This is a genomic window from Sphingobacterium hungaricum (genome assembly GCF_015210005.1).
Taxonomy (GTDB): domain Bacteria; phylum Bacteroidota; class Bacteroidia; order Sphingobacteriales; family Sphingobacteriaceae; genus Sphingobacterium; species Sphingobacterium hungaricum.
In genome coordinates, this window is the sequence record NZ_MU158698.1 from 1,784,983 (window position 1) to 1,842,653 (window position 57,671).

Annotated in this window: 42 protein-coding genes (1 of these 42 running past the window's edge); 26 read left to right on the top strand and 16 right to left on the bottom strand. The window is 38.5% G+C overall.

The genetic code is table 11. From position 1 onward, the window contains the following. Positions 1-353: 353 nt before the first annotated feature. Positions 354-830, bottom strand: a complete 477-nt coding sequence (locus tag C4F49_RS11040; RefSeq protein WP_196935899.1) for a hypothetical protein — start codon at positions 828-830, stop codon at positions 354-356. Between the two features lie 214 nt (positions 831-1,044). Here C4F49_RS11040 and C4F49_RS11045 point away from each other — a divergent pair, with 214 nt between their 5' ends. The 6 genes from C4F49_RS11045 (at position 1,045) to C4F49_RS11070 (ending at position 6,087) form a co-directional block, all read left to right on the top strand. Continuing rightward, positions 1,045-1,269: a hypothetical protein gene (locus C4F49_RS11045; protein ID WP_196935900.1), complete on the top strand. Its 225-nt coding sequence runs from the start codon at positions 1,045-1,047 to the stop codon at positions 1,267-1,269. 2 nt (positions 1,270-1,271) lie between these two features. Beyond that, positions 1,272-2,480, top strand: a complete 1,209-nt coding sequence (locus C4F49_RS11050) for a GTP-binding protein (RefSeq protein WP_196935901.1) — start codon at positions 1,272-1,274, stop codon at positions 2,478-2,480. A gap of 97 nt (positions 2,481-2,577) precedes the next feature. Continuing rightward, a complete protein-coding gene (locus tag C4F49_RS11055; protein ID WP_196935902.1) occupies positions 2,578-2,787 on the top strand; it encodes a hypothetical protein in 210 nt (69 codons plus the stop codon). A gap of 2 nt (positions 2,788-2,789) precedes the next feature. After that, the gene (locus tag C4F49_RS11060) at positions 2,790-3,266 is read left to right on the top strand and encodes an RNA polymerase sigma factor (protein WP_196935903.1); all 477 of its coding nucleotides are present in this window, start codon (positions 2,790-2,792) and stop codon (positions 3,264-3,266) included. 1 nt (position 3,267) lies between these two features. Beyond that, positions 3,268-3,867, top strand: coding sequence for a hypothetical protein (locus C4F49_RS11065; protein WP_196935904.1), 600 nt, complete (start codon positions 3,268-3,270; stop codon positions 3,865-3,867). A gap of 198 nt (positions 3,868-4,065) precedes the next feature. Continuing rightward, positions 4,066-6,087 (top strand): BCCT family transporter, encoded by a 2,022-nt coding sequence (locus C4F49_RS11070; protein WP_196935905.1) that lies wholly within the window; start codon positions 4,066-4,068, stop codon positions 6,085-6,087. Positions 6,088-6,154: 67 nt separating this feature from the next. Here the strand turns inward: C4F49_RS11070 and C4F49_RS11075 are convergent, their stop codons facing one another. Both C4F49_RS11075 and C4F49_RS11080 read right to left on the bottom strand, forming a co-directional pair. After that, positions 6,155-8,389: a S9 family peptidase gene (locus tag C4F49_RS11075; protein WP_196935906.1), complete on the bottom strand. Its 2,235-nt coding sequence runs from the start codon at positions 8,387-8,389 to the stop codon at positions 6,155-6,157. A 207-nt stretch (positions 8,390-8,596) separates the two neighbouring features. Further along, entirely contained in the window at positions 8,597-11,026 is a 2,430-nt protein-coding gene (locus tag C4F49_RS11080) for a TonB-dependent receptor (RefSeq protein ID WP_196935907.1), read from the bottom strand. 781 nt (positions 11,027-11,807) lie between these two features. Here C4F49_RS11080 and C4F49_RS11085 point away from each other — a divergent pair. From C4F49_RS11085 to C4F49_RS11100, 4 genes are all read left to right on the top strand, one after another. Beyond that, complete coding sequence (locus tag C4F49_RS11085) at positions 11,808-11,957, top strand: hypothetical protein (protein WP_196935908.1); 150 nt, start codon at positions 11,808-11,810, stop codon at positions 11,955-11,957. Between the two features lie 35 nt (positions 11,958-11,992). Beyond that, on the top strand, positions 11,993-13,846 hold the full coding sequence (locus tag C4F49_RS11090) for a hypothetical protein (protein ID WP_196935909.1): 1,854 nt from the start codon (positions 11,993-11,995) through the stop codon (positions 13,844-13,846). Between the two features lie 106 nt (positions 13,847-13,952). Then, positions 13,953-14,138 (top strand): CsbD family protein, encoded by a 186-nt coding sequence (locus tag C4F49_RS11095; RefSeq protein WP_196935910.1) that lies wholly within the window; start codon positions 13,953-13,955, stop codon positions 14,136-14,138. A gap of 157 nt (positions 14,139-14,295) precedes the next feature. Further along, complete coding sequence (locus C4F49_RS11100) at positions 14,296-14,619, top strand: hypothetical protein (RefSeq protein ID WP_196935911.1); 324 nt, start codon at positions 14,296-14,298, stop codon at positions 14,617-14,619. A gap of 796 nt (positions 14,620-15,415) precedes the next feature. Here the strand turns inward: C4F49_RS11100 and C4F49_RS11105 are convergent. The 3 genes from C4F49_RS11105 to C4F49_RS11115 form a co-directional block, all read right to left on the bottom strand. Then, complete coding sequence (locus C4F49_RS11105) at positions 15,416-17,788, bottom strand: GH92 family glycosyl hydrolase (RefSeq protein WP_196935912.1); 2,373 nt, start codon at positions 17,786-17,788, stop codon at positions 15,416-15,418. Between the two features lie 190 nt (positions 17,789-17,978). Next, positions 17,979-19,151, bottom strand: a complete 1,173-nt coding sequence (locus tag C4F49_RS11110) for an MFS transporter (protein WP_196935913.1) — start codon at positions 19,149-19,151, stop codon at positions 17,979-17,981. A 26-nt stretch (positions 19,152-19,177) separates the two neighbouring features. Continuing rightward, positions 19,178-20,902, bottom strand: coding sequence for a class I mannose-6-phosphate isomerase (locus C4F49_RS11115; protein ID WP_196935914.1), 1,725 nt, complete (start codon positions 20,900-20,902; stop codon positions 19,178-19,180). Between the two features lie 124 nt (positions 20,903-21,026). On the opposite strand from C4F49_RS11115, the gene C4F49_RS11120 reads away from it, so the two are divergent. Then, complete coding sequence (locus C4F49_RS11120) at positions 21,027-21,761, top strand: GntR family transcriptional regulator (RefSeq protein WP_196935915.1); 735 nt, start codon at positions 21,027-21,029, stop codon at positions 21,759-21,761. Positions 21,762-21,905: 144 nt separating this feature from the next. Here C4F49_RS11120 and C4F49_RS11125 read toward each other — a convergent pair whose 3' ends face one another. Next, entirely contained in the window at positions 21,906-22,925 is a 1,020-nt protein-coding gene (locus tag C4F49_RS11125; protein WP_196935916.1) for a glycoside hydrolase family protein, read from the bottom strand. Positions 22,926-22,931: 6 nt separating this feature from the next. Next, a complete protein-coding gene (locus tag C4F49_RS11130) occupies positions 22,932-23,909 on the bottom strand; it encodes a glycoside hydrolase family 43 protein (protein WP_196935917.1) in 978 nt (325 codons plus the stop codon). 647 nt (positions 23,910-24,556) lie between these two features. Here C4F49_RS11130 and C4F49_RS11135 point away from each other — a divergent pair. Genes C4F49_RS11135 through C4F49_RS11190 form a run of 12 tightly spaced genes read left to right on the top strand, consistent with a single transcriptional unit; the run spans position 24,557 to position 44,570 of the window. Further along, the gene (locus tag C4F49_RS11135) at positions 24,557-27,508 is read left to right on the top strand and encodes a SusC/RagA family TonB-linked outer membrane protein (RefSeq protein WP_196935918.1); all 2,952 of its coding nucleotides are present in this window, start codon (positions 24,557-24,559) and stop codon (positions 27,506-27,508) included. Positions 27,509-27,532: 24 nt separating this feature from the next. Then, positions 27,533-29,080, top strand: a complete 1,548-nt coding sequence (locus C4F49_RS11140) for a RagB/SusD family nutrient uptake outer membrane protein (protein WP_196935919.1) — start codon at positions 27,533-27,535, stop codon at positions 29,078-29,080. 14 nt (positions 29,081-29,094) lie between these two features. Beyond that, on the top strand, positions 29,095-29,763 hold the full coding sequence (locus C4F49_RS11145; RefSeq protein WP_196935920.1) for a fasciclin domain-containing protein: 669 nt from the start codon (positions 29,095-29,097) through the stop codon (positions 29,761-29,763). Between the two features lie 10 nt (positions 29,764-29,773). Further along, positions 29,774-30,811, top strand: coding sequence for a DUF5007 domain-containing protein (locus tag C4F49_RS11150; RefSeq protein WP_196935921.1), 1,038 nt, complete (start codon positions 29,774-29,776; stop codon positions 30,809-30,811). Positions 30,812-30,870: 59 nt separating this feature from the next. After that, complete coding sequence (locus tag C4F49_RS11155; RefSeq protein ID WP_231388277.1) at positions 30,871-33,978, top strand: SusC/RagA family TonB-linked outer membrane protein; 3,108 nt, start codon at positions 30,871-30,873, stop codon at positions 33,976-33,978. A 14-nt stretch (positions 33,979-33,992) separates the two neighbouring features. Next, complete coding sequence (locus tag C4F49_RS11160; RefSeq protein WP_196935923.1) at positions 33,993-35,528, top strand: RagB/SusD family nutrient uptake outer membrane protein; 1,536 nt, start codon at positions 33,993-33,995, stop codon at positions 35,526-35,528. Between the two features lie 10 nt (positions 35,529-35,538). Continuing rightward, positions 35,539-36,282: a fasciclin domain-containing protein gene (locus C4F49_RS11165; RefSeq protein WP_196935924.1), complete on the top strand. Its 744-nt coding sequence runs from the start codon at positions 35,539-35,541 to the stop codon at positions 36,280-36,282. A gap of 10 nt (positions 36,283-36,292) precedes the next feature. Further along, positions 36,293-37,936, top strand: a complete 1,644-nt coding sequence (locus C4F49_RS11170) for a DUF5008 domain-containing protein (protein WP_196935925.1) — start codon at positions 36,293-36,295, stop codon at positions 37,934-37,936. Between the two features lie 10 nt (positions 37,937-37,946). Beyond that, positions 37,947-39,662 carry a LamG-like jellyroll fold domain-containing protein gene (locus C4F49_RS11175; RefSeq protein WP_196935926.1) on the top strand — a complete coding sequence of 572 codons (1,716 nt, stop codon included), beginning with the start codon at positions 37,947-37,949 and terminating at the stop codon, positions 39,660-39,662. 22 nt (positions 39,663-39,684) lie between these two features. Further along, a complete protein-coding gene (locus C4F49_RS11180; RefSeq protein WP_196935927.1) occupies positions 39,685-41,661 on the top strand; it encodes a M60 family metallopeptidase in 1,977 nt (658 codons plus the stop codon). 14 nt (positions 41,662-41,675) lie between these two features. Beyond that, positions 41,676-43,448 (top strand): LamG-like jellyroll fold domain-containing protein, encoded by a 1,773-nt coding sequence (locus tag C4F49_RS11185; protein ID WP_196935928.1) that lies wholly within the window; start codon positions 41,676-41,678, stop codon positions 43,446-43,448. Positions 43,449-43,451: 3 nt separating this feature from the next. Continuing rightward, positions 43,452-44,570 carry a discoidin domain-containing protein gene (locus tag C4F49_RS11190; RefSeq protein ID WP_196935929.1) on the top strand — a complete coding sequence of 373 codons (1,119 nt, stop codon included), beginning with the start codon at positions 43,452-43,454 and terminating at the stop codon, positions 44,568-44,570. A gap of 118 nt (positions 44,571-44,688) precedes the next feature. On the opposite strand, the gene C4F49_RS11195 is transcribed toward C4F49_RS11190, so the two are convergent. After that, entirely contained in the window at positions 44,689-45,828 is a 1,140-nt protein-coding gene (locus C4F49_RS11195) for a cytochrome-c peroxidase (RefSeq protein ID WP_196935930.1), read from the bottom strand. 134 nt (positions 45,829-45,962) lie between these two features. Between C4F49_RS11195 and C4F49_RS11200 the strand changes: the two genes are divergently transcribed. The 3 genes from C4F49_RS11200 to C4F49_RS11210 are packed head-to-tail and all read left to right on the top strand — an operon-like array spanning position 45,963 to position 51,623. Continuing rightward, a complete protein-coding gene (locus C4F49_RS11200) occupies positions 45,963-48,686 on the top strand; it encodes a TonB-dependent receptor (RefSeq protein ID WP_196935931.1) in 2,724 nt (907 codons plus the stop codon). An 11-nt stretch (positions 48,687-48,697) separates the two neighbouring features. Then, positions 48,698-50,062 (top strand): DUF4876 domain-containing protein, encoded by a 1,365-nt coding sequence (locus tag C4F49_RS11205; protein WP_196935932.1) that lies wholly within the window; start codon positions 48,698-48,700, stop codon positions 50,060-50,062. 4 nt (positions 50,063-50,066) lie between these two features. Next, on the top strand, positions 50,067-51,623 hold the full coding sequence (locus C4F49_RS11210) for a DUF6850 family outer membrane beta-barrel protein (RefSeq protein WP_196935933.1): 1,557 nt from the start codon (positions 50,067-50,069) through the stop codon (positions 51,621-51,623). Positions 51,624-51,701: 78 nt separating this feature from the next. Here the strand turns inward: C4F49_RS11210 and C4F49_RS11215 are convergent, their stop codons facing one another. The 7 genes from C4F49_RS11215 to C4F49_RS11245 form a co-directional block, all read right to left on the bottom strand. Beyond that, on the bottom strand, positions 51,702-52,256 hold the full coding sequence (locus tag C4F49_RS11215) for a biliverdin-producing heme oxygenase (protein WP_196935934.1): 555 nt from the start codon (positions 52,254-52,256) through the stop codon (positions 51,702-51,704). A gap of 139 nt (positions 52,257-52,395) precedes the next feature. Beyond that, positions 52,396-53,205, bottom strand: a complete 810-nt coding sequence (locus C4F49_RS11220) for a siderophore-interacting protein (protein WP_196935935.1) — start codon at positions 53,203-53,205, stop codon at positions 52,396-52,398. A 7-nt stretch (positions 53,206-53,212) separates the two neighbouring features. Continuing rightward, positions 53,213-54,148: a siderophore ABC transporter substrate-binding protein gene (locus C4F49_RS11225; protein ID WP_196935936.1), complete on the bottom strand. Its 936-nt coding sequence runs from the start codon at positions 54,146-54,148 to the stop codon at positions 53,213-53,215. Positions 54,149-54,181: 33 nt separating this feature from the next. Further along, the gene (locus C4F49_RS11230) at positions 54,182-54,943 is read right to left on the bottom strand and encodes an iron ABC transporter ATP-binding protein (RefSeq protein WP_196935937.1); all 762 of its coding nucleotides are present in this window, start codon (positions 54,941-54,943) and stop codon (positions 54,182-54,184) included. Beyond that, positions 54,940-55,890: an iron chelate uptake ABC transporter family permease subunit gene (locus tag C4F49_RS11235; protein ID WP_231388278.1), complete on the bottom strand. Its 951-nt coding sequence runs from the start codon at positions 55,888-55,890 to the stop codon at positions 54,940-54,942. Before C4F49_RS11235 ends, C4F49_RS11230 begins: the two co-directional genes overlap by 4 nt. Further along, on the bottom strand, positions 55,887-56,855 hold the full coding sequence (locus C4F49_RS11240; RefSeq protein ID WP_196935938.1) for an ABC transporter permease: 969 nt from the start codon (positions 56,853-56,855) through the stop codon (positions 55,887-55,889). Before C4F49_RS11240 ends, C4F49_RS11235 begins: the two co-directional genes overlap by 4 nt. Before the next feature lie 139 nt (positions 56,856-56,994). After that, positions 56,995-57,671, bottom strand: partial view of a YncE family protein gene (locus tag C4F49_RS11245; protein ID WP_336244719.1) — the 3' portion only. 385 nt of this gene lie beyond the right edge of the window; only the last 677 of its 1,062 coding nucleotides appear in the window; its start codon lies off the right edge, out of view; it ends in the stop codon at positions 56,995-56,997.

A 57,671-nucleotide genomic window follows, 5' to 3' on the forward strand; every position in this document is an offset into this window, starting at 1 on the left:
AATTTATTGTACAACATATAAATAAAATACAGAATAGATGTAATCGTTGCAACTTTAAACAATTAGATAACGAGTATGGCATTTGCCCAAAATGTAATTCTTTAAATATAAATTGGAAAAGATGAACTTTAAAACTTGTCGGAACCTGGAGAAGTCTATGGGTACGCTAGAATAAGGAAAGTGATTTAGTGTTATTAATAAGTACTATAAATCAATCAAAATTTCCAAGCCATAGAGTTAGAATAAGGTCATTAATTTTATTAAAAATCATTCGCGTCCACTAGTAGAAAAACAAAACTTGTGATGATGCAATAGTTTGTACTAGCACAAATACTTCTATCCGCATCTATCCCTTACTTTCCACCATACTTTTCTACTAGCTCTAATTTTTTTATTCGCGATTCGATCGCTCCTTCGTTTCGTTCTAAGATGGATGACAAATCTTTTATGCTCGTTCCGCTTGCATAAAGTTCTTCCAATTTTTCATCGGCCTCGGCAGTCCATGGCGTGTAAGCTTGTTTATACTTTTCTTTAAGCTTCGCCATCCGGTTCTCCTTAATTTCTTGATTTGGCTTGTTTTTTTTGCTGGGAGCTGGAGGTAAACCTTTTCTGATTTCTTTAAATTCAGCGAAGCATGCTAAAATAGATTTTTCAAAATTGTCCAGCATGTTATCGAAAATTACAAGATTGGACCTTTCAATTTCGCCAGCTCTTATCTGAGTTTCTGTAATCGATAAGTACGGACGGCCAAGCTCACTCAATTTAATCTTAAAGTAGTATTTAATATTTTTAATTGAGAATTTTTCAGTGTATAAAGCATTCTTTTTCATGACATTAGATGTGTATATAAATATAATAACAAAAAAAATTATTTTAAAAATATTTTTTAGGGTGAACTGAATTTTTCCGATTATTTTTTTTCTATTCGTAGTACTTCCACTATAACTCAATCAATGCAGTTTTATAAATAGATAAAATCTTTTATTGCAACTTTGTTGCTTTTGAATATTTTTGTCTTTACTTTTGAAAAAAACATAAAGTACAATGATTGTTATTCCAAAGAATTTTGAAGAATGGAAAATCTGCATTACCGATAAATGTAAAATTAAGTTGACAGCTGAATTTGCAGAGAACAGATTGGCTGTCTACAGCGATGAAAATATTCCTGAAACGCAGCGTTTTGTCAAGCTATACGGCATCGAACATTTGCAAAATATAAGGCGATGGCTGTCAACTATTCTTTCGGATAACATAACTATAGAAAATTGATAATGAATAAATTGGTAAAAAAGAAATTGCCGGTCACGGTATTGAGCGGATTTTTGGGAGCTGGTAAGACGACCTTACTAAATCATATTTTGCATAATAAAGAAAACCTAAAGGTGGCCGTTATTGTAAATGATATGAGCGAAGTAAACGTCGATGCGCAGACTGTTGAACGTGAGCAAGTCTTGTCGCGCACGGAGGAAAAGCTAGTGGAGATGAGCAATGGCTGTATTTGTTGCACGCTAAGGGGGGACTTAATGATCGAAGTAGAGCGGTTAGCAAGGGAAGATAGGTTTGACTACCTGTTGATTGAGAGTACAGGGATTTCCGAACCTGTTCCTGTTGCTCAGACCTTCAGTTATGTCGATCCGACTAACGATATTGATCTCTCCACATTTAGTTACATCGATACCATGGTGACCGTCGTCGATTGCTATAATTTTTTTACTGATTTTGGCAGTTCAGAAACATTGGCTGACCGAGCTCTTTCGGAGGATGAGTTGGACAACAGAGCCATCGTCAATTTGTTGACTGACCAGATTGAGTTTGCAAATGTCATTATCTTGAATAAAGTCGATTTGGTATCTGAAGAATCGCTAGGCATTCTGGAAGCTGCAATCAAAAAACTAAATCCAGGAGCAAAAACAATCCGATCTCAATTCGGTAAAGTGTTGCCGAGCGAAATTATCGGAACAGGGTTGTTTGATTTTGAGGAAGCGTCGTCATCTGCGGGCTGGATAAAAGAACTGGAAACTGAACATGTGGCTGAAACAGAAGAATATGGTATTTCGTCTTTCGTTTTCCGTTCTCAAAAACCTTTCCATCCGCAACGCTGGCATACATATTTGAATGAAAGTTATCCGCACAATATGATTCGTGCGAAAGGTCTTTTTTGGATGGCTTCCCGTCCAGATGCCGCAATCAGTTTCAGTCAAGCAGGCGGAAGTTTGCGACTAGAAAATGCGGGATCTTGGTGGTGCAGTATTCCCGAAAGCAATCGACACGAATATCCTGGTTATGGCGAAATGCAAAATGAACTTTTAAAACGCTGGCATACTGAATGGGAGGATCGAACAAACGAACTTGTGTTTATTGGACAGCACTTGGATAAGGAAACATGCAATGCGGAATTGGAGCAATGTTTATTGACGGATGAGGAAATTCATAAATGGCGCGAGACGATTTGGGAAGATAGATTTCCGAAAAATTTGTAATAATATCATATCGACGAATCTAAACGTAATTTTATTTCCCGTCCTTGTAATTTTTCGCAGTCTTTGCTTACTAACTGGAGAAATAAAGATTTTCAACATGAGCAAAACAGAAAAAAAGCAAATCAAAAACAGTATCTTGATGATCGCAGGGATGCTGTGTCTATTAATTGGGTTGAACACCGTTACTGAGCTTGTTAAATATCCTGCACTAATTGTATCGCTTGCATCATTTCTCTACATGATTTTTGGTTTTGTTATGGATGCAACACATCAGCTATCTTCTGCTAAAAAGGAAAACAGTAAGTAAGAATGACAGAGAAATCCTATCTCCGAAAAATTGAAGAGCATAAAGGCATTATCCTTAAAGTGGTCAACTTGTATGCAGATGATTTGGAAGACAGAAAAGATTTGTATCAAGAGATTGTCCTGCAGAGTTGGACGGCCTATCCGCGGTTTGAAGGGAGCTCGAAGTTTTCTACTTGGCTGTACAGGATTAGCTTGAACGTCTCGCTTACCTTTCTAAACAAACGGAAAAAGGTCGAAAAAATAAAAGAAAGCTCCAATACAGAAATTTCCGTTGAACCTCAAGAGTTATCGGAGAGAGCTGATTTTCTTTACCGAGCTATCAAGCAATTAGCAGAAATTGACCGAAGTATAATTATGCTTCATCTCGATGGATTTGACAATACAGAAATCAGTGAAATAATCGGTATTTCCAAAGGAAATGCAACTGTAAAACTGCATCGCATCAAACAACAATTAACAACTATTCTAAATGGAAAATAAAATGGATTTACTAAAGGAATGGCAAAATATGTCAGCAGAAATGCTAACCACAGCACAAAGTGAAGAAGTCTCAAAATTTACACTTGATGTCCAGTCGAAAGATATTTTACAAGATCTGCTTTATAAGCTAAAATGGAAGTTTAGATGGATACGGATTATCGATCTTCCTATTCTGGTTGCAGCCGTATTTTCTGAAACAGATTTGAAGATACTCCTGCTCGCTATTTTTGCAGGCTACGAACTATTTTATTGGCTAGGCAAAAAAGAGTTTAATAAAATTAAAACCAGCGTTGATTATACCTCGAATACAAAAAATGTTTTAGAAAACAACCTGCACGCAATTTCTAAGATACTTTACTTAGAGAATGTTTGGGGCTACATCACTGCTCCGCTAGCAGCGCCAATTGGTTTTCTGTGCTACAAACTATACGTACATAAAAGTTTTGAAACCGTATTCGAACTTCCGAATATCTATTTGCACCTCTGTCTTTTGGTTCCTTTTGGTCTGCTCGTCATCGTGCTTGGAAACTTGAGGAACAGAAGCATCTTTAAAAAGCAGATAGAAAACCTGAACGAAAAAATCAAAGAACTATCGCACTAAAATAAATTTCACAAGGTATTTCATTCTATTTTAAAAAGCCTAGTTTTTGTTCTGAAACATCAAATTAGGCTTTGCTTATTAAAGCTGACCTGGTTCATTTCGAATAATTTATTCGTTGTTTCAGTTAGTTGACATCGAGTAATCGTACCTTTATCGACTTGGCAATTTCAAGAAGGAAATCTAATCAACCGATAGCAGATGGAAAAGAGAGATAGAAAGAAAATAAACATGACTTTTGATAAAGGAGTCGTTGTACCCAGTTTAATCTTTATTATTGGTGTTTGTATTTTTGCCGTTATTTTCCCAACTGCAATTAATAATTTTTTAAATCAGGTAAAAGATGTAGTCTTCGTCAATCTGAATTGGGTATATGTTTGGTGCGTGACCATTTTCGTCATCTTCTTGGTTTTCTTGATGTTTAGCCGATACGGCAAAATTAGACTTGGAAATAATGACAGCAAACCCGAACATTCTTTTTTCTCCTGGATAGCGATGCTTTTTGCTGCGGGAATGGGGATCGGTTTAATGTATTTCAGCGTAGCTGAACCGATGCAACATTATACTTCGGAAGCGTTTGCAAATAATAACTCCATCAACCGAGCGAAGAACGCACAGCTGTACACCTTTTTTCATTGGGGCATTCATGCTTGGGCTATTTATGGTTTGGTTGGCTTGACGCTTGCTTATTTTTCCTACCGGTACCGATTGCCTCTATCACTAAGAAGCTGTCTTTATCCATTGCTTAAAAATAAGATCAATGGTAAATGGGGAAGTCTAATCGATGTGTTTGCGCTTTGCAGTACATTTTTCGGAATCACGACAACCTTAGGTTTTGGCGTTGTACAGATCAATTCAGGACTTGTTAAATTAAATATTCTTCCAGAATCATCTTTTATTTACCAGGTAATCATTGTGCTGATTTTGGTTAGCTGTTCGGTGATTTCGGCTACATCTGGGGTTAATAAGGGCATTAAACTATTGAGCAACATCAATATTTTAGCCGCTGTTGCGTTAATGTTGTTCGTCCTGTTTTTAGGGCCGACTGGCTATTTGATCGGAAGTTTCACCAATGGCCTTGGAAACTATGTCAATAGCTTTTTCGACCTCACCTTCAATACGCATGTGTATGAAGAAGAAACCCTTCCATGGTTTTACAATTGGACGATTTTGTATTGGGCATGGTGGATATCTTGGTCGCCTTTTGTTGGTATTTTTATGGCGCGTATTTCAAAAGGCAGAACAATCAAGGAATTTATAGCTGCCGTTTTAATACTTCCCACGGCCTTCAATTTTATTTGGATGTCTGTATTTGGAAATAGTGCGATATGGATTGATTTGAATGAAACTGGAGGTGCGTTGAGCGATATGGTTTCCGATCCGGATTCGCTGCTTTTCCAATTCTTCGAATACTTGCCACTGACGGGATTGTTGAGCTACTTATCGATTAGCATCATTATGATCTTTTTTGTCACTTCGGCGGATTCTGGAATCATGGTGATGAATAGCATTTCTTCACAAAACGCAGCCAATCCTCCGAAATGGCAAATGGTTTTTTGGGGAACGTTGCTTGCTGTTTTAGCGTTAATGTTACTGAATGCAGGCGGTTTGCAGGCCTTGCAGACAATGACTTTATTGACCGCCCTTCCATTTGCTGTGATTATGTTGCTGTTCGCAATTTCGCTTATGAAGGCGCTGGTGATCGACCAAGATTATTACGAACGAGGCATGTCTGTATCGACCATACCTTGGTCAGGAGAGTTTTGGAAACAGCGGTTAAAGCAGATTGTCTCCTTTAAAGATAGGGATGCGGTGGATAAATTTATTATGGAAGACGTGCAGCAAGCTTTTAATGAATTAAAAGAGGAATTCGAAAACAATGGGATTTCTGTAAAAGTCAATAGGTATCAAAATCCTGTTAAGCTTGTGTTTGAAATTAAGCATGATATCGTAAATGACTTTACCTACGGAGTGAAAAGCCAAAAGCATGTGGTGTCCGAATTTTTGGTTGATGATGATAACTTACCTGAGATGCCGACTAAGAATTCCTATTATCCAAAAAGCTTTTTTGGTGATTCTCGGGAAGGCTACGATGTGCAATACTTTACCAAGAATGAATTGATTAGCGATGTGCTGAAACATTACGAACGTTTTGTGAAAATTGTTGCAGAAGAATCCAACGAAATGTTTATCAGTGCTCACTCAAATGAGATTAAAGATTGATGGAAAACAGAACGACCTATAAGTTATATAGGTCGTTAGATTAAATTTATTTTCTCTTAGAGCATTATTAATATTGGTTCCATGCTGGAGGATCAACTCCCAAAAGATTTTTTACAAAGAAATCTCTGCGTTTCTTTTCGCCGTAATCACCACCTGAAGAATGCCCCATTCCCGGAACCATTATAAATTCATGATCCTTGCCTTGTTTGATCAACTGATTGACCAATTGATAGGTGGATGCAGGATCGACATTATCATCCATTTCCCCGACAATCAACATTAATTTGCCTTCCAGACGATGTGCATTATCAACGTTTGAACATGCCGAATACTGAGGCCCGATTGGCCATCCCATCCATTGCTCATTCCACCAAATTTTATCCATGCGGTTGTCATGGCATCCACAAGAGGAAACGGCAACTTTATAAAATTCAGGATGGAATAATACCGCCCCGGTAGAAGATTGGCCTCCGGCTGATGTTCCATAAATACCAACATGCTCAAGATCCATGTAGGGATATTTTTTTGCTGCGGCATTCATCCATGCGATGCGATCCGGGAATCCTGCATCTTTTAAATTCTTCCAAGCAACATCATGGAATGCCTTTGATCGATTCGAAGTTCCCATTCCATCAATCTGAACAACAATAAATCCAAGTTCAGCCAACTCATACATTCCCGAAGGATTTGCGTAAAAAGATTTCGGAACAAATGAACTGTGCGGTCCAGCATAGATGTATTCGATTACAGGATATTTTTTAGCAGGATCAAAGTTTTTGGGACGGATAATAATTCCCCAGATATCGGTTTGACCATCACGACCAACTGAACTGAAAATCTCCGGAGCTTTCCATCCGGTTGCTTCTAGCTCTGTAATATCAGCTTTTTCTAGTTGCATCAGCAATTTTCCTTCCGCATTGCGCAGAACAGCTTCTGGCGCTTGGTCTGTCCGAGAAAACACATCAACAAACATCGAATGATTTTTATTAAAACTTGCTTGATGATTAGCCCATTCTGGCGTTAATTCTTGCCTATTTTTTCCGTCGAATCCGATGCTGTAATACCGGATCAAGTAGGGGTCTTCGGATTTCGTAGTTCCGCTCGCTTCGAAAATTATTTTTCTATCTTCTTCATTTACATGAACTACTCGACGAACGACCCAATCTCCTTTGGTAATTTGATTTTTTAAATTTCCTGTTTTTGAATCAAAAAGATAGAGGTGGTTCCAACCATCACGTTCCGAAGTCCAGATGGTTTCCGATGTCTTCTCTACATCATGTCGATATTTTTTTAGGTAATAGTCGATGAACGTAGGGCTTGTCTCGACAATAATTGGCTTTGTTTTTCCGTCAATCGCCGACAATTCCATCACAGCATAATATTGATGGCCTCTCTGGTTATATTCAAATGTGATCCCGCTATTGTCTGGGCGCCATGTCGTATGGATTAATGCGTATTGGTTATAAACTTGTGTTGGGTCGACAGCAACTGTTTTTCCGCTCTCGATATCGATAATGGTTGGGTAATGCTGTGGCAATGCATCTCCCGGTTTTACATAATCTCTAGTATGTGTTTTGGGTTGAAGCTGATCGGTCGGTGAAGATTCTATTAAAGTCAATTGCCTGACTTCCGCTTTGCGAATTTTTGACACTGCAATTTTTTTAGAATCATTTGACCAATGAATCTGCGCTGCATAATATTCTCCCGCAGTGCCATCAAATGTTAATTGCTTTTCGCTTTTATCATCCCCTTTTTTACTGAAATATACGTTGCTGTTCTTAATGTATGCCGTATGTAGCTTATCCGGAGAATCGACTGGATTTCCTCTGCTATCATCCCATCGTGTTCCCCAATAATTAGTGTTTTCTGTGTTCTTGTTGATTGTGTCGGCTAATTTTGTGAGCGTATTTGCTTTTAGGTTCCAATTCCATTTTGCATCTTGTTCCTCGAATTCAATCTCATTGGCGTTCAATACTTTCATGGCTTTTCCCCATGAATTTTCTAGCACCAAGGGCTTGGATAACAAAAGCGACATTTGTCTCGCTATTTCTTCCGCATGCACAACGGCCTTTCTTGTTGTGGCCGCATCGATCACATACAGCTCGTTTTTGTTGTCTTTTAGCTTTACACGGTAAGAAAAACTTTGGCCATCTTCAGACCATACAATCTGTTGAGGAACTTTATACACTTTCTGAGAAATAGTGGCCGTTTCTTTTGCGCGTTTGTAATCTTCCAACGTCCCTTGCGCCCGAACCGAAAACTGGAGTAGAGTCAGAAGAGCGATAGTAAATAATAATTTCATAGTTATGCTGATTGGGGTATTGTTTTTTTGTTCAGACGACTTTAAGAATCCATTTTTTTAGATTTCAAGTTGAAGACTTAAATATAGAAATAACATAAAGAAATAGCCTACGTTATTTTGGATGTTTTATTTGATTTAATTTGTTAGTAGAAAAAAGAAGGAGCAAGTACACCAATACATTGGTTTTCTTCTTAATCTTACCACTGCTTAATTTATCCTTCGGCTTTCATTTTCCAAGGCTGACTTCGATGTACGTTGCGCTTTTGTGACGCCACTGCTAAATCGGTAACTGAAGCTAAACCGAACTTGTCTTGATTCGAAATAGCCATAGCTCGATGAAGTAAAACCCGGAAAATTCTGCGTATACCTACTTTGATTTCCTTTATAAATATCGCTTACGGCTAGCCTAAGTGTTGCTTTGTCTTTGAAAATCGTTTTTTGCAAAGCTACATCCACTTGGCTAACGGGTTGGCTTATCGTGTTTGCGCCGCTCAAGCGTTTTGAGTTGTACATGGAAGTGATTTCTGCTTTAAATTGATAAGGCAAGTGAAATGATTGAACCAAACTTACACGTCCAGCTACTTGGCGTAAATTTAAATTTCTGTATTGGTCAAATGATACATCATTATGAATATAATAAAGTAGGCCGTTGAAGGTGATATCCCACCAAGGCTTTGGAGCAAAGTTTTGTGTCAAAGCTAAAGACAAGTGCTTTTGCGTTCCTAGATTTTTGCTGATAATCACAATTTTTTCTGTGTCGAGCGTATCTGTTATTTTTGCCGTGAATTGATCTGTATACGCATAATTCAGGGTGATTATAGTCGAGCTTTTTAGCGAATAAAGCATAGTTAAGCGATGCGTCAAAGACGGACTTAAGAATGGGTTTCCCTGCCAGAATGAAAGTTCATCTAACATGTAAATAAATGGGTTTAGATCTTGGTATGCAGGTCGTTCGATCCGCTTTGAGTAGCTGATAGAAAAGTTTTGATGCTCGTTTAGCCGTCTCGTTGCCGAAAGAAATGGAAATAAGTTGGTAAAACGTCTTGTTATTTTATCGCTCATTCCTTCCACACCATTCAGGTCAATTAGGGAACCCTGCGAATTCGAATGTTCTAGTCGGAGACCACCTTGCAGAGACCATTTCCCAAGAGACCTTTTGTAATCAATATATGCGCTGCTGGTATGTTCATCAAAATGAAAATTATTCGAACGCCGATTGTCTAAGCTGTCGATATCCTGATGAACATGATAAAACTGAGAACTGTTCTTTGAACCAACATGCGTGTATTTTAAACCTGTTTCCAATTTTCCTTTCCATAGATTCAATGCATAATCTAACTTAATGCCCTTCATGTCAATATCTATATCGTTAAGTGTACGATTATAGTTTTGTTGAATGATAATATCAGTATTGTCTCTATAAATATTGGATTGCAAGTTCTTGTTCCACTTGTCAAAGAGGGCATAATCTGCATCGATAGTAAAACTACGTCCAAGGGAATCTTCAAATTTATAGTTTAAATTAAAATTATAGCGCGCAGTGCTTTGTCCATAGTAATCGTTAGTAGCGTCAAGTGATTCTTCAATCGAGGTCGATGGGAGAGCGCTGATTTCGGTGTGTGTGTCGGTTATTCCTCCTCCAAAAATGAAATTGCTGCTCGCCAGAAAACTGATGGTGTTTTTGTCATTCAGGTAATAATCCATCCCTACTTGCGCATTCATTTTTTGTCTTTTATCGACGTCATCTGTATGGCTGTCATAAGATTTGCCGTTTTGCTGACGATTAGTTCCATAAATGTAATTGTAGTTTCCGAGCGTATGGCTGTAATTTCCAAAGACGTTTATGCTGTTGACTCTGTAGTTTAGTGCGATGTTCTGAAGCTGTTTTGGGCTTATTCCGTATGCGACAGTACTGCTTACATTGCCATTTAACCCCGTGGTTAGCTGTTTCTTTGTGACTATGTTGATAATGCCTGCTGAGCCACTTGCATCATGTTTGGCGGACGGACTATTAATGATTTCGATTGACTTTAAATTGTTTGATGGCAATGATTTTAAAAGATCGATAAGTTCTTTTCCAGAAAGAAAAATCTGGCGTCCGTCCAACAACACTTGGACACCGCCTTTTCCATTAAGTGAAATATTGCTTTCATTTTCAACATATACTCCTGGGGCACCCTTTAGTGCTTCTAATACAGAAACATCTTTTGCAGATATGCTGTTTTCAACTGAATATACAATGATCCCGTCTTTGACCTCGAAGTTTTTTTTCTTGCCTTCCACTCGAACACTTTCCAAAAGATTTTCGTTAACTGCAATTTTCAATATCCCCAAATCAATATTTGAAAACTCGAACATCGAAGACCGTAATGTTTCGTGTCCTATATGACTAACTTGTACAAAATACTTTCCTGGTTTTGAAAATTTCATGCTAAACTTTCCCTCGCTGTCTGAAGTCGCGCTTGATACCAACATTTGATCAAAGGAATAAAGTTGGATAGTTGCAGAAGCTACTGGTTGCATTTCGTGGTCAACGACCTTTCCAAGAATCAACTTTTCAATGTTTTGCGCTGAAGCGTAGCTACAGCAAATCATCAAGTAAATCAATGTTATTAATACAGCAATTTTCTTTGCCATATTTTGCCGTTTTGCATTGCATTGAGTTGAACTGTTTCTGAAAGTAATCAATTGGGTTAATGGTTATTTAATTTTAGGAACTAGGTTATTGTGCTTGATAATAAAATACTTACTTCGATTATTATTTGCCGTAATAATAAGTATTATAAATCAAAGTGCGCAACAAAATGCAAGGTTTTCTAAAAAAACAGATGCAATTCTAAAGCTTATAAATCTTATTGATGTAGCCGTGAAGTAATGGACTTGTTTTTATTTGCTATTAGTTAAAAGAAAATGAATCTTGGCAATGTTTGTTACAAAGTCGAATTTTATTTAAATGGAAAAATTCAAAAATTACAATGTGGGTATAAATACTTGTTTGCATCGGCATTCACTATGCTGGAAAGTTTGGCTAAAGTCCAAAAAGCAAAATGTAAACACGTATAAATACGGTTTTGACTTTTTCTATGTATTTTGAATAAAACCGAGTGAAATGTTATTTTATTGCATTAGGAGTGGGTAATTGACATCCGCCAATTGGCGTTTTTTATTGATTTTTTTATGTTTAAAAAAAAATGTTGCTTAACGACAAGAATCAACCGACATCTATTAAGTTCTACCGGCACTTTTTTTTACTAGCATTTGTAGTTTCCCGACTTCATCTCCAGATGACATTGGAAGAGTATGCAAAGCTTTAACAAATAGTTAATTACTCTATTTCTGACAATAGAAGTAAAAACGAAAAACATATACTTATAAATACATGGAAATCAAAGGGAGAAGCAGGTATATAGCACCTCGAATGGCTATACATCTAGTTGAGTCAGAAGAAGGTATTGCGGCCGGATCGGCTAAAGTCAAAACAGGTTGGTCTACGAATGGCGAACAAAATCAACCCAAAGAAAAGGAATGGGAAGCGGGTTGGAATAACAGCAAAGACTTTGACCTATAACAACCTCTACTCACATGAAAAACAAATCTAATACTATGAAACTATTTATTTCTATAATCGGTTTATTCTTCTCAATATTCCTACTCTCGTGTTCGTCAAAAGATGAAAAACAAGATGAAATTTCAAATGGCAATACCCGAATAAAAATTAAGTCGATCAATGTTGCGGAAGAAGCTGCCGTTAGTGAGCTGAATCCTATACAAGATGATGACGAGGATGGTTTGTCAAAACTTGGGTCTTCGCGCAAATCTTCGATTAACGCTCAAGCAGGCGTGTTATTGACCGACGGGTCTTCAGATTTACAAGGCAGATCCGAAGAATCCTTTGGAGAGATGGTCGCATCGACCGACTTTGATGCGCTTGTCAGTGTGGCAATCCCAATAGTGGATAGCGTGAAAAGGAGTCACTATCTTGCGTCAGCTAAAGAAGCTGTTGCATCAAAAAGGATCGTCAATAAACTTGCCGCGGATGTGCCTATAAATTCATCGATTAAATTCCGCTTGATCATTTATAACGAAAATAGAACACAGCAGCTTTTCAATAAAGTTTTATCTAGAAACGAAGAGCCGGATATAGCACTTGATATCGGAACTTTTCATTGGTTTGCGATTTCTACCCAAGAAACTGGAACCGCGCCAGACGTGAATAGTTCGGGTGTAATTAATAGAGATGATTTAGCGAATAAAGATTTTATGTTTGACAGCGGTTCGATTTCTACGGTTGAAGGAGATAACTTCTTGGAAATTATATTTTTAAGACAAATGGCTGCTGTAGACGTAAGTCTAAACACAAGAGGACTTTTTGGCCCAATGCAAGGCACGAGCTCGATATCAATTGGTAGCGGAACCGGAGCTACAGCATTTACCAGCATCATACGAACGGGCAACTTTAATATTTTTAATGGCGTTTTTTCTGATTTCTCAACCGTCAATACCAGTGTTTTAGCGAGTGCAATGTCAGTGGTAGATACGAGATGGGGTAATGCAGAGAAATTAGCAACGTTCTATACTGCTGCAAATGCTGTTGCCGTAACTATCCCTGTAAATAATTTACGTTTGAGGTTAAACAGCCTAAGCATTACGTTGGATGATAATAGTACCCGTACATTTGCCGCAAACGCATTATTGTCAATACCTCATACTACGGCATTGTCTTTAACCAAGGGAACTCGATCGAGAGCAAATGTTAGATTGATTGAGTCTGGTATTCGAGTTGGAAATTACAACTGGGCTCGGACTAACCTCATATTTGATGCTTCCAAAAATTACGGCTCAACAACTGTACCGTATGCATATACCATGAACGAAACCGATGCCTACCGTTTACGTCCAAATAATAATTATACCAGCCCTTCGGATAATGAGTATTGGTTTCATGGCGTTCCTTGGCCCACATCTACGGAATACCGAACAGTAGATGCGTGCAGACGGATCTTCCCTTCTGGTACTTGGCGATTGCCAAATGTTCCAAGTGCAGATAATCCTACAGATACGGATCATCACTTTAATGCCTTAATAAATAACCTTGTCCGAACTCCTGCAAAAAATCAGATTGGCACGACCACTGCTTATAGGTATAGCATCAGTTGGACTAGATCAACATCTCAAGCGCAAAATACTGCGTATCCTGATGCAAACTTTGTGCTGCCAGTTTATGGATATCGTACCTCAGCTGGCGTAGTAACTCAAAATCCGGCACTAGTAAGCTCATCAGGACAAATGCATTATTGGAGTAATTCATGGTTTACTGAGCAGGGGAGTACGTACCTTCACGGGCTGAGCCTTAGAGGTACGGTGACTAATGGAACGACATCTAACACCTTATCCATGTCAAGTAATCCGGCCTCAAATAGATTGCCGATCAGATGTGTAAGAAGAGTTGTGAATTAGGTAGTTATCAGCATTCTAGTTTTATCTTAACGTTTTTTAACAATCTTATCTAAACATTTTGAAGCCTGATGCGTTGTACTATCAAACAAACGAAAGGAAAAATAATATGAGTGAATTAACATGGAAAGGTCGTTGGAACGAATTGAAAGGAAAAGTTAAACAACAATATGCAGACCTTACGGATGACGACTTACTATACGCAGAGGGAAAAGAAGACGAGTTGGTAGGTAGGTTGCAAAAGAAAACTGGTAAGACTAAAGATGAAGTGAATAGCTGGTTGAACGATTTGTAGAAGTAAATCTTTTACCGGTTTTTCATCCGAAGAGAAAAGGAGTACGCGATAAGCTTATTCCTTTTCTTTTTTTTAGATAAAATGGCTGTTTGAATTTGTTCTTGTTTTTCAAACAAAATAATTGTCCAAGTGTATTATTAGGTATAAAATCGATGCTATGAATTTTGATATCATTACTTTAGAAAACCTGGATAAATCGGAAAGCTTGCCAAAGATCGTGAGCGACCAGTTCGAAGAAACTTATTTCGTGAAATTTGGCGAAGAACATGTGGGTGTGGGTTTGTATCTTCAGGACTCGGAAAATTGTGTTTTGGCGATAGTCGGCAACAGCGAGGATGAGTATAAAACTTTAGGCTCATATGGAACTAGCGACGAACATTCGAAATTGATGATACATGGTCTGAAAATTGCCTTTGAAGCCTACCTGCGATCGTTCAAAGGAGATTCAGCCATTGGGAAGATGGAGATAGATAAGGACTAAAGGCAGCATTCGCAGAAAGAACTCTTGCATTCATGCTTAGAATTAGCCGATGCTTTAAAAGATTAGGCTGTTTGTAGATAAGATATGTAGGGATAGCACAAGGAACGACCTACTGCTAAGCAAGAGTTTCCCAATTCTAAAATAGATCAAGCTAGGTCTTAAAAAGAACTCGGTTTTTCTTTGTTAGAATGACCTAATTCTAACAAAAAAAAGTTGTGTAACAAAGTTCGATTAGAGCCATTCAAGGCAGTTTCGCCAAAAAACAACAGATATTTTCATAAATCTAAAAAAGCAATTATCATATTATTAAAAATAAGGGTCAGTCGAAAGGGTAAATTTTTGTTAAATTTTAAATATTTATTTTGTTGTAATAACAAGAAATCGTATATAAAAAAGTTGGGTAGGAATGTTTAAAATACGACGCGTTTTAGGATAGTTGGAGAGGCAATCCTGAATCTCTACTAAAAGAGGATTTGCAATTCGTTGCAAAATTCGGAGTTGCTAATCCTGTTTATCCTAGTTCGATAAACACTTTCGGAAGCGATAGAACAGCGGGACGATACCTGGCAGCAAGGTGCGTTAAGGATTGAAGTGGAAATCCTGACCCTTTAGGGTAACGCCCAAATCCTTCTGAAAGAAATCATTGTTTTCATCAGAGATGGACGTTTCCATTTGCCTTGCCGATTAATGGTATACCTGCTAAGCCCATACGCTGATCTGCGAATTGTCTGTTTTTTTAAAGAATAATTAGATGCCAGTTTCCTTCGTACAATCAGTTTTCGTCAACTTCAGTATGCTATTGAAGCAAATCAAGATTCGGATTTTCCCCCATTTTGATTTTCAGCACGCCTCCGTTAACAACATCTTGAAAAGGAATGGAAACCGAATGCTGTGTTTTCCCATTCTTAGACAAGGATTGAACGTACATATTTTCCGAAGAATTGTTCTCTACCTCAATAACAAATGTTTTTCCTTTATAATATATATTGCTTAATTTGATTTCGATGCGATCAAATAGTGGACTTCCGATTTGCAATTCTGGATCGATTTGAGTCAAGCCTTTCACGTCGAACAATCCGATTCCGGCCATCACGTACCATGCTCCTAGCTGACCTTGATCTTCATCTTGGCCGTATCCATACCCATGGACACCTTCGACTCCATAAAATTCATTGCAAATCGTGCGAACCCATTTTTGGGTCAGGTATGGTTTTCCCGAGAAATTGAATAGCCAAGACACATGCAGATTGGGCTGATTCCCATGGTTGTAAAGCGCATGCACGCCAGCGAATGCATCTACGGTTTTGCCTCCTCCAAAGGTGTTTTTTTGTGAAAGCACAAATATGCTGTCCAAACGATCGTTGAAGATTTGTCTTCCAACTTTTTTCACCAATTTATTGGGCTCATGTGGTACATAAAACGTATACTGAATCGCATTGCCTTCTTGAAAACCTTCCCAAGCAGCCAAGGGGTCAAATTTTTTCAAGAACGCTCCATCCAAAGTTCGTGGCCGTATAAGCTGACTGTCGGGATCAAATAGGTTTTCCCAATTTGACGCTAATTTCGAAAGCTTGCGGTGATCCTGGTCTTTGTTCAGGTGCTTTGCAAATTGGGCAACGGCAAAGCTGCTAAACGAATATTCCATCGTATGGGAGGCGCCAAATACAGATCCTTCATCTTGTTTGGTGATAAAATAGTCGTCGCTAGGGATGTATGGACAATAACCGCGGTTTACAAAAGCTTCGACATCCAATTTGCCAGCTCCTGCAGGACGATTTTTTCCTTCGATTTCGTTCTTAAGTGCAGCTTCGTAACCCAGGTGGTAATCAAAATCTCGTATTCCGCAATTGTATGCGGCGGCAATAGCTAGGCTGGTGAAATTAGTACCCACCCCAGAAACATATTTGCTATTTGCAACACCATCGCCCAGCCATCCTGTTTCCTTATAGACTAACAATTGGCTTTGCACCCAATCGGAATAATATTCCGGATAGGCAATTGCCCATAGCTGAGTCAAATTCCAGAAAGCTCCCCAGATCGCATCCGTGTTGTAATAATGATGTTTTGGCTGTTGCTTGCTGTTGAGTGGAATGTGTCCGATTGATCCATCGTTTTTTGGATAAGCTCCATTGCGGTCGTTCGCTAAGCCGCGGCCAAGAAGCGCATGATACAGTCCTGTATAAAACTTCACTCGATCCTCATGTCGCCCACCTTCGGCTCGAATACGTCCTAGCATCTCGTTCCATGTAAGCAAAGCTTTTTCTTTTGTTTTATCGAAATTTTGAGTGGCAGCTTCAGCCTCATAATTTAGTTTTGCATTAGCGATGGATGTATAAGATTGACCTATTTTAATTGTTATTTTTTCGTTCTTGGATGTTTTATATTTTACAGCCAAGCATGCGCCGACTCCTCTTATCTCTTTCTGATGGCTGATGGATTCGCCTCTTAAAAAGGTTTTAACATCGTTCGATGGCTTACTAAGCTTAGCATAGAAAAACATCTTTACAGAAGCTTCTGGCTGATATTTTTTTACGTATTCGGGTTTTGTAATCACGAAGCCCTCAACTGTCGTTTCATCGACCATTCGAATGTAGGCATCTTCGACAGCGCCGCTTTCGCCCAATTTATTTCCGATGTCAAATAAGATATAGGACTCGTCGGATTGCGGAAATGAATAGCGCTGGTAGCCGACGCGGTCAGTCGCAGTAAGTTCAACTTTGGTGTTGTATTTGTCCAAAAGCACCGAATAGAAACCTGAAGTTGCATATTCATTTTCCTTTTTAAAAGATGATCGATACCCGTCTTCGGGATGTTCGAGCGATCCCGGGCGAGTATGCAGTTCGCCAACAATTGGCATAAGCATAATACCTCCGATTTGGAACTCATGAAAACAAGGGAATCCTTCGATCGAGGTATGATTGTCTTCATAGCCGACCGCCTCCCAGCCATTGGCGTTGCCGTAAGAACCATTCGTTGAAGGTCCTAATTTAGCCATTCCAAAAGGAACCGCAGCGGGGGTGTAGAAAAACCAACGGCTATGTACCGAACCGATATTAGGATTCACATAGTCAGATAGTCGTTTTGCTTTTGGATTCTCCTTCGCGATAAGGCTAGAGAAAAGGAGAAGAAAGATTGGAAGAATTAGTAGCGATGCGTTAATTTTTTTCATGCGAATTCCATTAATTTTATGAATGCTTTACTCAAGTTTTGCTGCGGCAATTGCTTACTTCAGCTTTTGATTTATTGAGCTATGTGTGTTTTTAAATTTTCTATATACGTTTTACCGAAGGCTTGCTGATCCTCTTGTCTTGAAAGCTGTACTTTCCAGCAAGCGTTCTAGATTAAGAAAGATCATTTGTTCAGTGGGTTAAATTTTCCTGTTTAAATTTAAATGCTATTGAACCGATGATAAATATACAAAGTAGAATCACAGACAATCCCACAGTAAAATTTGATTGATCGGTTACGAATCCTTGCAAAGGTGTAATTAGTGCTCCTCCAGAAATACCCATAATCATCAGTGCCGATATTTCGTTAGCTCGTTTTATGTCATGCTGTAAGGCTAATGAAAAAATAATAGAAAAAACATTCGCGCAAGCCAATCCAACAATGGCAATTGAAATAAGCAATCCCCAGAAAGAAGAAGAGAACATCATGGTGATAAATGCCAATGCCGCGATCCAGATGCTAGCCTTCAAAAATTTTATGGGCGAAATCTTTACAAGAAGAAATGCGCCGATGAACGTTCCGATTGTTTTTGAAATAAAATAAAAGCTTGTTCCTAATGTTGCTTCAGCCAAGGGAATAGAAAGACGGTCGACCAGTAATGGAGGAATGTTGGTATTCAGACTTACATCAATCCCCACAATCAATAGAATCACGACAATGCAGTAAACGAAGTAACTGTCTTTTAGCAATGAAAAGATATTGCGAAATGAAGTTGATGTTTGGCTTGGTTCAGCTGTTTCTTTTATTTTTAAGGAATAAAGGGCGATAATGGATATAACAGATGCGATGCAATACAAAAGAAAAGTCAATCGCCAATCTCCCAATCGACTTGCTGAAAAAGCAACTAATATGGGCCCGAGAAACGAGGATATTGCCTTAATAAATTGTCCCATTGTAAGTATGCTTGTCAGCTTTTCTTTTCTGACCAAAGAGGTCACTAAAGGATTTAATGAAACTTGCAGCATGGTATTGCCTATTCCTAAAAAGGCGAAAGAAAGAAGTATGCCGAAATAACTGTAGAATAATAAAGGAATCAGCATAGCCAAAGCGGTTGTGAAAAGTGACAACAGCACGATGTTTTTTCTTCCTAACTTACCCATTAAAATTCCTGTCGGAATGGAGCAAATGGCAAACCAAATAAAAACCATCATGGGCAACAGGCTTGCCATGCCGTCAGACAAAGCGAAATCTTCTTTTACATAATTTGTGGCAACACCGACTATGTCGACAAATCCCATAACGAAAAAGTTAAGAATCAATGGGATGAATAGTAAGATTGTGTTTCTTTCTTTTGATGTTTGCATGGTTAGCGATTCAGGTTATTGATTTATCAAATTCTTACGGATGCTTTTATGGTCATGCATTCCTTGCCTTCTGATTTTCCGTAAGGACGAATGCTGTATTCAGCAACTGCCGCCGGAATAATAAAGGTTTCAGCGTAATGGATAATCATTGGCTGAAAGGCAGCAGTCGGACTTTCTACGATGATCTCTTCGCCATCAACGAGATTCAACACATTGACACTGCTGTTTGTGAAATGCATGACGGAAGAAGTAAATCGGTGACGGCGAGTTTCAATAAATTCATTTTTATGCAAGCCTGTCCGTTCTTCGGTCCAGCCATCGCCGCTCGAGATTGCTTCGAATTGATTTACCAATTGCTGTTGCGTATAATCGGTATCACATTTCCAATTGAGCACTTGCTCTCCTCGATGTATATTAATTGGGCGGGGCTTACCATCCAATCCCAATCGCTGCCAATCCCAAAGTTTAAACGTAAATAGATTGGGCGTTGCGCTTATTTCCAAGACTACCGCATTTGTTCCTGAACAATGAATTGTGCCTGCCGGAATAAGAAAGTGGTCATGTTTTTTTGTCCTTATTTTATTGACGTATTTTTCTGCATCAAACGCCATTTTCCCTTCTTCTGCTTTGTGCAGCTCATCAATCAATAATTCCTTATCAACGTCAGTTTTTAAGCCCAGATAAACATATGCATCGTCTTTGGCTTCCATAATATAATAACTTTCATCCTGAGTATAAGCCAGTCCGAAATGATCCTTCGCATACTGAGTTGTTGGATGAACTTGAAGACTCAAATTGCCACCATCTACTGTATCCAGAAAGTCAAAACGTATTGGGAAATCTTTCCCAAAGCGCGCTTCCACAGGTTCGCCCAAAACTTGTTCGCTTCGTGTGTAAATAAGGTTGACCGATGGCATCTCGAAAATAGTTCCATCGATATCCAGAAGTAAGCTGTTCTCTTCGGGGACACAATCGAAGCCCCAGCCATAATTCGCTTTCGACGAGTCAAGTCCGAATTTAGTTTTCATCCACTGTCCGCCCCAAGGTGCCGGATCGAAAAATGGAACAACACGAAAAGGTGAACTCGACGCTTTGTCCATTGCCGCAAAAAATGTTTTGTTGTCTATCAATTTTGGCACTTGTGGGACAACTGTGTCTAACCAATAATCTACTCGCTCATAGATGCTCTGTTTATGCTTGTCAAGGACCCTCCAATCATTAAAAAGCCCACGTTTGTATTGAAGGGAAAATGGTTCCATACTATTGTTAATTCCTAATGCTGGAATCTGTTGCTTGCGCATTCGCAATTGAATTTCCCAGCGAGGCATATCCGCGTAGATAAGTAGATCGCCATCTGTCAGCAATTGAGCGCCTGGTCCTAAAACCAAAACCAAACCTTCGGTTTCATTAATGGTAGTTTGAGCGGATTTTAATTTTTCTGCATCGAAATATTCTAATAAAGAAATATTAGATAGGTATCCAAAAAGTACGTCATCAGTCATGAATCGCGACGTTAAAATTTCAACTTCTGATTCGGAAATAAATAAATTTCTTGTTTCGATGATGATGGCGGGTTCCAGCTGGGCAAACTCGTTTTTTATTTCATTATAATCGACTCCTGTATAGCCATCGATAACGATAGTCGTTTTTGTGTGAGTCAGTTTTTTGAAAAATGAATTAATGGAATTCCATCCCTCTTCGACAAAACCTTTTACTTCTACAGATGGTCTTTTTTTGTAATCACTTAACATGTTATTGGTTTAAGATTGTTTAGTCATGAATAACTATGTATATACATAATTAATTATAACAAATATAGTATTTCGATTTATAATTGGATGAAATTCATTAAATTTTTTCTTATTTTGTTTGTAAATGGAATTTAAAATAGATCATCAAAGCAGCTTACCGCTCCATAAACAAGTTGAGGCGTTACTTCGGGAATTAATAGAAGCGCCAGAATACCAGAATGGACAATATCTTCCGAAGGAAGTTGATTTGTCTGCACATTTGAAAATATCTCGCAACACATTGAGGCAGGCGATTAATACCTTGGTTACCGAAGGTCTATTGATTCGTAAAAAAGGAGTAGGAACTCAAGTTGAGAAAAAGAAGATTTTTAGCGCAGCAGGGAATTGGCTAAGTTTTTCGGAGGAAATGAGGGTTTTGGGAATAGAAATCCAGAATTTTGAGTTGCAGATTTATAGACACGAGGTATCTGCAGAAGTAGCTGCTTTTTTCGGTATCAAACCTGCAACGAAAGTAATGAGGCTGGAACGTTTGCGTGGCAAGAAAGATTTGCCTTTCGTGTATTTTATTTCCGAATTTAACCCAGCCATTGCGATTTCTGCATCTGAAAATTTTAACCGTCCACTTTACGAAATCCTTGAAATGGACTACGCTGTTGTTGCTTACACCTCAAAAGAGGAAATTAGTGCCGCTTCAGCGGATGCGTTCATTGCTTCCAAACTAGAAATAAAGCAAGGAGAACCCATTTTGATTCGGAAACGCTATGTGTATGACATCAATAACAACCCCGTTGAATACAATGTTGGCTGTTATCGCGCAGACTCATTTACTTACACAATCGAAAGCAAGCGGAATCTATAAGCTACTGATGGTATACCATGAAACAGCATTGCTTTTAATTGTACTGATTCTAGATTCTTTAGTTCTCTTTCACAAGAAAAATGTAGATTTTTCAGAATGTCTGCTGTCTCAAATCTAATATCTATAATCTCATATCTTAAAAAGCTACTCTTCCACGAGCCCAAAATGTTGTACCAGCTTATCGTATTCGGCAAGGCTTAACGTAATCATACAGCCATGGCGTAATTTTGTTGGCATGGAATATTTATCCCAATCCGCAAAAAATGTATAGCCCGAAAGTTGATACCAAGGGCCTTTTAATTCTTTGGCAACCGATAAACCATAGGAGACACCCGGATATTGTTCGTAATATAAATACCAAGCTTTTCCATCTGGAGAAGGAATTAACATGGGTGCCTCTCTGAAATTTGGACTGATTGGTGCCGACAGGTTTTCGTATGGGCCAAACAGTTTGTCTGAACTTGCTATTCTGATTGTTTTTCCGGTAACCCAGTCCAAAGTTGGATATGTTTCATCTTTAATAATTGCCCAATATTTTCCTTCCGCATTGCGTAAAAAAACATCAATTGTGCCCATCTCCCAACTGAATAGGCGATTTGGGATTTCGGAAAATGTTTTTAAGTCTTTAGAAGTTACATACAAAGTCCGTTGGCTGGCCCAATACCGCTCCGCATCCTCTTTCGTGCCGTCTAAATGTGGTGTATGCCAAGTCACTACGTAGTGTTTGCTCGCTTGGTCGTAAAAGATTTTTGGTGCCCCAATGCGTTGAAGGGGTTTATAATTAGGCGTTTTCTTTAAATCAGGAGTAAAGACACTGTGTTTGTTCCAAGCAATCAAATCATCAGAAACCCAAATGTTTATTTCTTTCGCATCATCACTTTGATTGCCTGCGATGTAATAGCGTCCATCATGTCCTTTGACAATGTCAGGATGACCTCTGTATTCGTCGAAAACTCGTTTCTTATTGTTCAGTCGCTTCCAATGCAGTCCATCTAAACTAACGGTGTAATATAGTTTTCCGTAATCTTCATGCGTCATATGCGCAAAAAGATAAGCTTCATTAACGGATTTTTCGCCGTCTTTGACTTGTCCAGGAGGATTCGGCTGTTGTGCTAAAGATGAGAGACAAAAAGCGCTTAAGGCAATACAAAGGAATTTTTTCATAACAAGTTAATTTGAATGAAGGGGAACAATAACATTCTTTTCGTCTACACTAAATGTATACAGGCCGGTATTTTGATTACGTTCTTTAATTAATGGAACAATGCGAGTTCTTCTCGGGCTTGCTATGTCTTTGTCAAAATGTATATGATACACATAATATAGCTGGCCATTTAATCCTTCAAAGATATCCCCATGGCCGGAACCATTTTCACCAACGATGCTGCGATGAATAATCGGGCTGTCTTTTTGTTTGACCCAAGGGCCATAAGGCGAATCAGAAACTGCATAACCAACCGCATAGTCGATGTTCAAATAATGATTAGCTGAATAAAACAGATAATATTTGGAATCCAATTTTATAACTGTTGGGCCTTCCATAATCGGAGAGGATTTGTATAATGGAGTTGCTTCCCAATCTTCGGTTTGCTTAAAACATTGCTTAAGCGTTTCGGGTTTTATTTTTCCCTTTTTGAAGTCAAATTCTGCAACCCAAAGATAATTTCCATCATTAAATCGAACGTGGTATAAATAGTACTTGCCGTCATCATCTTTGTAAATATAAGAATCAATGTTTTTTTCAGAACCGTCAATAGGTTCGATTTTTTTCTGAGTGTATGGCCCTAACAACGATGGAGATTCTGCTAAAACAGTTTGTTCATTCGCCGTGTAAGTCAAGTAATAGCTGTTCCCATCTTTTAGTAATTGAGGTGCCCAAAATCCTGTTTCTCCAAAAGTTTTGTTGCCTTTGGAAAGAAGCATGTGGATTGAATCTTTTGTTCCTTTGGGTGTTGTCCAAGTTTTCAAATCTTTAGATTCTAAAACGGGAAAGCCTGTTTTTCCCCTTACCCCGATCGTCCCAGTCAAGTAATACGTATTGTCGCTGACATAGATTGTAGGATCTGCATAAAAGATTTCGCTTTTGTTTTGCGCAAACAAATTGATTGTGCTAAATAAAAGAATACAGTAGCTAATAATAAATTTCATTTTATGGTTTATTTAGTAATGAGTACAATCATGGCCATCTTAATCTGATTTCTTTCAGAATGATTGGTTAAATGGCTCTATTGTTAAACGTAAAATTAAAAGATTCCAATTTTTAAAACGTCTCAAAATTGTGTCAATCTGTTTCAAAATAGCGATTGGATATTAAGGGCGAACTAGTGTCAAATACATAATTTGAATTTGGGATTTGTCAAGTCGGTTCTGCTGTATTTCAATTCGAGTTGGTTGTTAACAAACTTCTCTATGGAATGCAAATCTTATTTTTTTCAATTAAATCTTTAATAAGAATTTTTTTTGCAAGATGAATTCTAGTTGAAGTTTCTGATTCATTATGTTTTTTCATGTTTAAAAGAGTTTCGGGGACAATAGTGATGGATTTTTGATACTAAGGTTATAAATTTCTTTAATTAAACATAAATTGGCTGAAATTCTATCAACTTTTGGGTAATTAATTTGAACAAGTTAACAAAATGTTAAATAGAACAATCGTTTGCGTTAAATTACGCAACCGATTTCGTTAAGATTACACATCTAAGCTCATAGGAATTAAAAAATCTTATATCTATAATTGTTTAATTGTTTTACCTAAAACACTAACAGACAATTAAATTATTTAACAACTAAATTCTATGACAAGAAACCTTTTTTCTGTCTTTTTCTTAATTCTGTTTCCGCTTGCTTTGTTAGGTAATGCTAATAAAAATCGAGAAGATTTTAACTACTTGATCCAGCAAGATACCCTAGAAGAAGAAATTATTGATTCTACCGCACTTGCAAAAATTAATGTCCTAAACTCGAAAGTCCTGACGATCGATAGTATAGATGTTGTTCCATTGAAGAAGAATCCATTTTTGACGATCGGCGATATGATTAAAGGTCAAGCTTCAGGAGTTTATGTTCAGCAACCTTCGGCTGAGCCGGGAACATTTCAAAACATCTTAGTTCGAGGACTTTCAGGAATACAGTTGACTAATCGGGATATCAACAACAATCGGGCGGCTGTGTATGTAAATGGTATCCCAATGAGTTTAGAAAATAGCTTTTCATACGATATACAATTGTATGATTATAACCGAATAGGCCCCGCGACAGATTATGCGTCTTCAATCGATATGTCGTCGATCGAATCCATTGAAGTCATAAAAGACCCGATACGATTGGCCGAGTTAGGCCCTTTGGCATCGAATGGAGCCATATGGATTACTACGTTTGGAGGTAAATCTGGGGATCGTGAAATCTCAGTGAATGGATACTATGGCTTTAACACGAAGCCAAGTGTTTCGCCGTATAATGCGGAATACGAAGATATGTTCCGTCAAAACTTTTATTCGCGCTATGCTTCGGATGATAATAAGCTGAAGTATCCGGGTTATCTATCTGACTCAACAAATGTTAATTATTACGGATCTTCCGATTGGCAAGATTTATATTATTCTACGGCCTCATTGTACACTGTCGACTTAAGTCTTCGTGGCGGATCTGATCGGGCAAACTTTGGTTTCCTGGGAAGCCACACAAAAAATGCAATTTCGGCAGACGACACCAACCTGAAAAGGTACAACGCGTTATTCAATGTGAATATGCTTCCTTTTGAATGGATGTCCGTTTCATCTTACATTAATGCTCGACGCATCGAACGGAACAGAAACCGAAATTTAAGAGACCGTTACGCTGAAATGGCTTATTTGCCAGACTTAAGCACACCGCTAGCTCCAAATAAAAATGCATATGCAAATTATCTTGGACTGTATGAAATGGATGCCGTTGATGACAATGTCACTAATCATCTTCAAGGAAATATCCGCCTATCTTTAGACCTTCTTCCTAACCTTAATTTCTCTACCAGTTTCGCATTAGATTACAATGAGGGCATAAGGGATTTGTTTTATCCGAGCAAATTAATGGAGACAATCAATTATATGTCCACCTATTATGGGTACACCCAACGATTTGTCTTTTCAAACAAATTATCTTATTGGAAAGAATTTAACGACAACCGTTTCACGTTATCTGTCGGTTCAGATTATTCCGAAGATTTGTATCGCTACAACTTCGCCCGCGCATACGATGGGCCAAATGATTACATCAAATTAAATGTTGTAGAAGGTAATCCGAACGAAGAGGGATATTTGGAACCAAAAGGTGGCTTACGTGTGTTGCGTTACAACAACAAGGAGCAATTTAACCTACATTCGATTTTCGGAAAAATTGGCTATTCGTATAAAGAGTTATTTGAATTTGCCGCTGTATTGCGTTGGGATGGATCTTCTACTGTACAGCGCGATAGCCGTTGGTTATTTACCCCTTCAGCTGGAGCCAAATGGAACCTAGATAAGCAACTAGATTTAGAAAATTTATTTAACATACAAGCAGGTTTTTCTCGTTTGGGTAAACCAGTGTATAGTAGCCGTTACGCTTCTGGACCTCAATACGCTTCAAGTCTTGGATGGTCACAAGATCCGACGGTTTCGTCTTATTATGGATATGCAGGCATTTCTAGAGACTATACGTATGGATGGACAGGCTATAATTTAAAATGGGCTTACAGCGATAAGTATGAAGTTACGTTCAATAATTCATTTTTTAATGAACGACTATCAACAGCGTTATCTTTTTATCAAAGAGATGATCAAGATCAGATCGTATTAATTCCAATTCCGCTAGAATACGGATATACCGGACAACATAAAAATGGTTTGGCAGTTCGTAATCAAGGAGTTGATGCAACAATAAATGGAGTTATTCTTCCGGCAGGAGAAAATAAACTTAGCTGGACTTCTTCCTTGAACATCAATTTGAATAGAAACGAATTAACTGCGTTGCCAAATGGATTAACCGAACTTCAGATGGATGGGCGATTACTTCGCGTTGGCGAATCTATTGACCAGTTTTGGTTATATCAAAATAAGGGAATCTATAATTCTTCTTCCGACATCCCAGTGAACCCTTCAACAGGTTTAGCACTAAGTAACAATGGAGTTCCTTTTGAAGTTGGTGATGCCAAATGGGTAGATCAAAATGGTGATTTCGTTATTAATGAGGAAGACAAAGTTTTGAAAGGCAGGTTTACACCAAAGTATTATGGTGGTTTTAATAATAGTTTGACCTACAAAGGTTTTGATTTAAGTTTCTCATTTACCTATGCTTTAGGCTTAGATGCAATTAATCAACGCGCATCCAACCGATACGATTTTGTGAACAATGAAGATAACAATACAATTGGAGCGGTTCGCGAAATATTTCAATGGCAACAAGACCTAGATATTAGCAAATATCCAATTTATAATGTATGGAGCGGTACGAACCCGTACAGAGAAGATCAAGATTTGTTTTTGGAGGATGCCTCTTATTTGAAGTTGAGATCAGTGTCTTTTGGTTATGATTTAAGCAGGCTGAATTATATCAAAAGTTCAATAAAAACACTTAGGAGAGCCTATGTATATGTGACAGCAAACAATGTATTTACTGTAACGAAATTTTCTGGGAACGATCCAGAACTGGTGAATTTCAATGGTATATATGATGGCTATGGACTCCCATTGACGCAGACCTACACCTTGGGAATTAAATTGGATTTATAAACAGACTCGAACAATCAGGTTATTATGTTAAAAGAAATATATATTAAATCGTGTTTACTTGTGCTTTGCGCGATCGTTCTCTTCACATCGTCGTGTAATAAAAGTTTGGATGCACCATCTGTAGAAGTTTCGCCGGAGCAAACGCATTGGAGGAGTATATCAGATACAAAAGCTGCTTTGATCGGCATGTATGGATTATTGCGGGCTGCAATGGTGGACAACAATGCGCACTGGATGTACGGTGAGCTCAGATCGGGAGATTTTAATTCCTATCGGAGACAGGATCTTTCGGCGGTGAAGGAAAGCGAATTGAATAAGTCTTATCCTGTATTGGAAAATTTATCCAATTGGAGAAGGTTCTATGCGGTGATCAATGCGACTTCGCTATTTATCGAAAAAGCTCCTCAAGTATTGGAATACGATACGCGCTACACAAAATACAATTTAGAGTTGGATGTTGCGCAAGCAAAGGCTATCCGTGCATTCACTTACTTTTATTTGGTCAGGATTTGGGGAGATGTTCCTTTAATCACGTCCTCATTTGATAATGGAAGTTTTCCTGAATTTGAACGAACAGATTACAGGAACGTACTGGCATTTGCTGAACGTGATTTGATTGATGCGGTTGAATTACTGCCATTTAGATATGGCGTTGCCCCTCAAGAATATTATGGAGAATTTTCTTCGAATTGGCAAAAAATACTTTTCAATAAAATATCTGGCTACGCTATACTATCTCATATGGCCGCTTGGCAGGGGAAATACCTAGACGTTGCATCTTACACGCAGTTTATTCTAGATAACTATACCCAATCGAATATTGCTTATTTACAAAATGCATCTCCTTCCGGAACAGGAGAGGCTGGATTGGCTGGTTATTACGGAATCTTTACGAACAATTTCAATTTCGGTCAGATTATCAATTTTAGTTCAGCCTATGAGTTCGGCGAAGCGTCCACATCGGGGCATATTGAAGAATTGACATTAGCGGCGCCTTTTATCAATAAGGCATATCCGGATATCTACGTCAGCAAAGACAGCATCAATTCCATGTTTTCGGAAAGAAATGATCGCCGATTCGGTGTTGATACGCTTTCAGGACTTTACAGAGAGAGTTATTTTAAAAATTACAACAATGAGATTCCTGTATTTAGTAAGATTAATATCATTCGGGATGGAGTGAGCGATGGAGATTATGCTGTATTCGGATCGAATTTAGTTTTTACTCGATTAGAGGAGTTAACCTTGTTGCGGGCAGAAGCATTAACCGTGCTCGGTCAGGATTTGCGCGCGATTGAGTTGTTGAATGTGATTAAAGCCATGCGTGGCACAGCTTCCTATCAAGTTTCTCAATTAACAACCAAACCTTTGCTTGAAGAAATTTTTGCAGAAAGGAGAAGAGAATTAATTGGTGAAGGCTGGAGATTTTATGATTTGATCCGGTTGAACAGAATAAAGGCGATAGATCCTAAAGTTACCCAATTGATCAATCAGGGCGGAATCCATTGGCCAATATCGAGAGAGGTGTTGAGAAATAATAAAAAAATTGTACAAAACAGTTACTGGAATTAATAGCAATCTAGATTATGAAATATTTATCATTAGTTATAGTAAGCATCAGTTGTTTTATTTTTTGTAGCTGTAATAAAGGAGATTCCTATTATTATGATTACCAAAAATCAGAACAGCTTTATGAAGGTACGATCTATTCCTATTTAATGGGTCAGCGAGGTACCTATGATTCATTAGCAGTTGTATTAGAAAGATTGCCTGACTTAAAAAGTGTACTAAATCAAAGCGATTCATCTGTTACTTTTTTTGCGATGAATAATCGCTCATTCAAATTAGCTTTAGAAAACTTGAATAATGCAAGAAAGGTTAATGGCCGTTCGCCGATTTATTTAGAAGATATCGACCTAGCCGTTCTAGACACTTTATCCTACCGCTACTTATTCAACAGCGAGCATCCAGTTTCAGATTTTGAATCTTATTTGGATGGGCAAAGCATCTACAGTTCGAAATTCAACTATGAAATGCATGTGGTCTATAAAGTATTAACCTCATCCGGTTTGGTCGGCGGCGGACAACAGCAGTTGATGTTCAGCGATACCAACGGATCGATTTACCAGCGATATTGGAATAGCACAAACACATCTACTGTTGATTTCATGACAAGAAATGGAGTGATTCATACGCTCGATGCGCGACATGAATTTGGTTTCGGGAAGCTTCTAACTTATTTATCAAACAATTAGTATGAAAAGCATGAATACAACTTATAAATCAATAATCAGGCTCTTTAGTTTGTTATTGAGTCTCTCGGTGCTTTTCACATCATGTGACTCATTAATTCCAGAAGATTTGGATGCTTTGGGCGATGATGTCATGATCACGACGACTGAGATATCTCCTTATTTGGGACGTAAAACAAGTTATGAAAACATTGTGAACGTCAGCAATACGTCGACGCTTCCATTAAATTTTAAAATCGTTGGTCCGCGCACCGCAGCAGGTCAAGAGGCTCCTGAATTATTAGAGAAATATCCGGTCAAAGTGTGGACTCAAAGTTACACGGGAGAAGAAAAAACCTTGGAAGAGATTGAAAGCAAACGGAAAATTGAGTATCGCCCTATTTTGGATATACAACAGAAAAATGGAGACATTATTTTCTGGAATGCAGGAAATTCTTCCTTTATCAAAACATTGCCTGATGAAGGTTACCTATTTGATGTGGAAATCTCAAACTCTGGTGGTCGCCGATATTCAAGGAATTTAAAATTGATGCCTAGAAAAGAAAGGGACTATGAGCCTTCTCAATACGATGACATTACTGGCCTAGCAAAAAGTGCTTTTTTGAGACCCAATAGCCTAATCAATATTTATGGAGAGCGCACAGGTTTTATAACCTACGATGTTCGCGTCTATATATTTCAGAACGATAAAATAACCTCACCTGGAAATAGTTTGGCAATTAGTGTATTGGACTCTTTAGGGCAAACTATCGATATACAAAAGTTTAAGGATAGTAATTTCAAAGATTTAGTTCACGGATTCAATCACCGCTTTGAAAACGGCAAAGTTATCTATGATGTCGTCTATCCTATGCCACTGGTTAGTTTTCCATCTCGCTACACAAATTCTACCGGCAATATGGCTCGCTTGAATTTGAGGTACAATCGAATCGGTCGGGGTGGGTTTTTACTTGAAGCGCTGCTTTCCTTTGATTTTGCAATCTATAAGGAGGGTCATTGGGAAATACAAATACGGTTTAACGGGGAGTCTCCAAAATTTGAAAACGAATAGTAATGATTAACCTTATGAGAAAAATAGTATTAATAATTATACTGTTAAATGTGTTTTCTATGGCTTTATATGCCCAAGAAATAACCATTTCTGGGACGATTAAAGATGAACTTGGAGCGGACGTTTCTGGAGCAAGTATTACCACGATTCCTTCATCAAAAGTAGTTGGGGTAACATCCAGCGCAGGAACATTTAACGTAAAAATTCCTCAAGGGACTCGAAGCTTGCGGATCAGTCACGTAAACTACAACGTAGCAAACGTCAGTATCGTTGCTGGTAAGACAACCTATGCGATTGTACTGACTGAAAATAGCCAAGAAATTGAAGAGACAGTTGTTGTTGGTTACGTGGCCCGTAAAAAGGAATCCTTGACAGGGTCAGCGGTTGTCATTAAAGCAGATGAAATCAAAGATGCACCAGCTGCAAACTTTACCGATCTTCTACAAGGACGTGTACCCGGTTTGAATGTTCAGTTAACTACCGGTACGCCAGGTGTTCGTGGAAGCATGTCCATCCGCGGGTTAAATTCCGCAAATATTTCTGGTGCAGGTCAAGATGCTTACATGACCAATACATCACCGCTATTTGTGATTGATGGTGTTCCGGTGGATGAAGGAAATAGTTTTGAGTATGGTTTCCAGACGCAAGGTCCAGGTATAAGTCCGATTTCTATGATTCCTGTGGAAGACATCGAAGACCTCACCATTTTGAAAGATGCGCAAGCTACAGCCTTATATGGAGCGAAAGGAGCGTATGGAGTAATTTTAGTCACAACCAAACGCGGAAATTCCAAAATTCCTATTGTCAGCTGGAATTCCAAATACTTTGCCAATACAATTCCAAGTCTTCGCACGGTAATGGGCGGAAAGGACGAACGCCGGATGCGCGTTTGGCAGATTCTAGCAAATGATTCAACGCTTTCAGCAGGTCAGCATTTGATTAATGAAACTCCTATGCTAGCGGATTCATTGAACCCATACTATAACAACGCCACGAATTGGCAGTCGTATTTCTACGGAAATACCTTGAATATGCAACAGGGACTAATGATAAGTGGAGGTAATCAAAGTTTCAACTACAAAATTGCTCCAGGTTATTATAAAGAAAATGGAATTATTCAGAATACTGGATTTACGCGTTACACCATGAATACCAACATGCAGTATCGTCCTAGTGATAAATTTTTGATGAGCGCGTTCATGAATGTGAATATGGTCCGAAATAGCATGGGCTCTGGAAATGCTTATCAGCAATCGGGTGTCGCAAGTGGTTCAAATACGACTTCATTGTTGCCTGCCCCGTCTATTTATTCAGGAAGTTATGAAGCGTTGTCTGCAACGAATGTTGTCAACGATAACAAATCTGGCATGGCGAACACGCAGGTTCAGCTGGAATATGAATTTATCAGGGGACTTCGTGCAAGCACGACCTTAAATTACACCTATAACATTGCTAATCAAGATCGGTTTACGCCAGAAATCTTGAACTCTGGTGAAAGCTTGCTTTATGTCTATAATGACCGAAGAAATAAAATTTACACCCGGAATATGCTTCAGTATAATAAGTCATTCGGGAACGAAAAACATTTGATTAATGCTTATGTGTTCAATGAAGCTGAGGTAATAAAGTATAGAGCAGAAGTGATGGAACTGATCGGGACAGGGAGCGACGCAATTCAATCCGCTTTAAGTTACAATACGCGTCGGACTTTAGGTGGAGTTTTGAACAACTTGAGTGATTTCCGTTCCGCGGGTTATGCAGGCCAATTGGTATATCAATACGATAGCAAATACATCGCAGAATTTTCTTATCGATTTGATGGAAGTTCCAATAGAGGTTCAGCAGGTCTTTGGTCTCAAAACCCTTCTGTTGGAGCGAGATGGAATTTTGACCGTGAAGAGTTCGTAAGTTCTTTGGGATGGTTAACCACAGGTAACATTAGAGCTTCTTGGGGTCGCAATATCGTTCCGGTAGGGACAATTTATGATGCGTATGGGAAATATGTAATGGACAACATGACTTACAATAGCCAGTCAACAGTTTCGATTGACTTAAATTCCTTGCCGAATATCAATTTACAACCTATCGTAACAACACAATTGAATTTGGGATTGGAGTTGGGATTTTTTGAGAATCGATTAACAGTAAATTATGAAAATTACTACAAGCAAGTGGATAAGGATTTAGTTGAAATTGCTTTGGCAAATATCAATGCATTCTCTAAATTAAAAACAAACGAGCAATCGCTAGTGAATAGAGGTCACGAGCTTTCGATTTTCTATAGACCTGATTTTAGAAACTCAGATTGGAAAGCTACATTTTATGCCAATGGATCATTGAACAAAGATTTCTTAACGGATTTGGCAGGAGACATTCGTCAAGAATTGAAAGAAACGAATGACGGCACGTATTCGTACATGATTTTAAAACGCCTTGGACGAAATGCACTTTCCAATGTGTTATACCATTATCAAGGTGTGTATCAAAATGATGCTGATGTGCCTGTAAATCCCGCAACAGGATTGCGCTATCGCGCCAGCAATAATTTAGGAGAAGATTATTTCTTCAGAGCAGGAGACCCAATTTTTACTGACCTAAACGGCGATTACGTTTTAGATGGGAATGATTTAGTCGTAGCTGGTAATTCACAGCCTCAATTTACTGGAGGGTTTGGAGCTACCGTGCAGTACAAAGGATGGACTTTTCAGCCAAGTTTTACGATGACTTTGAAACGGGACATTATTAATACTGCCTTAGCAGATCGTTTCCGTAATTACTATAATCCGAGCCAATCAAGTGCATTGGTGCCAATTGACGATTACGACTATCAATCGCCGACGAATACCAATGCGACCTACCCTAATCCATTTGATTTTAGACGTGCCAGCATTATTGACGGTTATCGATATAATTCGACTCTTTTCCAAGAAGACGGATCTTATCTGAAGTTTAATTCTGCAACGCTTTCTTACAATTTCAAACGTGAGAATATACAACGTCTGTATGGAATTACAGGGCTTAGGTTGTACTTAACAGCTTACAACATTTATACATTTTCTAAATATTCTGGGCCAGATCCAGAATTAGTTACCGCATTAGGTTACGATAGTTCGAAAGGATATCCTCGAGCACGTTCGTTCACATTTGGTTTAGACGTACAATTTTAATAGCGATTAAAGACATGAAAAAATTTATATACTTCATATCCACCATAGCTCTACTTTTTAGTTCCTGTGGAAAGGATTTTCTGACAGTCCGCCCAATTGAAGATTTGACGGGAAATAATTACTGGCTAACTCCTCAAGATGCGCGCATGTTTATTCAAGGCTTGTATGCTAGTTTTCGTAGCGCAACTATGGATCAAGCTTTTTTCCCCGGTACTGGCGATCTTCGTTGCGCACCAACTGTCCGTAATTCAGGATCAAACGCGGCAAGTAACTTTATGAACCACATAACATACTTAAAGAATAACGACTTGAATGGGCTTTTTAATCAATATGTTAACAAAGATCGTAACTATGGAGACAACAATGATTTTTTTGGTTTCCATAACATCAGCAATTGGAGCCGTTTTTATACCGTAATCGCTAAAGCGAATATTGCGATTTATGAAATTGATCGCTTAGAAGGAATCTTCTCAGATAGTGAGAAAAAGCAATTTATTGCCGAAGCGACTTTCATGCGCAATTTATCTTATTTTTTCTTAGTTCGCCTGTTCGGTGATGTGCCATATTATACAGAAGCTTACCATGCTCAAGCAATCGGACGTACCCCGATGTTGAAAGTTTTGGAAGACGTTTATGTCGATATGGAGTCTCAATATAAAAATTTGCCTTGGACCTATGAAGATCCAACAGAAGTTGGTAATCGAGCCATGCGCGGAGGCGCTTTGGTTTTGATGATGCACGTAAACATGTGGATTGCAGGGTTTTCGGAGAATGAAAAGAATAAATATTACGAGCGCGTCGAGATGTTAGGAAAAGAGCTGATGGAAGAAAATGGCGGAGCTTATGAATTATTATCCCTAAGAAATACAAAGCAGATTTTCAAAGGCCGAACCAAAGAAGGTTTGTTCGAGATTGTTCAGAACTACAATTATGGTGAATTATTTCACATTTCGGCAACTTATGCAGATTACGTTTTGAGAGCACCATACAAAGCATTAGTTACAGCATCGTACATACATTATGAACCCAAGTTTATGAAAACGATGTATCCAGAAGATGCGGTTGATGAACGAAAAACGTATTGGTTTCAAGAAGATATTTATGCAACCAGTAACCGATTTGTGTTTTTAAAGTATGCAAATATTTTCGTGGGAGAGGGCGAAGATGGTAATCCTGATGACAATGCAATCGTCTTCCGTTTAGCGGATGCGATTTTGCTTCGTGCAGAAGCTTTAGCCGAGCTGGACCGGGATTCAGAAGCACGCACAGTGCTAAATGTTGTCCGTGCACGGGCTGGAGCGCTTCTTATTGAATCAGTTGGTGGAGACGATTTGAAAGATGAGATTTGGTGGGAGCGAGTTAGAGAATTGCTTGGAGAGGGGCATTTCTTTTATGATCTGGTTCGTACCAAGAAAGTACTTAATTCAGATTATACTTCTGCAACGATGTCCATTACCGCATTCAATCAACGTGCCTGGACTTGGCCAATCGATCGTGCGGCATTGGTAAATAACCCATTTATGACATTAAATACGTATTGGAACAACTAAGGCCATGAATATGAAAACGCACATAATTAAAAATTTAATCTTTGTTGGTTTGCTTGGGTTTTTATTGAGCTCATGCCAAGATAAATATTTTGAAGACTCCGGCATTCACGATGCGGTCTATGATGGAACCGTTATGGATTATATAAAAAATAGACCGGATGTTTTTGATTCTTTGAACACGATCATTCAGCTTTCTGGATTAGAGTCCGTATTGGATCAGGAAGGTGTCACGTTCTTTGCTCCAGGAGATCCTTCCATTCGCAAAGCATTGTACGAATTGAATGAAAATTTATTTGCTATAGGTCGAGATACCGTGTTGACATTGGATCAGGTAGATCCTTCTGTTTGGCGCGAATATCTTTCCATGTACATTTATAATGATACGTATGTCCTGAAAGACATTCCTCAATTGGACACGCTGAATATGAACATCTTTCCAGGTCAAGGATTTATTTCTTATGGAGGGCAGAATATGAATATCGGAGTCAACTACAACGATGTTATTTCTGAAAATTCCAGCGGACAAAAGCAGGTCGTAAAATACGCTGGATATAGACAGCTGTTTCTTTCATACATCTTAGATATTAGCAATGTGGGTTCGTTTGGATCGATCATCAATGCACCTGTGGCTAGTTCTGATATCCGCACAACGAATGGAGTTATTCACGCTTTAGAATATCGGCGACACACATTTGGATTTTCGTCAGCGAATTTTATCAATTCTGCATATAGCAAAGGAATCATTTATAAATAAGTAAAATACGATGAAGAAAATTCTCAATAAGATAGGAATCGTTCCAGTAGCTTTAGGACTTATTTTTTTACAAGCATGTAACAAAGAAAATAGTTTGGGCGAAGATCCTTACGCCGGTGGCAAAGAACCTCTGGGCATCGTGTTCGAAAATCTGAATCGCCCGATGGCTAGTGTCAGACCTGGCGATGTGTTCGAAGTTAAGGTAAGAGGGCTCCAAAAGCATGAAGCAGATGTCGAAGTATTTCTTAACGAACAGTTAGCCGATGTTGTTTCGCTTTCTGATTCCACCTTGGAAGTACGTGTTCCTAGCCTTGTATCATCAGGTGGACTAAAAATTAAAATCAGAGATCAGATTTATTTTGGGCCTCGAGTGCCGATTGAAGGCAATGTTCGATTTGATTCAGATTACGGCGTGAAAAATGGATTTAACGGTTCTGTGAATTACATATTGCCTGGAACTGGAGGAAATGATTTTTGGATATTGGGGGATTTTAGCGATTTTGAAAATCAAGCGACCAATACCGTTTTCCGAAATAACATACATAAAATTACTTCCCTAGGAGAATCAGTCAAGACAGCCGTGGGTTCATTTAATGTCGAAAAGGGCACAGTAGGGGGCGTAAATACGATGGTGCCATTAGCTGATGGGAAATACATGATCGGTGGCAGTATGGTCGGCTTCAATAACAATAAAAAATCTTATTATTTAAACCGAATTACGCGATTAAATACTGACGGAAGCATTGATACAACAGTTCTTGAATTAATCAATACGACCCCAGAAAAACCATTGAACGCTTTCGATACGCTACCCGCATTTAATGCATATTTAGGTTCAACAATTAATTCTGGATTTACAATTTCTTCTGCTAATCATTTATTCGCTACTCCTGATACAGGCGTCATAGCAGTAGGAAATTTCGGGTTGCATTCATTTATTGACTACAGGTACTCATCGCGTGAATCTAAAATGTTTGTTTACACGCCAGTGAATAATATTGTGAGATTAAAATCTGACGGACGAATTGACTCTGTTTTCGGATATAATAATGCTGGCGCAAATGGATTTATTAATGGAGCCATAGAAACCAACGATGGTAAAATAGTCATCGTAGGTGCCTTTAGCAGTTTCAATGGACGACCTGCTAATCGGATTGTGGCATTCAATAAAAATGGAACTATAAATACCGCATTCAATGTCGGAACAGGTGCAAATGAAGAGATATACGCCATCACCTACAACAAATCAAGAAATAAAATTGCATTGGCCGGACGCTTTACATCGTTCAATGGCGTTGCAAAGTTTGGGGTTGTCATCTTAAATGCTGATGGGTCTGTAGATGACACGTTTACTTTGGGAGATGTGGAACAGCGAATACCTACTTATGCTTATGTTATGAATAATGGAAAGATATTGGTTTCTGGTGATTTTATCCGATACAATGGAATCCAGCGATCGAGAATATTGATTTTGGAAAATGACGGAACAGCCTTACAGCAGTACAACAATATTGGAGAATTCGCTGGAAGAATTAATTCTGTCGTCGAAACAACTTCAAGTCTAGGTCACCCAGCTCTGTTGATTGGGGGCAGTTTTAGATTGGCTGATAGTAAATCGGTAGGTAATTTATTCAAATTGGAGGTAAGAAATTAATTAAGGAATTATGAGAATGAATGTAAACAACTTCTGGAAACTTGCGCTATTAGCTATGCTAACCTTGTTTCAGTATTCATGCAATGAAGATTTTCCCAACATTTTAAAAGAAGAATACAATAATCAAGAAATCGGCTCATCGCTAAATAAAGTACTCATTGTCGTAGTGGATGGTGTTCGTGGAAATGCAATGACAGATATCGATCCTGAAAATATGCGAAAAATTGCTAGGAATTCGCTTTACAGCCATTCTTCATTGGGTGATTTTAGTTCAGGGGTCTTTACAAAAGAAAAAGGTTTAGCAAATATTTTTATGGGGGTAAATTCAGCTAAACATTTGGTAACATCTGATTTATCAACAATCAATTCGGCGAATTACGCGACTATCTTCGAACATTTAAAATCAGATTACGATGGTTTTAATTCGAATGGATATACCACTAATTCGAATGTGAACACCTACCTTTTTAAGGGGATTGATGTTAAAGAAACATTGACTTCAGATGATGAAGTGATCGCTAAATCAAAGCAAGCAATCTTAGCTGATGACACCGAAATGGTTGTGGTACATTTGTCAAATATCGAAAAAATAGGAAATGAAAATTCCTTCGAAAGTACAGATCCGGCGTATAAATCTGCAATTCTAAACTTTGATGCTCAAATGCTTGATTTGGTCAATACCTTGGAGACAAGACCTAATTATAAGAATGAAAATTGGTTAGTTGTAATCACATCTTCTATTGGCGGATCCATCGCATATGTTGACCCAGATGACCAAACTGCTTATGCGGATAATTTGAGAAATACGTTTACGTACTTTTATTCTCCAAGATTCACACGAAAGTACCAAGCACGTCCCTCAACCAATTCATTGCCTTTTGTTGGTGCGGGTCTGAGATTAATGCTGGGATCCTCTGGAAACAATGCGACCTCGGCGCGTTTGGAAGATGTTACTAAAATGAATTTTGCGCCGTCCCAAAGTTTTACAATTACATTCTTTATTAAACAAAATACAGAGAATACAGACCATAACTATCCACCAATTCTAATGAAGCGTGCAGATACGGATAGCGGAAACGGTTGGCAATTTATTATGGCTGGAGGAAATGTTCAATTTGGAGCTAACGGGAGCAGCAAAATTAGCAGCACATCGATAAAAGATGCCAAATGGCACGCAATTACAGTTGCCTTGAATAGGACCGCCAATACAGCGAAAATTTATACCGATGGTGTATTATCCAATCAAACATCCGCAGGAACAGGCGATATCTCGAATACGATTCAAATGGTTTGGGGTAAGAAGCCGGGAAATGGCTCAAATACTGGTGATTTTACAGTGTGTAATCTTCAGATTTATGATGTTGCAATGAATGATCAACAGGTTAATGAGCTTGCAGGAATTGCATTGATCAAAGCCGATAACAGTCCATTCTTCAATAATCTCTTGGGCTATTGGCCTGCTTATGATGATATCGGTACGACAACAGTTACCGACGTTACCGCTAAAACAGGAAATCTGAAAATATTCAATGAGTTAAATTGGGTGTCATTTGAACAGTTCGTTCCTTATTTCAAGCCAGATATTAACGATGGAACGTTTCGTTTGGTGCCTAATCAAGTAGACATACCATTCTTTGTTTACCAATGGTTTGGTGTGTTGCCAAGAACGAATTGGTCGTTGGATGGCCAGGCTTGGGCACCGCCATATGCTGTTTTGGAATATTAATTAATTTAAAATTATACTCGTGATGAAAAGGAATTTGTTATATATACTATCACTACTGGCAATATTGACCTCTTGTGGAAAATATGGGTATGAGTTTGATCACGGCTATCAAACTGAAGATACCACCGGTACTGGGAGAGATACTTCCATGTCGTATGTCGATATTTCGATGCTTGATAAAGCACGGATCTATCCAGGTTTAGTGGGTTCGAATGTACGGCGTATTGCAGATACAACTATTAGTCTTCCCCTTAATTTTAGGTGGATCAGATCCTATGATTTAAAAGTCAATGTGACTCCCGCACCTCTGTTCAGTACGGGGCTGTATGCTCCAGCTGGTGAGAATATTCGCATTGTAGTTCCTGCAGGAATTATTGGGCTTAGAGCTCAAATCGGTGTTCATACAGATGATTTATCAGGTAAAGATCCCTTACGTCGCCAACCTGTTATTTATACGGTGAAAGAATTAATGCCCGGCGAGAATTTTATCCGCAATCCTTTTGGAGGTCTATTGTGGATAGCGGCTTCTTTATCTAACTCTGGAGACGTGCCTATTAAAGTTTCAGGAGCAGTTAGAAGTCCCGACTTTATACATGGCGTGACTAATCAAGCAGATTGGTTAGCAGATGTGGAAGCTAGCGAAGTTCCTTGGCTCGAAGTTCGTACAAAGCGTACGATTTTTACAATACCGCGCAATCTAGTTATTCGATATAAAAACCAGCTTAAAGTTGCTGAAATTTTAGATGTTTGGAACGATATTTATGAAGAGGATTATTATGGTTGGATGGGATTATCCGAAGGAAACTCGGATGTAAAGAATGCCTATCCCGATTTGCCAGAACGTGGTATTCTAGATATTCAGCCAAGTGTTGGATATGCGCATAGTGGTTTTCCATGGGTCGCTCAGCAGGATCAGCATTGGTTTTTTATGTTCACCAATTATGATTATTTAATGGGGACATTTGGACAAGGTGAAGGTGCTTGGGGAACTTTCCACGAAATTGGCCATAATTACCAACAATCTTCAGCTTGGAGTTGGAGCGCCCTGGGTGAGACAACCAATAATCTATTCGTATTCAAAACTGCAGACCGGTATAACAACCCGAATATTGCATCGCATCCAGCATTAGAAGGAGCCTTTACACAAGCAATCGCTTACGCTTCCTCTAATTCTGCGAAAAATTTCAACTCGTTATCGGAATTAGATGAAGGAGTTCGGCCGTTTTTTAGATTGACGCCATTCTTACAGATTTTTAATAAAATTAAAGGGAAGAATGGAGAACCAGGATGGGATTTCATGACTTATGTATACACCCAGTCACGCAACTCGAATATTTCGTTAGCATTGGATCAAGCCAAAATAGATTTCTTTTACCGTTCATTGTGTGATTTTACGGGCAAAGATTATGCACGGTTTTTCAGTGCCTGGGGAATTCCGGTAAGCAATATTGCCCGCAGAGAAATGCGAACGAAATATGAGGCTATGGACCAGTCGGTTTGGACTTATAACCCGCTAACTAAAACGGGGGGTGATGGAGCGATTGGGACTAAATATGATTTAAATAGTTCTCTTTTTGCCTACAGCATTAATGTTGCTACGCAAAGTGGTGATGGGAATGGAATAGCCGCTTTAAACGATGGAAATCTTTCTACGTACTGGCATGCTTGTTATTCTAATTGTGGGAATGCGCCTACTGTTTTACCAGTGATTATTGACATCGATTTAAAAGGAATCGAAGCATTCAAAGGTTTGTATTACGCCAATAGAAATCATGCAATGACCAACAAGCGAATGAAAATTTCGATCAGTAATGACAAGACCGTTTGGACACTTTTAGAAGATCAGGACGACCTGCCCAATACAAGAGCACAACGGATAGAAATTGAATTTGACCGCCTTCGTGAAGCAAGATACGTTCGCGTAGAATTCCCAGAAAACAATCGGGCTGGAAATGAATTTGTGGCGTTAGGCGAGTTGGGTTTATTTTACGATAATTAATCAAGTAGCTAAGTATGAAAAAGATTTTTTTAGGCATATTGACGGTAGGATTGATCACCGTTGGTTGCACAAAATATTATAGTCCTGAACCTTATTTTGAAGAGTACGAGCAGGCACAGGAGGGTGGAATAAAAAATAAAGTTTTGATTATCACAGTGGATGGTTTAGTCGGAAGCCAAATCAAAGCCTATAAACCTACCAATATTGGGAAGCTGATGGAGAATGCTAAATATTCATACGCTGCTCAGGCAGATGCGAATACCAACGATCCGGCAAGTTTGGTCACCTTGTTTACAGGGTATACTTCAACGCAACACAAAGTGCTTTCTGAATCCTATTTACCGGATGTTAACGCTTCGAATCCACATGGAGAGAATCAATACAGCCCATCGGTAATGTATCGGATAGAGGAAAGAGATAATAAAAAAAATACAGCCGCGATTATGCGCAATGAAACGTTTACCAACATCATGTTAGGCGAAGCCGATTACTCAACCATTGCGAAATCTGATGCAGAAATCAAAACTGAAACAGTAAATTATTTAGATAAGAATAATCCTGATTTTCTAGTCATACAATTTTCTGATGTTCAAGCTGCAGGTATAGACGGAGGGTTTGTGCTTACCAATTCGAAATACAAAAATGCAGTAGACATCGTTGACGGATATATTGGAGAAATTAAAACAGCCCTTGAATCCCGCGATAACTATAATGATGAGAATTGGTTGATTATAGTTTGTTCAGCGCACGGAGGAGATGAAAATGGAAAGTTCGGCGGAATATCCAGCGACGAAATGAATACATTTAGTTTGTACTATAATAAGAACTTCAAACCGACGGAACTGACAGCTGAATCGATGACTTCTATGTACGCAAATGGATATTTTCCAGGAACGTATGCTCATTATGATGGTGGGAATGCGCGTACTTTTTCGGAAATGGGCGTGCGGGCGCAAAGTCCAGAAGGGGATGTGAGCGATGTGTTTAATCCTGCACAAACTGGCGAATTAACTTTTGAATTTAAAATGAAGCTGAGAGAGGATAATTTTTGGGCAGGATTATCCTTTACCGGTGGTTATCGAAATTATTATAATTATTTGTTAGGAAAAGACAATTCACATGGCACTGATGCGGGATGGCATTTATTTGGTTTGGACATGGAATTGCAACTTAGGTTGCAGGATGGAGCAAAAACCGAAAATATTCAGTTCGCGAGAGGGACTGATGGCAACTGGAATCATTATACATTTGTTTTTAAAGAGGCCGGAACAAGAACCAATATTGCCGTATACGTTAATGGCATGCTGAGCAAATCTGCTGATTTAAATATGCCAATTTCAGCATTTAAAAACAAAGCTCCTTTGACAGTTGGATTTAATTCCTCAGATACAAGAATGGCTTTTTTAAATGCCGATTTGGCGGATGTAAGGGTTTGGAATAAGGCGCTTACTGCTAAGCAAGTCGAAGAAATTGCATGCAAGAAAACAGTAGAAGCAGCTAATCCGCTGTCTGGGAATTTAGTGGCTTATTATGAAACTTTTGTTGATGGAAATGTTTGGAAGAATGTAGCAAATACCTCTGCCCCAGATTTAAATGTTTCTGGCAAGCCCACTTATAGTGTTGTTTCAAATTACAAGCCTTGTACATTGGCTGCATCGGAAGTATTCCTTCAAAATATAGATCTATTGCCTCAAGTTTTTTATTGGTTAGGGATGGAAACTAGCGATGATTGGAAGTTAGCAGGATCCTTGTTTTTAAATAGTTTCGAATTAGAATTTATTAAATAGATTATGAACAATATTAAATTAACTCTTCTTGCTAGTATTCTCTTCTTGTTATGTATTTCATGCGGAAAAGATACTTTAGTTTTTCCTGAAAAAGTTGATGATAATGGTTCTAAAGAGCCGATCGATGTTTTCGTTAAGCCTACTGATGTTAAAGTCGTGGGAGATTATAATCAAATCTTTATTTTTCAGTGGCCAAAGTTTAGCGATAAAATGGATAAGGTGAAAATTACGTATGAAGATGGGGCCGTAGCTAAGGAAATTTTAGTGTCTGATTTCAGCAAAAATTATGAGCTGATCACTGAAAGTCTGGGCGAGTTTGAGTTCAAATTAGTCGGTATAGCCAAGGATGGAACAGAGACAGCATCAGTTAGTAAAAAGGCTACGAACAAAGGATTATACAGCGCAGATGTAATCCGATTTCTTACCGCATCAAGCAATGGATTTAATGTAGATATCAAATGGCAAAATAGTGGAGCGAAGAACTTGAGTTTGACATTTTCTTATACTGACGCAAATGGTGCAAAAAATGAGACTATAGAGTCGATTTCTGAGAGCGATGTTTTTTCTTTTAGCGGACTTCATGGAAGCCGAGTCTCCGTTGAGTTGAAAGATGAGTTTGGAAATGTGTTGTCGAAATCGTTTACATATTCATTGTTGAGTTCTGAGCTAAATACTGCTGCAACAAAGGCGGGTTGGACAGGAGCAGTAAGCTCAAATCACGAAGGAGATGGAGGAGGAGCGGCCGCCTTGATTGACGGAAACCCTGAGACATTCTGGCATTCGCCATGGGGAGGAACTATTCTTCCTTGGCCACATTCAGCTACGATTACATTAAATAATGTAAAAAGAATTACCAAATTTGAGTTACAGCTTCGCCACAATAATGGAACCGGTGCTCCTAGAGATTTCGATTTTCAAACGAGCGCAGACGGAACGAATTTTACGACTGTAGAATCTTTCGTCAATACTTCCACTACCGCAAAAGCAGTTATTCCGTACGAACTAACAAATTCTGTAGAGACGAGATATGTGCGTCTTTTGTTCAAAACAAGCATTAATAACCTAGCTTTCGTTTCGCTGGCAGAAATTAATTTTACTGCAATACAATTGGAAGTAGATTAGTTTATTAAGAAAAGGCTAGCTTAAAATTGAAAAAGTAGGCTTCTTAAATAAAAAATCTCAAAGAGGGCTAATTGATTTAAATTAGCCATCTTTGAAATTAAAAGTGCTATTTTTTGTGCTACCTCGGCAAACTCTCTGGTCTGCGCATGCGGTATTTTGTAGCCGTAATGGCGTGCATAAACGCTTCTATATCTTGGATTTCTTGTTTTGTTAATCCGAGCGGCTTCATTAATGGGTCAGTTATCGGATACATGGGGTCTTTTGCCTTTTGTTCTGCCGTTGCCGTATTCATCTGCATTCCGCTATTGTATAAATTCAGTAAACCTGTCATGTTCCAAAATAAACCATTGTGCATCCATGGATCCGTGTTCATCACATCTCTTAAGGATGCGGTCCGGAATCGCCCTACGTCATCAATATTATGCGTGACTTCGTAACGGCCAAGGTCTTGATATTTCTTTTTGTAATAAGTTAAACCAATGTTATGAAAAGAATCATCTGTAAAAAACTGTCCACTATGGCAATTCATACAGCGAGCTTTATTCCTAAATAAATGCAATCCATTGATTTCCTGATCTGTTAACACCTTGAAATTACCATCGAGGAACTCATCGAATCGGCTTCGGCGACTTGTCAATGTCCTTTGGAACGCGGCTAATGCACGTAAAACTTCGGGCATCGAATAATATTCATCACCGAAAGCTTCCAAAAATAATTTATTGTAAGCAGGAATCGCTTTTAGTTTGGGGATCAATTTAGTAAGATCCATATTCATTTCATGGTGTGCCTCGATCGGAGCCAGTGCCTGTTCTTCTAATGAGTTTACTCGTCCATCCCAGAATAATGTTTTTCGTGCATACACATTTAATAAAGAAGGTGTATTTCTTGTTCCTTCTAAATGATCATGCCCAATTGGAACAGTTAATTTATCAGCCCAAGAAGTTTGAGGATTGTGGCAACTGCTGCATGAAATCTGATTGGAGCCAGATAAAATTGGGTCGAAAAACAAGTATTTCCCAAGAACCACATCCGGGCGCTCCATTAAGGCGAAATAATTGCTATCTGCAACGGGAAGCGAACTGAATTCTTCCCAGTTTACACCCGAATCGATCGCTGGCTTAGGCCACTGTGCCAAAGGTTGTCTATACAATGAAACAATGGAATCTAACATTGCGGTTCCCGAAAGCTTCGAATTTTCTGTGAACGAAGCCAAAAGAACAATCAACAAAACCGAAAATAACACGTATCCCTTTTTCATATTTATTAACACAAGGTTACAAAACTAGAGTATTATTTAGAATTAGTAAAAATAATTAGCTTTTTCTTCAAGTTATTCCTTACTTTTGCGAACTATTTAGAATTAGTATAAATTAAATCAACCCCAAAACTGAAATGATTTTTTATAGAATTGTTTTAACATTTCTTATCTTATTCGGCTGTGAACAGCTTTTAGCTCAACAATCCAACAGCATTACAATCAAAGGTACAGTCATTGACGAAAAGGGATTGCCTATATCACTAGCAAATATTTATTGTGAAGAAACTTTTACGTCAATTTCATCCGACGTTAAAGGTAATTTTAGTTTACAGATTCCAAAGTCGTATGATCAAGTAAACTTGCGGTTCACCTATGTGGGTTTGAAAACCGCAACTATAAACATAAAAAAGCAAAATTATACAACAGCGGTTAGTGTCACATTGCTAGAAAATAGTCTAACGCTCGATGAAATTCAAGTTAATCCCAGAAATACATCGAATAAAAATTCCATTTCTTCCATCGAATTTGATGAAGAAGCGATTGAACGCGTTCAAGCTTTTAGCTTAATGGATGTATTGAACACCCTGCCTGGTAAACAAATGACTCCTCCAAATATCAATGCCCCACAGACATTGACATTAAGAAATACTTTGACTGAAAACTCGAATACGTTTAATAATTCCTTAGGAATTCCAATTATCATCGATGGCGTTGCAATTTCCAACGATGCCAATATGCAATCTCGACCAATAGGGCAACGGGGAATGAGTGGCTCGGCATTACCAGCTCCAAATCCTGCTTTCACAGCTGACGTGGCATTTAGAGGGATAGATTTAAGAGAAATTCCTGTAGAGTCGATAGAGAAAATTGAAGTTATTCAAGGTGTTGCTTCAGCAGAGTATGGCGAGTTGACGGATGGAGCGATATTAATCGAGCGAAAAGCAGGGAAGTCGCCAATGCAATTTACAACCAATATCAATGGTGGTTCGAGTAACTACTCGTTGAACAAAGGATTTAATCTTCCAAAAAATTGGGGAGGCTTGACCACCGATCTGAATTTTGCCAATTCTAATTCTAATCCAAGAGATAAGGTGCAACAATACAACCGATACGGAGCTTCAGTTCGGTGGAATACCGTACAATTTAAAAATTTCAGAAATAAGCTGAGTATTGATTACAGTAAACGCGTTGATAATTCAAAACTTGATCCAGACGACGGTAGCCAGCGAAAGTATTATTCTCGGGAATCTAGAATGCGATTTTCCAACAATTCGTCGTTTAGAGTCAATTCAAAATTTCTTGATGATATCAATCTAACACTATCTTATTCCGAAGGAAATCAGGAGACCTATTCACAGTATTTGTTGAATCAAGCCATGAAACCCTACACAGCTAAAGATACAACTGGAATTTACGAAGGAACAGTGATCAATGGAACCTACATGGCCTACGAGGAATTGGTCGGTAACCCCGTTTCAATGAGCGGAAATTTAAGATTAACAAGCAGATTTCACCTTGGGAAAACAAACCATAATTTGTCTTATGGAGTAAATAGTAATTACTCCAATAACGGTGGAAAAGGTATTGTGTTAGATCCCGAAAGGCCAAGATTTGTTAATTTAGGTGATCAAAATTTACGTCCTTATTCCTACGAACTCATACCCGCAATGGTAAATTCTGGAGTTTATTTCATGGATAATTTTAATTATAAACTTTTTGGCAAAGCCTTCAATTCTAATTTTGGAATTCGATTTGATTCGCAAAACGGTTCGCTATCGACTCAGCCCAGATTAAATACACAGGTCATCTTAAGCAAGAATTGGAACATCGCTGTGGCATATGGAATCTCTTCAAAATCACCGACATTGGCACATCGCTATCCGCCGCCATCTTGGATTGATGTCCCCCTAATCTTTGCTGCAAATTCAAATGCGTCGCTTTATTTGGTGTATACCGAGCGCATCGAGACTGCTAACGAAAATTTAAAGCCGAGCAAATCATCACAGGCCGAATTTACGGTGAATTATAAGAATGATCTATTTAGCTCACGCATCAATGGGTATTTTAAAGACAATCGAAATGGTTTCAATACGCTTGCTGTATATAAACCTTTCACTTTGCCCACCTATACCTACCAAACTGATCCAACAACTGGCGGTATAATCTACAGTCCAACTGGACGAGATACGACGTATTACAATTATTCTTACAACAAAATGGATAATTCCATCAGCTCTTATACTTACGGGGTTGATTGGAGCATTAATTTCAAGGAAATAAAACAAATTAATACAACTGTGTCATCTAGTACATCCTATATTTTATCCAGACAGAATAATCGGGTTTTGACTATGACTAATTTGACCACTCCAATTCAGATTGGAGGCAAATACATTTCATATGCATTGTACGAGCCGTTTGCGAATGATAAAATTCATGTGCTTACCAGCAAGTTGAATACAACCACGCACATTCCAAAATTGGGTTTTGTTGTTATGACCAATACAGATGTTTTTTGGATGAACCATAGAGAATCGCAGTACTCGGAGAAATTTCAGCCTGCTATTGGATACCTCGACAATCAGATGAATCAAGTTTTATTTGCTGAAGGTGATGTCAATAATATTCCGCCGAGAGATGTGCAATTAACGGAAACTACACAGCGAATCATTTATGCAAATTTTTCAATGTCTGTTGCAAAAGAAATAAGTAAAAAAATTAGAATAGCAATAACTGCATACAATACGTGGAATCTACATCCAGAATCGTCCTATGTCAATCCTGAAAATGGTGTAGAAACAATTACTTCTTACAATAGTCCATTGAGTATAACAGGAGGAATTACAATTAAACTATAATACTATATATCATGAAATATCAAATTAAAATAGCACTTGCGGTTTTAGCAATTGTGTTTTTAGCAGGATGTAAAAAAGAGTACGAAGAGGTCAGACCTTTAAATGTGAATGTTCAATTATCGGTCGATGCGACGGATGTTTGGTTTGACGTACCTTATGAAAAAGCACAAATTAAATTAGTAAATAAGGCCAACAGCGGTGTTTATGAACTGAATGCCGATGCAAGCGGAAAGATTGTCTTGAAAGATCTTGCTCCTGGGGTTTACAGTATTAATGTCAGCTTAGAAATAACTGCAGAGGAATATACGGAACTGACTGGATTATACAGGGAAGGTGATTTCTTTTTAAATTACTCATTAACTGATAAATCCTTGTTTTCTGACGAAAATATAAATATCGAACTGATTACAAGTGAAATTGTTGGTGGTTTTGTCTTTAAGCAAATCTATTACGTGGGTTCGCATACAAGAGACGGTGCTTTAATGCGCGATCAATTTGTTGAGATTTACAATAATTCTTCAGAAACGCTTTATGCAGATAGTTTATTATTTGTGATTGCCTATGGAAAAATAAATAGAAATACAGACGCATTCTCATTGCCAAACAATCAATTCGACTGGAGCCAGTCAATTGGCATGGCCACAACAGGAAATGCCAATGAAGATTATGTTTATGCAAAAGCGATATTTATGGTTCCAAGTGACGGTACTGGAAAAAAATATCCGGTAGAGCCAGGAAAAAGCATTGTCATTGCACAAACGGCTGTTAATCATGCCGGATCGTATACAGATAATTCAGGAAACACAATTGGTGCACAGAAACCGGAATTAACTGTGGATTTGAGTAAAGCGGACTTCGAAAGTTGGTTAAGCCCATATTTGCAAAAAACACAAGGTGGAAATCCTCTTGCTTCTGACGTAGATAATCCTGGTGTTCCGAACATGGAAACGTATTTTGCGACTTCCATGCGCGACATGGTTTTAGGACCTCAAGGAAAAGACTCATACGTGTTAATGAAAGTGGATCAATCCGTAAATTTAGAGAGCCTTACTTCCTATGCGATTCCTACTACTAGAACGATAACGAGTTCTACAACACTTTATCCTCAGCTTTCAACCAAATACATTATTGACGCTGTCGAAGTTCAAGATGCCGTGCCTACTGACCGTACGCCGCGCAGATTACCTCAACGTTTTGATTCAGGAGCAATTTCTGTTTCCGGCGGACAATATTCAAGCGCTTCGGTAGTTCGCAAAACTTTAAAAGTTGTCGCTGGACGCCGTATTTTGAAGGACACCAATAACTCGACAAATGATTTTGGAGAATTGAGCAAAGCCAATCCATATAAAGGTGATGATTCGTTCCTTGACAATTAATTAAATGAAATTTCGGTTATTTTTAATCTTATTTGTATTCTTTTCTGTCTTAGCCAAAAGCCAGTACAGAAAAGATTCTGTCTATATTTTTACTCAAGATCGTATACAGATTGATAAAAAGATTTTATCGCCGACGTTTGCTGAGCTAAATAAATCGACGGCATATGGAGTTCTAGAATTGGATTACCTGTTCGAAACCGGTGGGTTAAGGAAAGCCCAACAAGCCTACGATAAGAGGTCTCCAACGTTTACAGCGAAAGGGTTTAATGAATTGGGAAAATTTAGACTGGGCGCTATATTTAAATTCAATAATTCTTTTGAAGACAGTCTCGCTAATGGTCAGAAGAATGATTTAGAAAATCTTTCGACATTTTATCCCTATGCGAACAAGGCAGGAGATTATAACCGTCAGAATTATAGCATAAGCACCTCGCTTTCTTATCGAATTTTTGACAATCTTATTCCGTTCATCAATATGGATTACCATAAGCATATGAGTGCTGGAACAGTTGACCCAAGGCTTAGTTCAAACCGATTTATTCTGAAACTAAAGCCGGGAATTTCTACGAATTTTAAGAAGCATCACCTCGGTCTGTATGGGATCTTGGGAAATGCTGATGAGCAAGTAAGTTTACAATATAAAAATGCTGAATACAAAGTGAGTTTATTGTATCCTGATCGGATTCACTACATGAATTATGGGTATGGCAATTCGGTGATCAAAGATTCTAGCAACGTCTATAAATACGATATGTACAGAGGGTTTGGGATGCAATATGCTGGAAATATTGATTCTTGGTCGGTTTTCGCTAATGGGGCGTATGAATATTACCACAATGCAAATTTTAACAATCCGAGATCGTCTTCTCGGCACACCACTCCAATCGGAGTTTTTGACTTATATACGACTTCATTTAGTGTAGATGCCCACCGCGATGGGAGGAATGGAAGGCAGCAATCAGTTTTGTTCTCTGCAGTGCATAATGAAGGGATTGATGGAAATCTTAAAACCACAGGAAGCCTGAATATTGTTAACTATAAAGTGAATACGCTCAACCTGAATGGATCTTACTATTATTTATGGGATAAGAACAAATCGTACGCAAAAGAATTAGGAATTTCATTGGCTTATTGCAAAGATTCTCGAGCTGATATTTCACAAGGCGTTTTATTAGATGTCAGCAACACGTTGGTTTCTGTTTTTCACACGCAGTATTTTCAGGGTAAATTTTCACAATCGTATCAGTTTACGTTGAATCCATATTACAGTTTTCCAAACAACACCTCCTTGTCTTTCAATCCATTATCAAGTACCCCATTTTTGCAAAATGTCATCTTTACTGATTATTATTTTGCCAAAACGAGTTTTTGGGGATTAAAGGTAGGGGGAGAGTATAAGAATACGTTGTTCGGAAATAATAATTTAGGAATTTATGCATCGATCGATTATCGAAAAGCCAACGATCTGGAATTGAGAACTGACTTGAATCCAACCTTTATTCCTAATGGTCATCGTCTGATCGGCAACATCGGTTTGAGAATGTATCTGAAGGCGAATTAGGCTTTCTCTTGTAAATAAAATTCCCTAAAACTCATGTGGTTTTAGGGAATTTTTATTGTAAAATAAACGTATAGTCTTTTAGTTTTCTTGCTTGAAAACTAGCCCGAATTTTTCAAATGTCTCATTCGCAATTGCGATAGCTTGGGAATTCGTAGCGGGGTCCGCTCCGTACCGATTAAGTACTTCAATAAATGCATTCCATCGAGTTCCAGTTTCTGCACCATAACCTGAGAAAAAGCTGAATCCTTTCGAAATACCATTTTTCTGAAGCATCTGAACAATAATTGGGCCGCCCATAATTGAGCCTTCCAATACATACAAAGCGCTTAATGCATCCAATGTGTTTTCGATTTTTGGTGTCAATGGCTGTTCGGACTTACCCAGTTCAGATCCAAGCGAATGAATATCCACAGCTAGATCCTTCGAATTTCTTCGATGCGCATAATCAGGCAAAACTTCGGGAGTCAAAAAAGGTGCTATCAGTTGTTCGATGGCTTGAAAATAAATGTGAAATTTCTTTAAAAATTGCGCATAATCTTCATCAGAACGAATGCTTTTTAATTCCCGAATCACGACAACCTCTAATTGTTGATGTGCGGATTTCGTAGCAGTTTTTATTTCTTCGTTTAACATTTTATGCGTTGATTATTTCTTGCGTATTTCTTTACGAATGTATCGAATTTTAGCGTAGTATTTTGATAGATTGAAAATAGATTTAGCAAATTCGTTTTAATTTACTAAATCCACCCTCTTATTTTCTATTAAAATTCATTTAGGCATTCTTTTCATCACGGCGTTCTTCGGCAGAACGATCTTCAGCTGCTCCAGCTTTCCAATAGGAAAATGCATAGATTTCTTTGGCTGTCCATTGCAATCCCTGGCGGAAATAATGCCGGATTTGCTTGACTGATGAAAATTCGCAGGCGACATATGCGAAGCGCGATGCGTCGGGTAGGACAATCTCTTGAACTTTAGCCGAAAGTGTTGAGCCCGATTCGGGATGCGGATTGAAAATCCACTGAACCGTAAATCCTGGATGTTTAAGTTCTTCAAGAATGTCTTCTTCCGAAGCGACTTCAACCAGACAATGCCCTTTTGCCGTTGCTGGCAAACCTTCTAATATAACCGACAAAACAGGTAAAGCGGTCGCATCGCCGACGAGCAAATACCAATCTACATCGGGAACCAATTCCGATCTTCGGATTTTCATTGCTACGCCAAGCTCATCTCCGGGAACCGCATGCAATGCCCAGCCGGATGCAGGGCCATTGTCGCCATGATTTACAAAATCAATTACGATTTGACGCTTTTCTACATCAATCGCACGATGCGTGTATGTGCGTATGCTTGGGCGCTCATGCTCGGCCGGCAACACAACTTCGCCGGTTTGCGGATCGATTGTCGATAAGCTAACCGTTTTGTGACCTGCTGGGGGAACCATGATTTTATTGTTAGCTCCTAAGCTGCAAAGTGCAAAATCTTTTGCGCCTTCACCTTGCAAAGTTACTCGGATGTAATGTGGCGTAATCAGTTTTTTGTCAACGACCTGAAAAATATGTTTTGCAATCTGTACTTTTTCCATGCTCTAGTTAATTTGAAGCGGCTGCTAAGATATCATCAATCATTCTATTGGTCGATGTTAATCCTCCACCAGATAAATACCAGATTTGAGGATCTAGATAAATGATTTTTCCGTTTTTGTAAGCATTCGTCTGCTGAATCAATTTGTTTTCAATCTCCGATTTGTTGACGGGCTGGCCAGATACTACCGCATTGCGATCGACAACAAATAAATAATCAGGATTGATTTCTGCGATAAATTCATTCGAAATCTTTTGTCCATGCGTAGCGACTTCCAAATCATCTTGCGCTGGCTTCAAACCCATTTCTGTAAAGATAAATCCAAATCGTGACCCTTTTCCATTGGCACTGAAACGGCCATTGTTGTGCATGATCACCAATGCTTTCTTATCGTTTCCTGCTAATTTCGCTTGAGCATCTGCTAATTTTGCTTTTGTAGCATCGACCTTTTCTTTAGCTTCCGCTTCTTTGTTGACCAGTTGTCCAATGAGCAAGACATTTTTCTCAAATGAATTCATGTAGTCTTTAGGATCTACACCGACGTAGATTGTAGGTGCGATTTTACTTAATTCCTCATAGTTTTTTACTTGCCGCTCAGAAATTAAAATTAAATCAGGCTGCATAGCATTGATTTTTTCAAAGTTAGGTTCCAATAAAGATCCTGCATCTGCTACCTCTGTGTTTGTTTTGTATTTCGATAGATGATCGGGCACATGGTCTTTAGGAATTCCAACAACGGGAACACCTAATTCATCCAAAGTTTCTAAAGCACCCATGTCAAAAACAACAATGTTTTTTGGATGGCTGTTGACGGTTGTTTTGCCCAATTTATGTTCTACAACTACCGTGTCTGTGCTGTCGGATCCTTCTTGTTGACTTGAATTACAGCTCGACAGGCCAATTATTGCGAAAAGCAACAAAGCGGATTGTAAGATTTTGTTCATGTTTTATAAATTTTATACTGTTCCTTAAATGTTTTATAGATTAAAATAATTACAGATTTTCTTGTTTTCTTTTTCGATAATATCAAATTCGATCCCAAAAATATCTTTTAGTTTTTCGCATTCAATGACATCATTGGTGGCTTCGTTATACTTTATTTTGCCGTCTTTCATGGCTAAAATATGGTCAGAATATTGCGCAGCAAAATTAATTTCATGGATAACGATAATAACGGTCTTGCCCAATTCGTCGACTAATCTTCGCAAGGTTTTCATAACCTTGACCGAATGTTTCATGTCCAGATTGTTAAGCGGTTCGTCCAACAGCACATACTCCGTATCTTGTGCGATAATCATCGACAGAAAAGCACGTTGCCTTTGTCCGCCGCTCAATTCATCCAAATAGTCATTTTCTAACTCTTTCAATTCCGAAAAATCCAATGCGCGGTTGACCTGTTCCCAATCGGCTTCAGTTAGCCTTCCTTTGGAATAAGGGAAACGTCCGAACGACACGAGATCTTTCACTGTAAGCTTCAAATCTAAATTATTGGATTGTTTTAGAATCGATAGTTGCTTCGCAATTTCATTGTTCTTGATGCTGCTGATGTCTCTATCCATCAAGGTCACGTTTCCTTCATCTTGCTTAAGCAAACGGGAAATAATGGACAGTAAAGTGCTTTTGCCAGCTCCGTTTGGGCCAATCAACGAGGTGATTTTCCCTTTCGGAATGGACGATGAAATCTGTTTCAAAACTTCTTTCTCGCCATATTTTTTCGATATATCCTGAAACTTAATCATATTGTTTTACGCGACCTCAATAATATAAAAAGAAAATACAAACCGCCCACAAAGTTAATGACAATACTTACGGTCGTGGAAAAGTTAAACACATGTTCCACTAAAAACTGGCCGATCAAAAGTGCCAGACAGGCGATCAAACTGCAGATCCAAACCATTTGCTTATGTTTTGTATTTGGAAATAATTCGTAGGTAAGGTTTGTAACCAAAATTCCTAGAAATGTCACCGGACCAACCAAAGCTGTTGAAACCGAAACCAGCAGGGAAATAATGATCATATAGATTTTGATCAATTTCGAATAATCCAAACCTAGATTAATCGCATGCTCTCTGCCCAAAGCAATTACATCTAAATATTTTAAATAAGGCTGACAGATCGCTAATGTTGCGATCAAAATGATAGAACCCATCAGCAAAAGGCTTTCATTCATCTTATTAAAAGAAACAAACATGTAACTCTCAATCATTGAAAACTCATTGGGATCAATAATAATCTGAACGAATTGTGCCAAGGTCTGGAACAAAGTTCCTAAGACCAAGCCCATCAAGAGCAAATAATAAATATTCTTGTTCCCTTTGGAAAAAATCAGGAAATACATGATCAGTGAAAAGCCCATCATCAGCAAAACAGCATACACGAAATTGTCTGTATGGTTGATCACTTCGAAGGTTTTGTCGCCGTAGATAAAGACAATGATGGTTTGGAATAAGATAAAAATAGACTCATAACCCATGATGGCTGGAGTCAATATTTTGTTGTTGGTGATCGTCTGAAAAAGTAGAGATGAATAGGCTACGCTAATGCCGACAACCAATAAAGTTGCCAATCGAAGCAAGCGTCTCGGGATTACATAATCCAGATTTTTTCCAGTATCATACAGCATAAAGACGATGATGATTGCCAATAAGGAAATGATAAGGATAATTAGATTTCTTCTTAGCATCATTTATTGCGTTTTAAAATCAGTAAAAAGAAAAGTATTCCTCCGATAATTCCTACCATCAAACCGATTGGAATTTCAAAAGGAAAGATTAAAATCCGTCCCAAAATATCGCATATCAATAAAAAGATAGCGCCGATCAATGCGGTATAGGGTAATGTTTTCCTTAGATTATCACCAAATGTTAAGCTAACAATGTTCGGAACGATTAATCCTAAAAATGGAATCGCACCAACGGTCACGATCGTTACGCTGACAGTTAATGAAACTGCAAACAAGCCGAGATTTACGATGGCTAAATAGGAAAGTCCGAGGTTTTTCGCAAAACTTTCGCCCATGCCCGCAATCGTAAATTGATCGGCATACAGGTAGGAGATAATCACTACCGGCAAAATAAAGTAAATGGTTTCATACTGTCCTTGCAGAACAGATGAAAAATCGCCCATTAACCAACCTTGGATATTTTGAAGAAAATTATTTTTATAAGCAAAAAAAGTGGCAATGGAGTTAAGAATCCCACCGAACATGATGCCGATCAAGGGTACGAAAACCGTGCTTCGGAATCGAATTCGCCGAACCATCAACATAAATAACAAGCTCGCAGCAAAAGTGAACAACAAAGCAAAGAACATTTTATTGGTTGTCGAAGCCGTAGGAATAAGCAACAAGCTAAATAGAATTCCTAGTTTGGCGGCTTCCAGCGAACCTGCTGTTGTCGGTGAAACAAATTTATTTTGCGTGAGTTGCTGCATAATAAATCCCGCGATACTGAGCCCGGCTCCGGTTAAGATTAAGGCAGCGGTTCTAGGAAATCGACTAATCGAAAACACCAACAGCTGGTCATCGCTCATGTCAAGAATATCCGAAAAAGCAATCTCCTTAACGCCCGTGAATAAAGATATCAGGCTAAGTAATAAAATGCTGCTAACAAGAATTATGTAGGTGATTTGCTGTTTGCGATTCTCTTTCAAACTAATTATTTTTCTGCAACAAAAGGCATTCTATACAAATGCCTTTTGGTTATTCCGCTTATTCTTTTGTTAAAAAACTGTACTCGAATTGGATTAAAATAGATAAATTATCTCAATCCATCAAATCATAAGCCCTGTATTATTTAATTTTTGAGATGGTGTCACCATTTGTATCTGGTCCAGGTGCTGGCTGTCCTTCTACTGGTCTTCCACCTTTTGTTTTGTTGATTACATACGCAACTCCGGTCTTCGGGTCAACTTTGACATGGTTCGGGTGTGAACCTGTAGCTAGGTCGGCCAATACGGCGTACGTTTTCCCATCGATAACTGTCGTTGTTCCTGTCGAGCGATTTGCCGAATAGATTTTGTTCGTTTTTTTATCGTAAGCAATTCCAATTGCACCTTCGCCTGTCGGAATGCTTTTCAATACTTCGCCTGTTTTTGAATTTAATACCGTAACAGTTCCTGATTTTTGATTTGTGACAAATAACCTTTCTCCTTCAGCAACAATATTTACAGGAGATTCTCCACCAGAAGAAAAGCTTTTTTCTACTTTTTTCGATGCCAAATCAATGACTGCAACTTCATTTGTGCCCATGTTAGTCACAAATAATTTGTCTTTTTTGTCATTAAATGCCAATCCAGTTGTAGTTTTTCCAGTGTTTTCAATGGTATGTAATACCGTATTTGTTTTTCCATCAATTACCCAAATATCACTTGGGTCGCCGACATTACTGACATAGATCAGATTTTTAGCCTCATCGACCAAAACCTCACGAACGTGTGATTTTTCAGAACCATTGCTGAACGTAGCAA

Bases quoted from the DNA above. Each gene is read 5' to 3' on its own strand.
- C4F49_RS11085 (WP_196935908.1), top strand. From the start codon at position 11,808: ATGGCTATACATCTAGTTGAGTCAGAAGAAGGTATTGCGGCCGGATCG.
- C4F49_RS11055 (WP_196935902.1), top strand. From the start codon at position 2,578: ATGAGCAAAACAGAAAAAAAGCAAATCAAAAACAGTATCTTGATGATC.
- C4F49_RS11115 (WP_196935914.1), bottom strand. From the start codon at position 20,902: ATGTTAAGTGATTACAAAAAAAGACCATCTGTAGAAGTAAAAGGTTTT.
- C4F49_RS11175 (WP_196935926.1), top strand. From the start codon at position 37,947: ATGAGAATGAATGTAAACAACTTCTGGAAACTTGCGCTATTAGCTATG.
- C4F49_RS11100 (WP_196935911.1), top strand. From the start codon at position 14,296: ATGAATTTTGATATCATTACTTTAGAAAACCTGGATAAATCGGAAAGC.
- C4F49_RS11230 (WP_196935937.1), bottom strand. From the start codon at position 54,943: ATGATTAAGTTTCAGGATATATCGAAAAAATATGGCGAGAAAGAAGTT.
- C4F49_RS11190 (WP_196935929.1), top strand. From the start codon at position 43,452: ATGAACAATATTAAATTAACTCTTCTTGCTAGTATTCTCTTCTTGTTA.
- C4F49_RS11040 (WP_196935899.1), bottom strand. From the start codon at position 830: ATGAAAAAGAATGCTTTATACACTGAAAAATTCTCAATTAAAAATATT.
- C4F49_RS11065 (WP_196935904.1), top strand. From the start codon at position 3,268: ATGGATTTACTAAAGGAATGGCAAAATATGTCAGCAGAAATGCTAACC.
- C4F49_RS11170 (WP_196935925.1), top strand. From the start codon at position 36,293: ATGAAGAAAATTCTCAATAAGATAGGAATCGTTCCAGTAGCTTTAGGA.
- C4F49_RS11205 (WP_196935932.1), top strand. From the start codon at position 48,698: ATGAAATATCAAATTAAAATAGCACTTGCGGTTTTAGCAATTGTGTTT.
- C4F49_RS11235 (WP_231388278.1), bottom strand. From the start codon at position 55,890: ATGATGCTAAGAAGAAATCTAATTATCCTTATCATTTCCTTATTGGCA.
- C4F49_RS11225 (WP_196935936.1), bottom strand. From the start codon at position 54,148: ATGAACAAAATCTTACAATCCGCTTTGTTGCTTTTCGCAATAATTGGC.
- C4F49_RS11095 (WP_196935910.1), top strand. From the start codon at position 13,953: ATGAGTGAATTAACATGGAAAGGTCGTTGGAACGAATTGAAAGGAAAA.
- C4F49_RS11045 (WP_196935900.1), top strand. From the start codon at position 1,045: ATGATTGTTATTCCAAAGAATTTTGAAGAATGGAAAATCTGCATTACC.
- C4F49_RS11165 (WP_196935924.1), top strand. From the start codon at position 35,539: ATGAAAACGCACATAATTAAAAATTTAATCTTTGTTGGTTTGCTTGGG.
- C4F49_RS11155 (WP_231388277.1), top strand. From the start codon at position 30,871: ATGGCTTTATATGCCCAAGAAATAACCATTTCTGGGACGATTAAAGAT.
- C4F49_RS11105 (WP_196935912.1), bottom strand. From the start codon at position 17,788: ATGAAAAAAATTAACGCATCGCTACTAATTCTTCCAATCTTTCTTCTC.
- C4F49_RS11195 (WP_196935930.1), bottom strand. From the start codon at position 45,828: ATGAAAAAGGGATACGTGTTATTTTCGGTTTTGTTGATTGTTCTTTTG.
- C4F49_RS11135 (WP_196935918.1), top strand. From the start codon at position 24,557: ATGACAAGAAACCTTTTTTCTGTCTTTTTCTTAATTCTGTTTCCGCTT.
- C4F49_RS11140 (WP_196935919.1), top strand. From the start codon at position 27,533: ATGTTAAAAGAAATATATATTAAATCGTGTTTACTTGTGCTTTGCGCG.
- C4F49_RS11050 (WP_196935901.1), top strand. From the start codon at position 1,272: ATGAATAAATTGGTAAAAAAGAAATTGCCGGTCACGGTATTGAGCGGA.
- C4F49_RS11215 (WP_196935934.1), bottom strand. From the start codon at position 52,256: ATGTTAAACGAAGAAATAAAAACTGCTACGAAATCCGCACATCAACAA.
- C4F49_RS11060 (WP_196935903.1), top strand. From the start codon at position 2,790: ATGACAGAGAAATCCTATCTCCGAAAAATTGAAGAGCATAAAGGCATT.
- C4F49_RS11075 (WP_196935906.1), bottom strand. From the start codon at position 8,389: ATGAAATTATTATTTACTATCGCTCTTCTGACTCTACTCCAGTTTTCG.
- C4F49_RS11210 (WP_196935933.1), top strand. From the start codon at position 50,067: ATGAAATTTCGGTTATTTTTAATCTTATTTGTATTCTTTTCTGTCTTA.
- C4F49_RS11160 (WP_196935923.1), top strand. From the start codon at position 33,993: ATGAAAAAATTTATATACTTCATATCCACCATAGCTCTACTTTTTAGT.
- C4F49_RS11125 (WP_196935916.1), bottom strand. From the start codon at position 22,925: ATGAAAAAATTCCTTTGTATTGCCTTAAGCGCTTTTTGTCTCTCATCT.
- C4F49_RS11130 (WP_196935917.1), bottom strand. From the start codon at position 23,909: ATGAAATTTATTATTAGCTACTGTATTCTTTTATTTAGCACAATCAAT.
- C4F49_RS11090 (WP_196935909.1), top strand. From the start codon at position 11,993: ATGAAACTATTTATTTCTATAATCGGTTTATTCTTCTCAATATTCCTA.
- C4F49_RS11185 (WP_196935928.1), top strand. From the start codon at position 41,676: ATGAAAAAGATTTTTTTAGGCATATTGACGGTAGGATTGATCACCGTT.
- C4F49_RS11110 (WP_196935913.1), bottom strand. From the start codon at position 19,151: ATGCAAACATCAAAAGAAAGAAACACAATCTTACTATTCATCCCATTG.
- C4F49_RS11200 (WP_196935931.1), top strand. From the start codon at position 45,963: ATGATTTTTTATAGAATTGTTTTAACATTTCTTATCTTATTCGGCTGT.
- C4F49_RS11080 (WP_196935907.1), bottom strand. From the start codon at position 11,026: ATGGCAAAGAAAATTGCTGTATTAATAACATTGATTTACTTGATGATT.
- C4F49_RS11150 (WP_196935921.1), top strand. From the start codon at position 29,774: ATGAATACAACTTATAAATCAATAATCAGGCTCTTTAGTTTGTTATTG.
- C4F49_RS11120 (WP_196935915.1), top strand. From the start codon at position 21,027: ATGGAATTTAAAATAGATCATCAAAGCAGCTTACCGCTCCATAAACAA.
- C4F49_RS11180 (WP_196935927.1), top strand. From the start codon at position 39,685: ATGAAAAGGAATTTGTTATATATACTATCACTACTGGCAATATTGACC.
- C4F49_RS11145 (WP_196935920.1), top strand. From the start codon at position 29,095: ATGAAATATTTATCATTAGTTATAGTAAGCATCAGTTGTTTTATTTTT.
- C4F49_RS11220 (WP_196935935.1), bottom strand. From the start codon at position 53,205: ATGGAAAAAGTACAGATTGCAAAACATATTTTTCAGGTCGTTGACAAA.
- C4F49_RS11070 (WP_196935905.1), top strand. From the start codon at position 4,066: ATGGAAAAGAGAGATAGAAAGAAAATAAACATGACTTTTGATAAAGGA.